Origin of the sequence: Phormidium sp. FACHB-1136, from assembly GCF_014697375.1 — a bacterium.
Classification (GTDB): domain Bacteria; phylum Cyanobacteriota; class Cyanobacteriia; order Phormidesmidales; family Phormidesmidaceae; genus Nodosilinea.
Window position 1 is genome coordinate 57,672 of sequence record NZ_JACJRS010000002.1, and the last position, 56,240, is coordinate 113,911.

Genomic DNA, 56,240 nt, shown 5'->3' on the forward strand with positions numbered 1-56,240 from the left:
AGTCCTTCGCGCCGCAGGGCATTCGGTTTCATTTTAGGATCCCGCGCTTTACATTCAATGGACAGTTCCATAGCCAATCTCCCCCGTAGGTAATCTAGGTAATCAACAAAAGACACAAAACCCGGTGAGCCACCCTAGCTTGCTGTGGCCTCACCATTTTCGTAGAGCAAGGCTCGCTTTGGCCCGTGGATGGGATCTTCCACAATGATGGTTTGATCGCGGCTAGCTCCTAAGGAGACAATGGCGATGGGCACCTCCATCAGTTCAGCCAGGAACTTGAGGTAGTCCAAAGCGGCCTTGGGCAAGTCATTCAGCGACCGACAGTGATCCGTCGGCTGCTTCCATCCCGGCAGGGTCTTGTAGATGGGCTGGCAGCGGGCAAAGGCGTTGGCGCTACTCGGTAGTTCCTCACACCGTTCCCCGTCTAACTCGTAGGCTACACAGACCTGGATCTCATCCACATCATCGAGCACATCGAGCTTGGTAATGGCCAGACAGTCGAGGCCGTTGATCCGAACGGCATAGCGCCCAATGACCGCGTCAAACCAGCCACAGCGACGCTGCCGCCCGGTGGTGGTGCCAAATTCAGCCCCCCGCGAACAGAGTTGTTCCCCCACCCCACAGGTGAGCTCCGTGGGAAAGGGGCCTTCGCCGACGCGGGTGGTGTAGGCTTTGGCTACCCCGATCACCCGGTCAATCACGGTGGGGCCGATGCCCGTGCCAATACAAGCCCCCCCCGCCACCGGGTTGGAGGAGGTGACGTAGGGATAGGTGCCGTGGTCGAGATCAAGCAGGGTGCCCTGAGCGCCTTCAAATAGAACGTTTTTGCGCTCACGAATGGCTCGGTAGACGTGGAGAGAACTATCGATGACGTGGGGCCGCAGCCGCTCGGCATACTCGATGTATTCCTCAATGACCGTAGCCGGATCAAGAGGTGCTAGGTCATAGAGCTTTTCCAGGATGCCGTTTTTGTACTGGATTGTCCATTCTAGCTGTTTGCGTAGTTTAGCGTAGTCCAGTAGGTCAACGATGCGAATCCCGATGCGCTCGGACTTGTCGGCGTAGGTAGGGCCAATGCCGCGCTTGGTGGTGCCAATTTTGTTGCGGCCCCGTCGCTCCTCAGCGGCCTGGTCGATGAGGCGATGGTAGGGCATGGTGACATGGGCGGCGTTGGAAATATAGAGCTTCTGGGTGGAAATTCCCAGGTCACCCAGCTTATCCAGCTCCTCAATCAGCGCCTTGGGGTCGATAACGGTGCCGCTGCCAATGACGCACTCGGTATCGGGATAGAGAATGCCGGAGGGAATGAGGTGCAGCTTGAAGGTCTGATCCTTGACGACAACGGTGTGTCCCGCATTAACTCCGCCCTGGTAGCGCACCACTAAGTCTGCTGAACGGCTCAGCAGATCGGTGATTTTGCCCTTTCCTTCGTCGCCCCACTGGGCACCAATTACTACAACGTTTGCCAAGGGAATCTAGACTCTTAAGTTCACACAAATTCCCATTATCGTTATCAGGCTCTACCCCTGTCAAGTTTTTTCTGATGCATTACGGTGGATCCTAACGCATCTTGCTGAAGATTCCGCTGACCTACTTAGACTTAGTCGCGGCTTTGTAGGCAGCCCAGCCCCCATACTCAGAGATATCGGGCCAGCCATGCTCGTCAATTAAGGCTTTGGGATAGAGGAAGGCTGTAGCCGTACCACCACCGACCAGTTTTACCTGTTCAGGATACATGTGGGGCGGTTCATTGTCCTTGAGGTAGGTGTATTGCTCTGGGGTCATGGCGTAGAGTTCACCAGGGATGGAAATCCCGCCTTCGCCAACCTCATAGATACCGGGGTGCCAACCGTCTTTCACCGAGTGCAGGCGGTAGATGGGGGCGGTTTGGGCCTCCCCTCCAAAGGTGGCATCTTGCAGGTTCTGGTTATCCGGCTGCCCGCGCAGGGCCGATCCACAAATAAATACCGTGATGGTGTCCGATGGTTGAGTCATGGCGATCTTGTCTGATTCTTAAGAATGATCACTGCTGGGTGGGGTTGGTGGCATTCCCGGCCTAAAACATCAAGGACGAAACGTTGATGGAGACCCCGCAAGAGACCTCCACCGAGGGAAACCACTAGCCAAGATATAAACCTATCACCTTAGGGCAGCTATCGCCTGAATATGGGCACCTCTAGGAATCTGGATCCTTAATTAAGGTACGACTCTTGTGGGTCAGCTATCTTGACTGATACTGATAGTGGACACTTGGGCGAACTAAATAATACGACCGTTGGGCTCTAGCAAGCCGAGGCGATAGACCCCGCCGGTGATGGTGATTAGGGTGTCGTCTCCCCGTCGGGCCAGTTTGGCCGCGATCTCTAGTAGTTTCGCGGCATCGGTGTCTTGCTTGAAAATGCTGTAGTAGCGGTTGCGGTAGGCCAAGGCAGCTAGGGGCTGGGTAACATCGGGTACCTGAATTTGGCAGGGTTGACAGGTTTGGGAATCGATGATCAGCAGGCAATTTTTGGGGCCAAACACGGGATAGATCCGATGGTTGGGCTGGCGGGCTGGTGGGGCGTACTGGGCTTGGGGTTCGTAGGCCCAGAGGGCATAGCCCTGTCTGGTGAGGGTAATGGCGACTTTGTCGTCCCGCTTCCCGAGTCGGGCCACAATGTCCAACAGTTTATTGGGGTTGGTCACCACTTTGAAGAAGCTGTAGAACTGGTTATCAACGTAGACGGCAGACAGGCGGTGGCCCACGTCATCAACCCAGATGTGGCAAGGGGTATAGAGATCTCGTTCGAAGAGCAGCTTACATTCAATGGCGTGGGCGGGGGAATCGGCTAAGGCCGCAAGGGAGTCAAGGGGAGAGGGCACGGTCATAGGGGAGGTAGGGCGATATATCACGATCAAAACCGAGGCGTGACCCCAGGCGAAGGGTAGACCTACCCCATACCATGGGAGACGTTGCGGAATTTCCCAACCCTGAAATGACGGATTTTAGTCTTGCCAAGGGATAACGGGGCGAGGGAATTTACGGAGATCGTAATTACTCCCTAGTGTACCGATTTTACTTTCGACGGGGGAGTATGCTGCCACACCGTTTTTGGCCCATGAATAAGGATGCCCTAGGGATGTGTCTCTGATGCCTTGGCTGCGGAGGTTGGGTGGCCTGCACCAAGGTGGGTGGCCCTGACACTGGGACGGAGCCTTGAACAGAGCCATTTTGAACGGATCAATTCCTGATATGGTGAGACTAAATGCCCTTACAGGATTTCCCTCGCAGGATCTATGGTTGCCACGGTAGATGCTCCGATTCCAATTGTTTTTCCCCTTGCGGCGGTGGTCGAGCAGGGGGCCATTAAAATGGCGCTCTTGCTAGCCGCCGTGGATCCTAGCTTGGGCGGGGTGGTCATTGCCGGACGACGAGGAACGGCCAAGTCGGTGATGGCGAGGGCACTGCACCAGTTGTTGCCCCCCATTGAAGTAGTGGAAGGATCCTGCTGCAACGCGGATCCCACCGATGCCCATCAATGGGACGACCAAACCCTGGCCCGATTTCCCGCCGGAGAAGCCACCGCCGATCTGCCGACGCGGGTGGTGCCTGCGCCGTTTATCCAGGTGCCTCTGGGCGTCACCGAAGATCGACTCCTGGGTTCCGTGGATGTGGCCAAGTCCATCCAGGCAGGGGAAAGCGTCTTCCTGCCCGGTCTCTTGGCGGAGGCCAACCGAGGAGTGCTGTATGTGGATGAACTCAATCTCCTGGACGACCAAATTGCCAACCTGCTGCTGGCAGCCCTAACGGATCGGCGTAACCAGCTAGAACGGGAGGGGCTGAGTTTCCAGCATCCCTGCGCTCCCCTGCTGATCGCCACCTACAACCCCGAAGAGGGACCGCTGCGAGATCATTTGCTGGATCGCATTGCCATTGCCCTGTCGGCAGATGGGGCGCTGACCTTGGAAAATCGGGTGGCGGTGGTGGATCAAACCAGTCGCTATGCGGCGGATGCCCAGGGCTTTTTGGCCGACTATGCCGATGAAATTGACGCCCTTAAGACTCAAGTTATTTTGGCGCGGGAATGGCTGAAGGAGATTACCATCAGTCGCGAGCAGGTGCAGTACCTTGTGACGGAGGCGCTGCGGGGGGGCATCCAGGGGCATCGGGCCGAGATTTTTGCGGTGCGGGTGGCCAAGGCCCATGCCGCCCTAGAGGGTCGGGCTGAGGTAAACGCCGACGACCTGCGGGTAGCGGTGGAACTGGTAATTGTGCCTCGGTCGCAGTTTGCCCAGGAGATGCCGCCGGAGGAAGCACCGCCGCCGCCGCCCCCCCAATCCAATCCCGAAGATAACGAACCTCAGGATCAGCAGGAGGATCAGGACAATCAGGACGATGAGGACGAAGACGAGTCTGAGAACGACGAGGATGAAGCGCCCCCCAGCATCCCCGAAGAGTTTGTGTTTGACCCAGAGGGGGTGATCCTCGATCCTGCCATGCTGGTCTTTGCCCAAACCATGGGTCGCCAGGGCGCATCGGGGCGGCAGAGTCTGGTATTTTCCGATGAGCGAGGCCGCTACATCAAACCCTTTTTGCCCCAAGGGCCAGTGCGCCGCATTGCCGTGGATGCCACCCTGCGAGCGGCGGCTCCCTACCAAAAGTCGCGGCGGGAACGTCAACCCCATCGGCGGGTAGTGGTGGAATCGGGGGACATTCGGGCCAAGCGCCTAGCACGACGAGCAGGATCACTCATTATCTTTGTGGTGGATGCTTCGGGGTCGATGGCCCTGAACCGGATGCAGTCGGCTAAGGGGGCGGTGCTGAACTTGCTGACCGAAGCCTACCAGAATCGCGACCAGGTGGCCCTCATTCCCTTTCGGGGGGAACAGGCCGAAGTATTGCTGCCCCCCACCCGATCCATCGCCATGGCCCGTCGTCGCCTAGAGCGGATGCCCTGCGGGGGAGGATCGCCCCTGGCCCACGGGCTCACCCAGGCGGTGCGGGTGGGCACCAATGCCCAGCAGTCGGGGGATATTGGCAACGTGGTGATTGTAGCGATTACCGATGGTCGGGGCAATATTCCCCTTGCCCGATCCCTGGGTGAGACCCTCGATCCAGCGGAAAAGCCCGACATCAAGCAGGAACTCCTAGACATTGCCGCCCGGATTCGGGGCATTGGTCATCAGTTGTTGATTATCGACACTGAGCGCAAATTTGTCTCCACGGGCTTTGGCAAAGAATTGGCCAGAACCGCTGGAGGGCGCTACTATCAGCTTCCTAAGGCGACGGATCAGGCCATTGCCGCGATGGCACGGGGAGCCATCGCGGATATGAAGACTGGGTAAACTCCGGTAACGTTAAGCTTCTCCATGGCGCTTCCCCCAGCGGAGTAGGGCAATATGAGGATGATCGGACAGTGAGGTCGCTTCAGACCTCCGCCCCTCAACCGATAGCCAAGTCCTATCCTGTGTTGCTATGGAACATCCTGTGCCCTCTCTCTCTGGCGGACAACGCCTGCTGGCGGCCATCATGGTCACCGATGCTGTGGGGTTTAGCGCCCGCATGTCGGTGGATGAGGGTCTGACCCTGCAACTGATTGAGCGAGATTTAATCTTGATTGCCCAGATTTGCGTTGACTTTGGCGGCAAAGTCCTCAAGTCAACGGGGGATGGCCTGTTGATGTACTTCCTGAGTGCAGTGGAGGCGGTCTCCTGCGGTCTGGAGATGCAGCGGCGTCTGGTGGATCAAGCCATCGGGCTAGCGCCGGATCAATACCTCGACCACCGGATTGGCATCCATCTGGGGGATATTGTTGTCAGCGAACAGGATGTGATGGGTAACGGCGTGAACATTACCGCCCGCCTCCAGACCTACGCCCAACCCAGGGGGCTTTGCGTATCGCAGACGATTTTTGATGTCATCAAAGCCCGCCTCAACCTAAATGCCACCTTTCTGGGGGCATTAAACTTGAAAAATATTCACGAACCCGTCCCGGCCTACCAGATTACCCTCTACCCGGACTTCGATTCTGGCCCGCTCTCCACCGGAGACCCCACCTACACCGTACCGATGAGTGCCGATGCCCTCCTGGGTGTCGCCATCCAGACCCTCACCACCCACGAACAGGCTATTCGCATTAAAAAGCTTATCTTTGCCACCTACCAGCAAGCTTGGGAGAACGATCCCTCGGTGCTAGATCAGTTCGATCTCGATACCCTGCTGGTGTCCCTGCGGGAACGCTACGCTACTTTGGACGATCTGGAGCAACAATTACAGCGGGTCGTATTGGGGCTCAATCGACAGGGGGTGTATGCGGAAGTAGCGGCGCTCATTATGCGCGAGGTTCAGTCGTGGTACGTCCGGCCCCTCATCCCCACCAACGAAGCCTTGCAAAACGAAGCTACGGTTCTGACGGTGCGATCCCTAGAGGAGCGCTGTGCCCTCGTGGCCCAGCAGGTGGGCAAACAGGCCGACTTTCTGCGCCTGTGCAAGCTGCTCTATTGCATTGCTGACAACACCTGGGAGAACGATACCGCCGTCCTGGAACAGGTTGATCTGCCGTTACTCATCCAGCGGGTTTACGAAACCGCCCCCCAAAGCCAGGATCTGCGGTATCACCTGGGGCGCATTGTCAAGCGGCTCAACCGACGACGGGAATATACCCGGTTGGCCAATCAGCTTGTGCAGTTGCTCCAGCCCATTTATGCGGCGACCACCCAGGGCACCCAGATCTCAGCCCCCCTCAGCAGCGACCCCCAAGACTCAGCCCCAGACCACACCGTGGTGAACCCCGTTGCACCATACCCGGTCTCCGGTGGGCGAGAGGTGACGACCCTTCAGTCTGCCTCCCCCCCCCTCGCCCACCAAGGAATTTCGGCTCCTGGCACCGGAGCCGTGGCTCGACCTATCCGAGATCGGCGAGTGCTGTTTGATCTGCGCATTGACATTTTGCAGTATGCCAACCCGCTACGGGCCAAAATTCTGCTGCACTCCTGTCTCCACGGCCCTTTTAGCTATACGTCTCAGGACTGGGTCCACCTCCGACACGCCACCCTAGACGACTTGCTCCACGGAATTTTTGAATATTGTCCCAGCTATGCAGATCTAGAAAGTAAACTGACCATCATGGCCCACTGCTTGGGGCAATCGGAGGAGGTGCTTCCGGTTGCAGATACCATTACCCGTTCCATTCGGGCATACTATCCTCAAGATCCAGATATGGCCCTAGAGCCCCTCGATCCACCCTCCGCACCGACCTCATCGGGAGATCCGTCCTCTACGGCCCCACCGTCCTCCAACCCGCCTGCCGCAACGCCCCACCCGCGTTCCTCGGCGCTATCCTCCGCCTAGTGCCCTAGGGTGTTTGTATGAATGCCAGCGAATTATTGCAATCCTATGCCCGTGGGGAGATGGACTTCAAGGGGTTAACCTTGGTCGGGATCAATCTATCCGGAGCCGACCTGATTGGGGCCAACCTGGTGCAGACGGATTTGGAAAATGCCAACCTCACCTTTACCTATCTCTCGCGGGCACGGTTGCGACAATCCAATCTGTCGCGGGCACAACTGGGGGGCGCAAACCTAAATCAGGCCGACCTTTCAGCGGCCATCCTCCACGATGCCGACCTCCACGGGGCGAGCCTCCAAGGGGCCGATCTGCGTAGCGCCAACATGACCCTGGCCGACCTACTCGACGCCAACCTGATGGGGGCGGATTTGCGCAATGCCGATCTGAGTGGGGCCAATCTCACCGGAGCCTGCCTGCGGGGAGCCAACCTGCGCCAGGAAAACCGCAAATACACCACCAACCTGCGGGGAGCCAAACTACACCAGGCCGACCTGCGAGGCACCAACCTCTCTGGGGCAGATTTAGCCTTCGTTGATCTCAGTCGGGCCAACCTCAGTGAAGCGGTGCTGCGCGATGCCAATTTGAAGGGGGCCAACCTCCAGGGAGCACTGCTCAAAAACGCCAACCTAACCGGGGTTGACCTCAGTGGCAGCAATCTTGACGACACCGACTTAACCCTATGTCGCTTTGCCCGTAGCAACCTCAGCGCCGCCCAGGTGAACCATGTACGGGGGCGGGGGGCAGATTTTAGCGATACCCTGCTCAAACAGACCCAGATGAACCGCAGCGATCTGCGCGACAGTCGCTTTACCCGTGCCGATTTGGCCAGAGCCAGCCTGCGGGGTAGCCACCTTGCCAAAGCACTCTTCGTAGAAGCTTACTTAGGCCGCACTGACCTCACGGATGCTGACCTCACAGAGGCCGTTTTAGATCGAGCCGAAATTAGCAGCACGATCTTAACCAATGCCCTACTTACCGGGGCCACCATGCCCGATGGTAGCATTCACGAGTAACCAATCCCCTGGATTAGAACTGTGTGCTCACTGGTTGGCGAGGAAATTATCGGGAACTGGCAACATCAGCCAAGGTCGTCAGCGCCCACTTGGCCCTAGCCTGCACGGCAAGGGCGTTATCCTGTTGCACAACTCGCTGAAGTTGTTGCTGAATCGTTGTGAAATCCTCCGTACACGGCGTTTCATGGATGGCGAGGGCCAAGCCTTGCAACCCCACCACAGCGGCATAGCGCACCACCCATTCCGGGTCTTCGGTGCCTTGAATCAACGCCTTTAAACTCTGAACCTGAGCCTCAGCGACCTGACCGGAGGGCAACAACTTCCAGTTCAGATAGCCTAGTCCCTTGGCCGCTGCACGCCGCACGCTGAGGGCAAAATCTCCGGTGGCGGTTTCTAGGAGAATATCCAAGGCGCGAGGATCGCCTATCAACGACAGGGCACGAATCGCCCAGGCTCTGGCCCCGTAGTTGTAGCCATCCAGTTCCTCCAGCAGAGCCGGGACAGCCGCTTCTCCCAAAGCCACTAGGCCATCCACTGCTGCCACCGCCGCCCCAGGGTTGTTGTAGCCCAGCACTCGAATGAGAGTCGGAATGGCTTCAGGATGCTGCTGCGCCGCCAAACGCCCCACCGCCGCCACCATCGCTCCTTTCGAGTCCGCCTCTTCAACGGCGCGAATCAAGGTCGCGATATCTGCGTTGATGCTGCTGGGTTGATCCACGCTAGGGCTATCCTTCACAATCACTGACCTATCACCCCGTTTAGATACATTGCGCTTAACCTAGGGCGTCCCCAAATCCTAACGTCTGCCCCTAGAGCAAATCATCCATCAACGCCAACACTCGCTGCGCCTCTGGGGTCAAGTCAGCGTCGGGAAAGCGAACCTCCTGGAGGTGAGCCTCCAAAACCCCTTGAAGGGCAATGAGTTTCAGGCTATTTTCCGCCAGGGTCGCCGCAATCGGTTCCGCCGCCGGAAGATAACCCATTGCCCCCAAGTCCATCATGGCCGAACGTCGCAGTTGCAGGTTCGGTTCCTGAAGTCGCTCCACCAACCGCTGGCCGTAGCTATCGTCTCCCGTCAACTGGTACATGGCCCGCGCCGCTGCATTTTGCACCTGGGCCACGGGATGACTCAAAAAGGGGCGAATGTCTTCCACGGCGGACTGTGCCCCCAGACAACCCAGGGCTTCCAAAATCGCGTTATAGGGCTGGACAAGGTGGGGCTTGCCTTCCACCGAAACCGCCGCATCCACACCACCCGCCAACAAATTCAGCAGAGCCGGAATCGCCTGACCATCGCCTAGGGCACCCAGTGCCTGAGCCGCTGATTCTCGAACATAGTAATCGTCGCAATCCAAACACTGAATCAGCGGAGCCACCGCACGGGATTGACCCAACTTACCCAAAGCACGGGCGGCATTTCGGCGCAGGGGATAGCCCCCATCCGGTGCCCGATCCGACTCATCCTCCAGGGCTTGAATCAAGGCATCCACGGCATCGGTCTGAGTCACCCGAAAGCGTCCCAGCCACCAGGCTGCATAGTAGCGCAGGCCCGTATCCTCCCTTTGCTGAAGGTTAGCCACAGCTTGCTCCACCGTCAGGGATTCCCCCTGGGCATTGACCAGTTGTTTCGCGTCGGTCTCCATGGATAGCCTGTTGTTGACCCAACCTACTCTTTCAACACATTACAAATTATGGATGATCCGTAGGGTGCATTCGCGAAGCAATGCACTACCCAGGCATCAGAGATAACCCCGCATCAGAACCCCTCTCCCCGTGGGAGAGGGGCAGGGGTGAGGGCTTCCGGGCAACCTAGCTGGCCGAAAGGGGCTGAATGCTGACGATTTTGCCGCCCATGCGGGCAATTCGCTGCATTTCTTCGTTCATGCGGCTGTAGGGCACTTTGATGAAAATGCTGCCGCTCTTGCGAATGGGGTAGTTAGATTTATCGGTTTCGTCGTTCTGGCGCAACCCTTCCACTTCGTACAGAAAAATGCGGTTGCCAGAAGGGGACGAGGTTTGGCTACCAAAAGCGGTTTGAGTGAGCATGGTTGGGACTCTCCTAAACGTGGGGTGGTGTTGGCGGCTAGGGAAATGGCCCACCGCCCTAACAACGCGAAACAAACAACGTAAAACAAGCTTTGAATGAAACACGCGCAGGGACGCCATCCCCGGATGACACCCCCACGCGCCGATCACCCTAGGGTGATGCTACATGCTGGCTTGGGTAATACTAGTTACCCGACCGCCCATTTTGTTGATCTGTTGCAGCTTAGTGGAAAGCTGCTCGTAGGGCACCAGGTAGGCGGTGTTGATCCGACGCACCTTGGGATAGCGAGGCAGGTTCGCGCCCATCACTTCAATGCGATAGACCCGACCAGCGGTGCCGTAGGGGGTAGACCCACCCAGGGCCAAAGCCGGAGTGGCCAACTTGTTGACCTGGGACGACGCGCCCGCCGAAACCCCAGTGGGGCTGACGATGGAGGATGAGGTGTTACGCCCCAGTTCCCCGGCTAGGCGAGACTTCTTGCCGCCCGCTTGGGAGCGGTCGCTGTTGGCGTAGCCACGATACATTTGGAACATGCGGGTGAAACCCACGGAACGCTGCCCTGCCTGGTAGACAAAGCTGCGGTAGTAGGGCACCACGTTGTCGCCAAAGTTAGCTTGGTACTCTTCGCTATCGATGAAGGAATCGACATCGGCGTCGTAGCCTTCGTTTTCGTAGCGATCCAGGTGTTCCACAATTTCCGACTCGTCGTAGACGGCACGGCCCAGCAGGTGCTTGGTGTGCAGCTCAATCACACGGGTTTGGAAGTTGGGATAGAAGAACTTCTCTTTGTACAGCTCCGACTTGGCCACGGCCCGCACGAACTCGCGCACGGTGATGTAGCCATTCTTCAGCAGCGACTCGGCGCTGGTGAGGCGCTCGGAGTTCATCAAATAGTCGTTGCCCAGAAGCTGGCGATAGACGGCCCGAATGACCACCTCGGCATCTTCGGGTGTCCAGTTGGCGCGCAGCTCCACAGGCGATGTTTCGCTAAAGGCAGCGGTTCCCAACCGGGACGACGCGGTTGTAATTGGCACAGGATTATCCTCCCTTTTAAAAAGGCTTCTCAACACAGCAGGGGTCAGACTAGCGCCCAAGGGCTGCGCCTTTCTCCGGGGAGGTAGGGCCATGCCCTCTTTACAGCGTGTTGGCAACGCTGGCACCAGCTTTCCCAAAGGCACCGAAGTACAATTTTCGGCCCCTATAGACATACCTAGACACAACCATGTCTAGATACAACAATGCCCGGAGCAACAAACAATTGCTAACAATGCGCTAACAACTGTCTGCCCCTCCGGGCAAATCGCCAAACTAGCTCAGGGCGTTGATGGCGTAGTCGATGTAGGAGTTGGCTTCGGTGGCTGCATCGCCAGACAGACCGTGGTTAGCTTTGATGTACTTCAGAGCTTCCACGTACCAGCTAGGAGATAGTTCAAAGGTGCTGTTGATCTCATCGAGACCAGCAATCAGGTACTCATCCATGGGGCCGGTGCCGCCAGCCACGCAGCAGTAGGTCACCATCCGCAGGTAGTAGCCGATGTCGCGGGCGCACTTGGCTTTGCCGCGCTCGTCGGAGGCGTAGTTAGCGCCTTGCATTTGGGTGGTGTAGGGGAACTTGTTGTAAACGGCTTGAGCAGCGCCGCTCACGAGGGAATCTGCTTTGTTGGTCAGGGCTTTAGCCGCTTCCAGACCAGCGGTGGCTTGACGCAGACGGCCAAAAGCAACCTGTAGTTCAGAAGCGCTCAGAAAACGGCCTTGGGAATCGGCTGCTGCAACAGCTTCGGTTAGAGGGGTCTTCATCGTTTAAGGTTCTCCTTTAATTGTCTTCACAGCAAATGAACAGATAGTCAGAATCGAGCCAAACAGGCCCAACTCCAGTGAGGTTCAATTTAGGCTGAACCTAGGCAACGGCAGCCGCAGCCAGGTCGAAATAGCTACCGATTTCGGAAACCAGGGAGCTGCAATCGCCAGCGGTAATGTTGGCGGGATCGTTCACGATCGCAATGGCAGCGGCCTTCATTTTTTCGACGCCAGCCGCCACGGAAGCACCGGGGGTACCCAGAGCCACGTAGGTCTCACGTAGACCATTCAGGCAGCGGTCGTTCAGAACGCTGGCGTCACCGGTGAAGGTGGCGTAGGTCACGTAGCGCAGGATGATTTCCATGTCGCGCAGGCAAGCGGCCATACGACGGTTGGTGTAAGCATTGCCACCAGGAGCGATCAACTGAGGTTGCTCGGCAAACAGAGCACGGGCAGCGTCAGAAACGATCTTGGAAGCGCTGCCGGTCATGCGGTTTACAGCGTCAATCCGCTTGAGACCATCGCTGGTCACGCGGGACAGAGCATCCAACTGATCGTTGGAGAGGAAATCTCCCCGGGCGTCAGCTTGAGAAACAACCTTGGTATATGCGTCAAACATCGACTCAAATCTCCTAATTTTTGTCGCTGAGTTTGCTTGAAATGGTCTAGAGACCGGATTGCTAATCAGTTCAGCCGAGGTGGCTTTACTAATCTATAGAGAGGATCTTAAAGAGCGGCGTGGCCTGTTTTCTCATTTAGTTAACATTTCTTCAAAGTTGTTCAAGGTCGTACATGATTCGTAGGACTGATTCTTGAAGAAGTGTTGAGAAGTTCTTGAAACACGATTCTGGATTAACCAGGGCGTTTCTCGAAACCGTTGCCTGAATTAGCTTTCGCTGATTCAACAAACCCTCCAAAGAAGTTTATACACTGCTGTCGTGTATTTATCTTTTACAAGTTGTTAAGAGAGTCGGCTCTATGTAAAGAGGAAAAAAGTAGCCAAATCAACCGTTTGGGCGGCTTGAGCTATCCTTGCCCCCGCCATAGGTCTCAGGTTTTGTCACAAAACGCAATCTTGTTGACGGGGACTTTACGGTTGTGCCTAGGCTGTCACCATGAAGTTGAGGCTGTCACTGGGGGTATCTTGGGCCAAAAAGGAGCGCAGGGTGGCAGCGTTTAGGGCTTTGCCGATGATCACCAACTTAGTGTGGCGGTGTTCGTCGGGTCGCCAAGGACGGTCATAGAACCAGTCGAAGCGCTGCCCCACGCCGTGAACCACCATCCGCATGGCTTTTTGGGGCACCTGGACAAAGCCTTTGATGCGGTAGATCTCATGTTGCTCAGTCAGGGCCTCTAGGCGCTGAATCAGGTCGCTGGGTTCAAATTCCTGAGACAGCAGTAACGGAATCGCCACAATCTCGTCGTCGTGGTCGTGTTCCTCTTCGTGATCGTGGTGGCTGGGGCGGCTGTCCAGATTGTCCTCCACGGCGGCGTTGAACCCTAGCAATACGTCGGGACTAATCACCCCCTGGCCACACTCCACCACCCGCACCGGATGGGGTAGTTGATCCGCCAGCCAGCGCTCCACCCGTTCCCGTGCGGTGGCTTCCACCAAATCCGTCTTGGTCAGCAGCACCAAATCGGCGCAGTTGAGCTGATCTTCAAATAGTTCCTCGATGGGGGTTTCGTGATCCAAACTGTCATCGGCTTGGCGCTGGGCTTCCAGGGCGTCCAAATCCCCCACCAACCGACCGGAGGCTAGGGCGTCACAGTCCACCACCGTCACCACGCTGTCTACGGTGGCAGCGGTGCGAATTTCGGGCCAGCGGAAGGCTTGCACCAAGGGTTTAGGCAGGGCCAGTCCGGAAGTCTCAATCACAATGCAGTCGATCTGGTCACGGCGTTGAATCAAGGCTTGCATGGTGGGCAGAAATTCCTCCTGCACCGTGCAGCAGAGGCAGCCGTTGGTCAGTTCCACAATATTGTTCACGGCGGTCACTGCGTCTACTGTCCCATCACCCGCGCCCGGTTCCTCGTCACACACCTGGCAGGATTTCAGCAGGTCGCCATCAATGCCCACCTCGCCAAACTCGTTGACCAGAACGGCAATGCGCTGGCCTTGGGGATTTTGTAACAGGTGGCGAATCAGGGTCGTCTTCCCTGCGCCGAGGAAGCCAGTGATGATGGTAACGGGAATTTTGTGCATGGTGGATGGAAAAAACAACAGAACCGTCGCCCCTAGGACGAACCATGATCCAGTGTAGGTTGCCCTGCCGAAGGTTAGCCCTCGCGGCTATCTTGAGAGACCATTCCAACCATTGACCAGACCCGCCGTATCACACCTGATCGCCTACTAGCGCTAGTTCCACTTCGCCAAAAATAGCGCTGGGGAAGGCATAGAACTTAAATTCCAGCAGGTTGTAGAACGGGTCTTCTAGAAAAAAGGTGCGGTGCTCTAGGGGCATCCCTGGAAAGCGGCGTTTTTCCCCTTGGTAAAATTTCAACCCCTTATCCTTGGCCCGATTCAGAAGATCTACCCAGTCCTTTTCTGCCAAAAACACCAGGCCAAAGTGACGCGGATAAATGCTCCGCTGCGGCGTCAGGTCATCGGTGAGATGAGCCACCAGTTGATGCCCCTGGAGATTCAAAATTATCGATGAGGGGGTTTCGCGGCCCAGTTCACAGCCCAGTCCCTCGACATAAAACTGCTTGGCAGTGGCGATATCGCCTACCGGAAAGGCTAAATGGAACAGCACAGGAGCTTGGGTCATAGCGGCTATCGTCCAGTCAACAATAGGGCCGTCCCAAATCCGATGTGATACCCGTGGTTGGGGAGGGTGAGGAAACCTCACCCCTACGGTTGGCCCCTACGGTTAGATAGGGGTGGTTCGGATTGGGGGTGGGACGGTGCTTTTATCCTAACAAGTTTCACAAAAAACGCCCCCAGACAAATCTGGAGGCGCTGATAAAAAGGCTGTTTCAAAGTCCCTCTCCCTGGGGAGAGGGATTTAGGGTGAGGGCCACCCTAATAGGCGTCCTGGAGTTCGTAGAAGTCGGGGGAGATGTAGTCCTTCCGCAGGGGCCAGCCCATCCAGTCTTCGGGCATCAGCAGGCGCTTCAGGTTGGGATGCCCTTCGTAGATGATGCCGTACATGTCGTAGCATTCCCGCTCTTGCCAATCGGCAGCTTTCCAGATCCAGTAGACCGAGGGCACACGGGGGTGAGCCCTCGGCAAGAATACCTTCACCCGCACTTCCTCTGGACGGTCGGCGTCATCGATCACCTTAATCAGGTGGTAGAAGCTGACCAGTTCCTTGCCGGGGCCAGCATCATAGGCTCCTTGGCACTGGAGGTAGTTAAACCCGTAGGCGTAGAGGGCCGTAGCAGTGGGAATCAGCAGTTCCGGCGTTACCTGGATGATTTCTACCCCCAGGTGATCCGGCTCTGCAAGGTCGTGGGAAAAACCGTTTTCCGTTAGCCACTTGGACACGGCCCCAGCTTCCACAATCGAGGACTCAGCGGCGGTTTCAGCCTCTGGGGATACCTTAGATTCGTTGTCAGCCATTAGACCGCTTCCTCCTGGGCCGTGGTTTCTGCGAGGGCTTCGGGCATGGGCATCCCCATGGCCTGCATCAGTTCCTTGGGTGGGGTGGCGTGGGTGCCTAGTTGCAGATATTGCCCGGTCAAAATGGGCGGCACGGTTTTGAGCTTGTGAGTCCGCTCATAGAACCGATGGGTCTGCATGGTGTAGGCCCGATCCTGCATGGATTCGGTCGCCACTTTCTTCCGCAGCTTGATGATGGCGTCGATGATCGCTTCCGGTCGGGGCGGACAACCGGGAATGTACACATCCACGGGAATCAGCTTGTCCACACCGCGTACCGCTGATGGCGAGTCACTGCTGAACATGCCGCCTGTGATGGTGCAAGCGCCCATGGCGATGACGTACTTGGGGTCGGGCATTTGCTCATAGAGCCGCACCAGGGCCGGGGCCATTTTCATGGTGACGGTGCCCGCCGTGATCAGCAAATCCGCCTGCCGGGGACTGGCTCGCGGCAGCAATCCAAAGCGGTCGAAGTCGAAGCGGGATCCGATCAACGCCGCAAATTCAATAAAACAACAGGCCGTACCGTAGAGCAGCGGAAACAGGCTCGACAGGCGACACCAGTTGTAGAGGTCATCCACGGTGGTCAGAATCACGTTTTCTGACAGGTCGTGGGTGATGGTGGGTGGAGCCGCCGGGTTCATCAGCGCTTCACCGGGGGCTAACAGGCCGCTCTTATCGGCGGCTGAAGGCGGATTCATGACCATTCCAAAGCTCCCTTACGCCAAGCATAGACAAGACCGATGACCAAAATGCCGATGAAAATCAGGGCTTCCACAAAGGCTAACAGCCCCAGTTGATTAAAGGCCACGGCCCAGGGGTACAGAAACACCGTTTCTACGTCGAAGATGACGAAGACCAGCGCAAACATGTAGTAGCGAATGTTGAACTGAATCCAGGCTCCGCCAATGGGTTCCATCCCCGATTCGTAGGTGGTGCGACGGGCTGGGCCACGACCCACGGGCCGCAAAAACTTAGCAATACCCAGGGCCGAAACGGGCACCAGGCAAGAAATCATCAAGAAAACTAGGAAGTACTCGTAGCCGGATAAGACAAACACGAGTTCACCGCCACAACTAAAGCAACAGAGGGTGAGGGCAAGGCCAATCGGCAGAGCGTAACCTCAGACGATTGGCCCTCAATTCATAGTCATTCTAGGCCACATTGGTCGGAAAATCAGGGCCGACCTATCAAAACCCCGGATAGCGATGATTACTGATCCTAGGGAATTCTCTGGCTCAGTCAGGCTACTGACGAGCAACATGGATCCACAACTCCACCCAAATCTTGGAAAACTAGTGGGGGACGCGGCTATGTCATAATTATTTACATCAAATTCATTTTTCGGCCATGTCCGGCTTGGTCGCTGTCCTTCTGGGGGCCAGCCAGATGGGCCGCTGTTGACCCAAACCCTTGACTCCACCCCTGAGAGGGCGAATGCCATGAGTGTTGAACCCGAAAATCCGGCAGAACTGACCGAAACCGTGAGCCTTGTCCCAGAGGTATCCGAGGAAGTGTCTGAGGAGGCGATTCTGGACGTTGTTCCCCTCTCCCCGGAGGAGATGGACTGCTACGAATGCCGCTCCTGTGGCTATTCCTACGAGCCGTCCAAGGGCGATGATCGGGCCAAGATTGCGGCGGGAACAGCGTTTGAGGAATTGCCTGTCAACTGGCGTTGTCCGGTGTGTAGCGCCCCCAAGAAGCAGTTCAGCAACATCGGCCCCGTCAACAAGCCCTCTGGGTTTAAGGAAAATCTGGACTACGGGCTGGGCGTCAATCGGCTCACCCCAGGCCAGAAAAATATTCTAATTTTTGGTGCTCTGGCCGTTGGGTTTCTCTTTTTCCTTAGTCTGTACGGCTTGAAATAGCCTCGGATTGGGTTCCTCAGCCCTGGCGATAGGGCTGAGACAATGGCTGAGAAGGCCCCGGCTTCGAGTAGCGTAGGATTTAGCCCTAGCAAATTTAGCTCATACACATTCGTTCGTACACGACAGGTTTGGACACGTTATGCCCGCAGCATTGGATTGGTTAAAACGAGGTTTGATTGCCCTGGTGGCCCTCGTGCTGGTTTCTGGATGTTCCAAGTACTTTCTATCGGATTCCGACGTGCATCCCTGGCAGGTGGTGCAGGTGCCCACCGAGGCGACCCTCTCGGACATTGCCTTCACTGGGGATGGCAACCACGGCTGGATTGTGGGAAGTCGCAACACCCTCCTCGAAACCCGCGATGGCGGCGATAACTGGACGGTGCGGGAACTCGCCCTCGATGAGCAACCCTACACCTTCACCTCCGTAGACTTCGCTGGCGAGGAAGGCTGGGTAACGGGAACGCCCTCGATCCTGCTGCACACCGATGATGGCGGCAAAAGCTGGGCCAAAGTTCCCCTCAGCAACGAACTACCGGGAACGCCCTTTTTAGTAACGGCCCTCGGTTCCAAATCCGCTGAAATGGCTACGGATATTGGTGCCATCTACCGCACTGAAGACGGTGGCCGCACCTGGAAAGCCATGGTGCAGGGCGCTGTGGGCGTAGTGCGGAACATGTCTCGCTCCGAGGACGGGCGTTACGTGGCGGTGTCCTCTCGCGGCAACTTCTACTCCACCTGGGCACCGGGGCAGGATGAGTGGATTCCCCACAATCGCCAAAGCTCCCGTCGCTTGCAGAATATGGGCTTTGATAAGGTCGGCAAGCTGTGGGCCATTGCCCGTGGGGGCCAAGTCCGCTTCTCCAACTCCCGCGCTTCTGACGACTTCACAGAGGCCATCAGTCCCGAATTTGGCACTAGTTGGGGCCTGATCGACATGGCCTTCCGCACCGAGGATGAGGTATGGGTCACGGGCGGCGGCGGCAACCTGCTGGTGAGCTTTGACGGTGGCGAAACCTGGTACAAAGACAATGCGGTGAATGACGTGCCCTCCAACTTCTACCGGATCATCTTTTCTGACGCTAACAAAGGCTTTGTGCTGGGTCAACAGGGTACCATCCTTCGGTACGATCCCTCCCTCGCCTAGGCCAATCTGGGGTAGCTGATGATCTGACTTTGGCTACCCAACGACAGCTTTTTTCGACTTCGCCCTGGAGAACTTCCAAGATCCACCAGAGAATACCTTGTTAGGGTTTCCAGGGTTCCCTATGATTAGATAAGTTTCATCGTGTTAAGAGAGGAGACGTAAAACCATGGCAGGTACTACAGGGGAGCGCCCCTTTGGCGATATCGTTACCAGTATTCGCTACTGGATCATCCACAGCATCACCATTCCCATGCTGTTTATTGCCGGTTGGCTGTTCGTCAGCACGGGCTTGGCCTACGATGCCTTTGGCACCCCCCGCCCCAACGACTACTACCCCGACAACCAAATGCAGCTTCCCATCGTGACGGATCGTTTTGAGGCGAAGCAGCAAATCGACTTGTTCTCGGCCCAATAAAATTTCCCTTTCCCCCTACGTTGTTTTAATTCAGCGCCATGCAAAGCAACTCCCCCGAACAAATTACCTATCCCATTTTCACCATTCGCTGGCTAGCCGTGCACACTCTCGGTGTGCCCAGCGTGTTTTTCCTGGGCGCAATTGCGGCCATGCAGTTTATCCAACGGTAAGAGAAAATCATGGATCGTACTCCAAACCCGAATAAGCAACCCGTCGAACTGAACCGCACTTCCCTATATTTGGGGCTGTTGCTGGTGTTTGTGCTGGGTCTGCTGTTTTCCAGCTACTTCTTTAACTAACCTCCGTTAAAGAACCTAGGCTTAGGGCGTCACGATTCCCTAGGCTGTGTTGAGATCATTAAATTAACCGAACCTGGTTGTAGGAGATTTAAGCGATGCTTCAGAGTGGGCGAATTCCCCTGTGGATTGTGGCGACGGTGGCGGGCACTGGCGTCCTGGTGGTTGTAGGTCTCTTCTTCTATGGAGCCTACGCGGGTGTAGGCTCTGCCATGTAAGGCGCGGTCTAACGCTAACGCTAGAATCTTGGATAGGGGCTGAGACATCCGTGCTTGGCCCTTTTTCATGCCCTTGCCATGACGAGGGCTGGAGATGTGACGCATTCGATCCCTCCGATGTCGTCAATCGGGCACCTAGCCTAGGGCGACAATGGGGCGATGGGTTCATTGGCACCATAATGAAGATGGCTGGATGGGTTAGCGGGTCTATCGCCTGAACTTCTCCGTTTCCCAGTAAAATATGTTGAGTTTTGTTTAGTCGCCTTGGGCCGTGTGGGGTCATCACGATGGATCAGCCTTCTAGGGTCAGCCGCTTGTGGGCATCAAAAACCAAAGCCCTGATTGCCGTTGGGTCGGGTACGTTGGTGATGGGCCTCGCTCTGCCCGTGCTTGGGGCGCTGAATGGTCGATGGACGGCCTCCCCATCAACCCTCAATCCCAACTTGATGGCCCTTCGCGATACCCTCGGCATCGAGGCGTTTCCAAAGGTGGTGAGCAGTGAGCGGCTGTGCTTACCCACCTCCCTGCCCAGAAGCCCAGGGGCCAGTGCGCTAGAAGCCTCGGTACCCGCGATCTTCCAACCTGGGGGATTGGGGGACATGGCAGATCACCTCAATCCGGATCAGGTTAGGCAGCTTGGAGTGGTGGCTTGGCCAGACATTCACCCCCAGGCCACCCAAGCGCGGGTGCCGATTCTGATGTATCACGATGTGCTGTCAGAGCCCGAAGTCTTTTTTGACCTGGTGCCTGAACAGTTTGAAGACCACTTAAAAACCCTCAAGGAAAACGGCTTCACGGCGATTAGCCTCGACCAACTCATGCAGCATTTGCGGACGGGTGCGCCCCTCCCAGAAAAGCCCGTGGTGCTGAGTTTCGATGATGGCTATGCCGGACACTACGAGCACGTCTTCCCGCTGTTGCAGAAGTACCAAATGCCGGGGGTTTTCTTTGTCTTCCCCGGTAAGGTGGATGGCGACATTGTGGGGCGGTCTACCCTGACCTGGGATCAGGTGAAGGAAATGGCCGCTGACCCGCTGATTACCATTGCCTCCCACAGCGTCACCCATCCTCCCGACCTGCGCGAGTTTAACGACGCCGATCTCACCTACGAAATGACGGAATCGAAGCGGCGCTTGGAGGCAATGATCGGCCAGCCCGTCCATTATTTCAGCTATCCCGCCGGACATTACGACGAACGGGTGGCCCAGGCGGCGGCGGATGCGGGCTATCTGGCGGCGTTTACCATGCGCCAAAGCAACGAACAATTTGCGGGAGCCTCGGAATCACTGCTGGCGATTGAGCGGTTTGGGCAGTCCAACTTGCCAACCCTGCTGAGGCGAGCCTGGGGTGGAGAGTCCGACGAGGTACCACCCATCACGATATCTAGGCCATCGCCGCAGCGGGAAACCCAACTCGTCGCCCAGGAGGACAACCACTTCAATTTTCAAACGCCCGTGGAGCGGGAACGCTACGAGGTTGGCCAAAACACCTTAACCCTCATCAGTGGGGGGCGTCCCGTGACTATCCATGCCAACAGCCGCTACCAAGTGCCGGAAATTTTAACGGGTACCAACGCCATCGGTGCTGTGGACGGGGGCTTTTTCTCCCTTAAATACCTGGACTCCAACGTGATGATTGGCCCGGTACTGAGCCAGAGCAGCCGCAAGTTTATCCCAGGCAATGCCAGCGAAAACCCCTTGCTGAATGGCCGTCCCCTCGTGTTAATTTCGCCAGATCAAGTGCGATTTACGCCCTTCGAGGCCAATCAGCACAACACCTTGGCGGGGGTATATCGTGAACTACCCGGTGTGACCGATGCCTTTGTCGCCGCAGCTTGGCTAGTGAAGGACGGAGAGGCTCAATCGGCTGAAAGCTTTGGCACCTTATTCGACTTTGATGCTGAGCGTCATCGGGCTTTTTGGGGCATTCATCGAGACGGCTACCCTGTGATTGGGGTCTCCCACACCATGGTGGACTCTGTTCAACTAGGGCAACTGCTGCATGAGGCTGGATTGCGCGATGCGGTCATGCTGGATTCTGGCGCTAGCACGTCCCTAGCCTTTGAGGGTGAATCCTTGGTGGGCTATACTCCTCGCCCCGTACCCCATGTGGTGGCGCTCATCCCCCCCGAAGCCAACGATGGTAGCCCCTGCCCCTTGGTGGTGAACGGATCGAACCCCAGCAGAGTGGCACGAAACTAGAAGGCTAGATGTCTAATGAAAGCTGACAGCCTCGGAAAGACTGGCGGTGTTGTCGCGTTGGCCCTAGGGTTTGGATCGCCCGCCGATGTTCAGCACTGCCGTAACCCTTGTGTTTGGCCAAGCCATAACCGGGATAGCGGCGATCTAGGCGCACCATCAACTGATCGCGCCATACCTTGGCCAAAATACTGGCAGCGGCGATGGCGGTATCGGTCTGGTCTCCTTTGATTACCGTCTGCTGAGGAATCCCTAGCTGGGGAATTGCCTGGTTGCCATCTATCCGGCACAGGGTTGGGGCTGGGGACAAACGGCCAACGGCGCGATGCATCGCCAGCAAGGACGCCTGCAAAATATTGATCCGATCAATCTCATGCACCGAGGCATAGCCAATGGCACAGGCGATTGACCGGGTTTGAATGGGTTCGATCAAGTGTAACCGTCGCGGATGGCTGAGGCGTTTGCTATCCGTTACCCCCAGCGCTTGCAGTTCTGCCACTGCCGATTCAGACAAAATCACCGCCGCCGCCACCACAGGACCAAACAGCGCCCCTCGACCGACCTCATCTACCCCGGCAATCAGGGTCTGGATTTCCCCAGGGGGTGTCCTACGCCCACAATCCGTGAACTGGCCACCCCCTGCAATGGAACTACTCATCCGTTCCGTTGCCACTCGCCGAAGGACGACGGCGGCGACGACGACGCACGGTATCGCCCTCCGCAGCAGGGGCATCACCATGGTCGGCAGCTTCAACGACAGGGGGCAGCTCCTCCACCGGGGAGATCACCGGGTCGGACACCATCGTGGGCACTGGCGCTACTTCGGGCGTCCGCTGCACCTTAATGGGCATCTTGCTAGGAACAGGTTTGCCGGTCCCCATGGATGGGGCATCCACCTGAGCGACAGGTTCAGGATCGGCCATTGTGGCAGGTGCTTCTTCCTGGGGCAATGCGACAACGCCGAGGGTGGCGACCGGGTCTACCGCCGCACTTTCCCCCGGCGCTCGAACGGCAATGGTCACGTTGCGTGGATCAAGGATGGTTTCTCCATGGGCCAAGACGATGGGGGAAATCCCCATCATGGCGTAGATCCGCTGTTCGTCGGAGGTCATTTCCACCGTGATCACCTGGGGCGGCGTCGAGGGTTTCTTGTCATGGCGTCCCCCGGTTCGGCTGCGGCTGGTCCGAGCGGCAGGCTTTTCCTCTTCAGCGGGGCTATCGGCCATGGGCGCAAAATCCGCCACAGGACTGGGAATATCCTTAGGCGTACTGGGCAGCGCTTCGCGAGGAATGGGCGCTTCTTTGCTGGTACTGCGGCTGGGCAGTGGCTCCCGACGGCGACGGCGACGGTTCCCCTTATTCAGCTTGTCCTGATAGCTGGGATGGTTGATTAAATCCAACTCCTGCAAATCAGACTGGGTGCCTAATCCATCCAGTTGCGATTCCCGCAGGGCAGGTGTCCAGCTACTCTCCGACCGGGCACTGGGGTAGGACGGAATCACAGGAGTCAGTCCAGGTTCGTCCTCCGTGGGGTGGGCACCGGGCAAATGCACCAAGTGGCCTAGGCCGCTACAGGTAGGGCAGGGGCGACCAAACAGTTCGTAGATATTTTGGCCTTGGCGTTTGCGGGTCAGTTCCACCAAGCCCAGTTCCGACAGTTGGGAAATCTGGGGCCGAGACTTATCCGACCGCAGGGCTTTGCTGAAATGTTCGAGGACTTGCAGCTTATCCCGCCGCGAATCCATATCAATGAAGTCAACAATAATCACCCCAGCAATGTTGCGGAGGCGCAGTTGACGGGCAATTTCCGTGGCGGCTTCGCAGTTTGTCCACAGCACCGTTTCGCGGGCGGTGGCAGATCGGGTGAAGGAACCGGAGTTCACGTCGATCACCGTCAACGCTTCGGTCGGTTCGATGATGATGTAGCCACCGGAGGGCAGATCTACCCTAGGTTTTAGGGCTTCCCGGATGGCCGCATTGACTCGGAAATATTCCAGAATGGAAACCCGTTCCCGGTGTTGGTCAATCAACACACCGTTAGGGATTTGGCCATCGCTCCAGCTAGAGAGGTGTTGCTTCACCCGCTTTAGGCCGGAACTAGAGTCGGTCACAATGCGGTTGACATCTGAATTATAGGTATCCCGCAACACCCGCTGAACAAAGTCATCATCGCGGTTGAGCAGGGCGGGCGGGCGGGTAGAAAGCGCCTGCTGCTGGATACTTTCCCACTGCTTTTGCAGGGTTTCCAGGTCTTCGATGATGGCGTTTTCGCTGATGCCCTCGGCCTCGGTACGCACCAGCAGACCCATGCCAGCGGGTTTGATCAAAATCGCCAAGGCCCGCAGGCGGTTGCGCTCATTTTCGCTGCGAATGCGACGGGATAGGTTCACCCCCCGACCATAGGGCATCAGCACCAGGTAGCGACCAGGTAGGGAAATATTGCCCGTGAGCCGGGGGCCTTTGTTGCCCGTCGGCTCCTTCATAATCTGCACCAGCACCTTTTGCTGGGGGGCCACCAGTTCGGTGATGGAACCCGCCATTTTCTTCAGCCGCAGGGGGCCGAGGTCGGTGACGTGCATAAACCCGTTGCGTTCGCTGTCGCCAATGTTGACGAAGGCGGCGTCAATACCGGGCAGAACATTCTCAACGGTGCCTAAATAAATATCGCTGACCTGGTGGCTCCCGGTGGCCACAATTAATTCCTGAATCTGATCTTCCGAGAAAACCGCAGCGATCCGATTCTGCTCAGCAATAACAATCTGCTTCGGCATTCAAATTCCTCATACAACGCTCACTAGGGCGGATAAAATGCAAAACTTTCACTGGGAATGAAGCCGCGAGACCCACAGAGCCTACCGAAATACTCCATCCAGATCGGGGAAAACGAGATTGCAAGGGTTCCACTGTCACAACCGCCCTAGCACTGGCTACGACGATGACATTGCAGGGCACACCGGGGTCACTCTGGGCCACCGAGGCACTTCGAGAATTCTTGGCGATGCCAGAACAGGCGTTGGAACGGCAAACCTACACAAGAGCTCTTAACTGAAGCGCCCAGGGCTAAGGACTGATAGCCACCTAAACACTTGCCATGTGCTATCCGTCTAAGCACACTTGGTCTTGTTTAGATGCATTATAGCGTTAAGGCTTGCCCATAGCATATAACTGCGGATCTTTGTAGGGAGAATCCGAGAAAATTGCCCCAGTGCCCCAAACAAAACCGCCACCGACGGGGTTTCCATCGATGGCGGCTGGGGGGATTTAGGAGGCCGACGCGGCGACCGGGCTACGGCCCCGTTTGGCTTGGGGCTCGGCGGCGGTACCTTGCAGCAGCAGAATCAGCAGCGGGTCGCGCTTATCCAGTTCACGGCGCAGCAGCCGACGCAGATCCCGATCCATCAAGCCCTTGAGGCCGTCCCAATCGACGGTGGACTGCCCCTTTTGGCCCTTCACAATCAGTTCAGACCCGTGGGTTTCTAGCACCTGCTCCAGTACTTGCTGTACCGCCTTTTGGAATCGCTCTGGGTTGACGCTGTGGGCCACGCCACGCAGTTGCACCGTTGGCCCTGCCAGCAGTTTGCCGTTGTCGCCAATGGTGGCGGCGATGGTGACAACGCCATCTTCGGCGAGTTGTTGACGGTCTTTCAGAATGTCGCGGCCCACCACACCCACGCGGGAGGAATCCACCAGCTCAATACCGGAGGGCACCTTCCCGGCCACACGAATGCCGGACGGATCCAACTCGACCATATCGCCGTTTTGGATAATCACCATGTTTTCCGCCGGAATCCCCATGCTTTGAGCGGTTTCAGCATGTTTCACTAGCATCCGGTGCTCACCGTGGACGGGCAGAAAATACTTGGGCTTGGTCAGGGCCAGCATCAGTTTGTGGTCTTCCTGGGAACCATGGCCAGAGACGTGGATGCCCTTATCTTTGCCGTAGACCACCTTGGCCCCGCGCATCATCAGCTTGTCGATGGTGTTGACCACGGCGATGGTGTTGCCGGGGATGGGGTTGGCGGAGAACACCACGGTATCCCCCCGCTTAATTTTGAGCTGGCGGTGGGAGTCTTCGGCAATGCGGGTGAGGGCCGCGAGTGGTTCGCCCTGGGAGCCCGTAGTGAGGATCAGCACGTTTTCGTCGGCGGTTTGGCCCAGGTTGCGCAGGGGCAAAAACAGACTTTCCGGGCATTTGATATAGCCCAAATCCCGCGCATGGGCGATCACGTTCAGCATGGAGCGGCCCACCACAAACACCTTGCGGTTGTGCTTTTGGGCCAGTTCCAAAATCATGTTGACCCGATGCACCGAGGAGGAGAAGGTAGTGACAAACAGCCGACCTTCCGCCTTGGCAAACTCCCGATCCAGGTTGGGGAACACCGACCGCTCCGAAGGGGTGTGACCGGGCAGTTCCGCATTGGTGGAGTCGCTAATCAGACACAGGACGCCCCGTTCCCCGGCTTCCGCTAGCCGTTGGATATCAAAGGTTTCGCCATCCACGGGAGTAAAGTCAAATTTGAAGTCGCCCGTATGCACCACCACGCCCACGGGGGTGTGGATAATCACCGAACAGCTATCGGCGATGGAGTGGGTGTTGCGAATGTACTCCACCAAAAATGAGTTGCCCACCCGCACCGTTTCGCGGGGGCGCACCTGGCGCAGTTCCGTGCGGTCGGCCACCCCGGCCTCCTCCAGCTTGTCCTCCAGCAGGGCCATGGCGAGGCGGGGGCCGTAGATCACTGGAATATCAAACTGCTTGAGGTGGAAGGCAATGCCGCCGATGTGGTCTTCGTGACCATGGGTGACAATCATGCCCTTGATTTTGTCGCGGTTTTCCCGCAGGTAGGTGACATCGGGCAGCACAATGTTCACCCCGTGCATCCCGTCGGTGGGAAAGGCCAGTCCGGCATCGAGCAACATAATTTCGTTGTTGATCTCAAACACGCAGGTGTTTTTGCCGATTTCGTGCAGCCCACCGAGGGGAACAATTTTGAGGGCTGACTGATTTTGTTTGGCTGTCATAAAGAATCGTCTCGTAAGTAGAAAACAGAACTGAAAAGCTAAAAATAGGTGGGATGGTCTAGGGCGTCGGGCCTTGCAGAGATGACCTATCCCTAGAACGGATGGCTAACCGGAAAAACCGCTGGCTCGACGGTGGGGAGGGAGTCGCGAGGGGAGGGCTGGGGCCAGCAATCATCGTCGATCCCTCAAACAAGGGGAGATCGGGGCTGGCTCAGACGGTATTGATGGCGATGGCGATGGGGAAAAAGGGTAAAACGCAACAACGCATAGAGGAGAAATCCTAGGAAAAGTAGTAGAAAACAACGTCAGAATGTTTAGAAGTTACGGGGAAAGGACAAGGTTATCGATCAAAAGGTACGAGAGCTACGGTAGGCGACACTGAATAGACGATGGTCAAGGAGGTCAATAGTCAGTAGGATTGAGTTGTTGGACAAGGTGGATGGTCTGGAAGAGCTTTATCGAGTCATCGCCTGAAGGGTAAGGCTGACCTAGGAATTAGGACGAACGCAATCTAAGACTTAAATCCAAGACTTAATCTAGGTCTAAGGGTTGCAAGACTTGGTCTAGGAGGGACAACACATCATCCCCGGCGGGACAGAGGGGCAGTCGCACAGAGCCCACATTCCAACCCTGTTTTACCAGTACTGCCTTCACTGGAACTGGATTTGTTGTTACAAACAGCGCCTTAAACAAGGGCAATAGTTTGAGGTGAATCTCGGTGGCCTGATGAACTTGGCCCGATTCGTAGGCTTGAACCATGCGCTGGATATGATCACCCACCAGATGGCTGGCTACGCTCACCACTCCACAGCCACCCACCGAAAGCATCGGCAGGGTGAGGGAATCATCGCCGGAATAGATCAGAAAGTCGGCGGGGGTATGGCAGCGAATTTGGCTGACCTGATCTAGACTACCGCTAGCTTCCTTGATTGCTAGGATATTGTCAACCTCCGCCAGACGCGCCACGGTCTCCACGGCGAGGTTGCACCCCGTCCGTCCCGGAATGTTGTAAAGCATGATCGGCAGGTCGGGCACCGCCTCCGCAATGTGTCGGAAGTGCTGGTAGAGCCCCTCTTGGGGAGGCTTGTTGTAGTAGGGCACCACCTGAAGCGCCCCATCGAGATCCAGGTGGCTGGCCTTTTGGGTGGCTTCTATCGCTTCGTGGGTGGAGTTGGAGCCCGTCCCCGCCACCACCTTGGCCCGACCGCCCACGGCCTGCTTCACCGCCTGGAACAGTTGATATTCCTCATCCCAGGTCAGGGTCGGCGATTCGCCCGTGGTACCACACACCACCAGCCCATCGCTACCGTGGTTGACCAAGTGATCCGCCAGACGTTCGGCCATCGCGTAATCGACGGAGCCATCCTGGGAGAATGGCGTCACCATGGCCGTAAGCACTCTGCCGAAATATACCACTCGAATTTACTGTCCTCTGGTTTAAGGGCAGGACGCATCCCGCCTGACGTTTGGATTATACCAATTTAGCCGAAAATCTCAGGATGGGAATCCCCGCAGTTTATCCCGGATTATCCTTGGGCCGTTCCCGCAAACATTCCCAGAGCCGTGCCCTAGGCCGTGGCCGTGGCCGCAACCCCAGTCTTGACGGTGAGCAATTCCGCAATTTGGACGGCATTGAGGGCCGCGCCCTTGCGAATTTGGTCGCCGCAGAGCCAAAGCTCTAGGGCGTTGGGATTGGAGAGATCTTGGCGAATCCGCCCCACCAACACGTCATCCTGGCCGCTGGCTTCAATGGGCATAGGGAAGTAGTTGCGGCTCCAGTCTTCCACCACCTTCACTCCGGGGGCTTGGCTCAGCAATTGCTTGGCTTCGGCCACGGGGAAGGGCGAGCCAAACTCAATGTTCAGTGCTTCGGAATGGGCACGCAGTACGGGAACCCGCACACAGGTGGCTGAAATGCGTAAATCAGGAGACCCAAAAATCTTGCGGGTCTCGTTCACCATTTTCATCTCTTCCTGGCAGTAGCCCAACTCGTTAAGTTCCGAGTTGTGGGGGAACAGGTTAAAGGCGAGGGGATAGGGGAAGGCTTCGGCCACGGGTTCTTCGCCGTTCAAAATCGCCTGGGCTTGGCGCTTCACTTCCTCCATGGCCCGTGCCCCGGCCCCGCTGGCGGATTGGTAGGTGGACACCACCAGCCGCTGGATGGGCCGTACCTGATGCAGGGGCCACAGGGCCAGGGACATCAAAATGGTGGTGCAGTTGGGGTTGGCGATGATGCCCTGGTGCTGGTAGGTGGCCTCTGGGTTCACCTCTGGCACCACCAGGGGAACGGTGGGATCCATGCGGAAGGCGCTGGAGTTGTCGATGGAAACGGCCCCCGCCGCTGCGGCCTTGGGTAGCCACTCTTTGGAAATCGACCCGCCCGCCGAGGCCAGCACCAAATCCACGCCGTCAAACGCGCCCTCGCCCAGGGCTTCCACCGTCAGGGTTTCGCCCATAAAGGGAATCTGGGTGCCCGCCGACCGGGAGGAGGCCAGCAGCTTCAGGGTTTTCACGGGAAAAGCACGCTGTTCCAAAAGGGCCAAAAGCTCGGCCCCCACCGCTCCGGTGGCTCCCAAAACAGCGACATTTAACCCGTTAGCCACAGCCGTTCTCCCGTTTTCTTTAAATGTTCCTAAACAAGCCTATCCGCTGATGGTAGCATCTGCGCCCCATTGGTCAGCGCTTTTGAATCCTGTCTTCATACAGAATAGGGGCTTGCCTTTGGAGTATGCTTATTAATTGCGTCATTTTTTTAGCAGCAGACCCCATGAAAGTTATCCAGGAAGTATTGCCCGACAGCCAAGTTGGTCTAGAGATTGAAATCCCTTCAGAGATGTCTCAGAAGACCTACGACAAGGTGCTCCAGCAAATGATGCGCACCATCAATATTCCTGGCTTTCGTAAGGGCAAGGTGCCCAAGCCCGTATTTTTGCAACGGGTAGGTATTCCCCAATTTAAGGCGGCGGTGCTAGAGGAATTGGTGCAGTCGGCGGTGGATCAGGCGATCAAACAAGAAAACATCGACGCTATCGGCAACTACCAGCTCAAGTCTGACTTTGAGGCGCTGCTTAGCCAGTACGAACCCACCCAAGGGCTGACCCTTCAGGTTTCCGTGGATGTGCCTCCCCGCGTCACCCTGAAGCAGTATAAGGATCTCACCGTTCAGGCGGAGGAAATTCTGCCCGACCTGGAGCAGGTGGATAAGACTCTGGAGCGCTACCAAAGCAACCTAGCCACCCTGGTACCCGTGGAGGATCGTCCTTCCCAGATGGGCGATATTGCCGTAATTGACTTTGTGGGCAAGGTGCAGGACGAATCTGGCGAGTGGGAAGCCTTTGAAGGTGGTTCCGCCGAGGATTTCCAAGTGGAACTGTCCGAGGGCCGTTTCATCCCTGGGTTCATCGAAGGCATTGCTGGCATGGCCCTAGAGGAATCCAAAGATTTGGAAATTTCCTTCCCCGACGATTACTCCCAGCCCGACCTTGCTGGGAAGCCCGCCCTGTTCTCCATCACCCTGAAGGAAATTAAGGAGAAGGAACTGCCGGATCTCGACGATGACTTTGCCCAGGAGGTCAGCGAGTACGAGACCATCGCCGAACTGCGGGCTTCCCTGGAAGAGCGCTACACCAAAGAGGCCACCGACCGCACCCAAACCAACAAAAATGAGGCGCTGATCAACGCCCTGGTGGAACACCTAGACGCTGAAATCCCCAACACCCTGATTCAGCGGGAAGTGGACTTTCTGCTCACCCAAACCATCATGCAGTTCAGCCGCCAGGGCATTGACGTGAACAAACTGCTGACCCGCGAAATTGTGGACAACATGCGGAAACAGGCCCGTCCCGAAGCGGTGGATCGCCTGAAGCGCACCCTGGCCCTGGGCGAAGTGGCTAAGCAGGAAGGGATCAGCGTGGATGACGACGCCCTGGAAGCCAAGGTGGAAGAAACCATGGCCGAAATTGAGGACGTGAACCAAATCGATCCCGAACGGCTGGTGCAGGTGCTGAAGGAAGAACTGCTTCAGGAGAAAATCCTCACCTGGTTGGAAGGGGTGAACACCGTGGAACTGGTGCCCGAAGGGAGCCTGAAGAAGGCTGACGAAGAAGCAGCGGCAGATGCCGACGAGCCGGAAGACGTCGCGGCGGAAAACGCCGTGGTGGATGTGGACGCCACCGCCGCCGAGTAAGGTTAGCCTAGCTGGGGGAAGGTCTGGCCTTAGTTTTTGAGCCAGATCCATCCCCACCGGGGTAGCCCTTGGGTTTTGGGGCATAATGACCATAGGGGAGATGTGTTGATCCCAGAGGCGGCAACCATCGCCCATGGCCCTAATTTGCCCCTGACCCTTGAAATATTCCGCAAACCCACTATGATTGCATCGAACATTGATCACAGGTTGATTACGAGTTTGAGTTCTACCGCTGCCAGCCTCAATCAGTTGCAGAACATGCTGCCCGTCGTCGTCGAGCAATCCGGTCGGGGAGAGCGCGCCTTTGACATTTACTCTCGGCTTCTCCGTGAGCGCATTGTCTTTTTGGGCACCCCAGTTACGGGGGAAGTGGCCGATTCCATCGTGGCCCAACTGCTATATCTGGACGCTGAGGATCCCGAAAAAGATGTACAGATTTACATCAATTCCCCAGGTGGATCCGTCACGGCAGGCATGGCCATCTACGACACCATGCAGCAAATTCGCCCCGATGTCGTCACCATTTGCTTTGGCCTAGCCGCGAGTATGGGAGCGTTCCTGCTCTGCGCTGGGGCCAAGGGTAAGCGGTTGTCGCTGCCCAGTTCTCGGATTATGATTCACCAACCCCTCGGCGGTGCCCAGGGGCAAGCGGTGGACATTGCCATCCAGGCCAAGGAAATTCTTTACCATAAGAACCGTTTGAACGAGTTGATCGCGTACCATACAGGGCAACCCATCGAGCGCGTAGAAGCCGACACCGAGCGGGACTTCTATATGTCGGCGGAAGATGCCAAGCAATATGGGTTGATTGATAGCGTGGTGGAGCAGCATTCCCTGTCCAGTCCTCCTGCAATGACTGCACTTCATTAGGGTCACAGATATGTCTAAGTACGACTCCCATCTCAAGTGCTCCTTTTGTGGCAAGTCCCAAGAGCAGGTGCGCAAACTCATTGCGGGGCCGGGGGTCTACATCTGCGACGAATGTGTTGACCTGTGCAATGAAATTCTAGACGAGGAGTTATTCGATGCGGGAGCGACCGCCCCCCAACCCGTCCCCCGGCGAGAAATGGCCACCAGCGAACGCCCTCGAACCTCCTCCCCCATCTCCCTGAGCCAAATTCCCAAGCCCAGGGAAATTAAGAAATATCTTGATGAGCATGTCATCGGTCAGGATGAGGCCAAGAAAGTCTTGTCTGTGGCGGTCTATAACCACTACAAGCGCCTCAGCTACCTCCAAAGCCTGGAGGGCGAGTCCACTGACGATACCATCGAGCTGCAAAAATCTAACATTTTGCTGATTGGCCCCACGGGCTGCGGCAAAACCCTGCTGGCCCAAACCCTGGCCCGGATTCTGGATGTGCCCTTTGCCGTTGCCGATGCTACGACCCTCACGGAAGCGGGTTACGTAGGTGAGGACGTGGAAAACATCCTGCTGCGCCTATTGCAGGTGGCCGATCTCGATGTGGAAGAGGCCCAGCGCGGCATCATCTACATCGACGAAATCGACAAAATTGCCCGTAAGAGCGAAAATCCCTCCATCACCCGCGATGTCTCTGGGGAAGGCGTACAGCAAGCCCTGCTAAAAATGCTGGAGGGCACCGTCGCCAACGTGCCGCCCCAGGGAGGCCGCAAACATCCCTACCAAGACTGCATCCAGATCGACACCAGCAATATTTTGTTTATCTGCGGTGGAGCCTTTGTGGGGCTGGAAAAAATCGTGGAGCAGCGCATCGGCAAGAAGTCCATCGGCTTTGTGCAACCCGGCGAAACCCAGGTTTCCCGCGAAAAACGGGCGGCGGACGTGTTGCAAAACCTAGAGCCAGACGATCTGGTGAAATTTGGCCTCATCCCTGAATTTATTGGCCGGATTCCCGCCACTACGGTGGTCGAACCCCTGGATGAAGAGTCCTTAGTGGCTATCCTCACCGAGCCGAAGAACGCCCTAGTGAAGCAGTTCCAAAAGCTGATGCGGATGGACAACGTGCAGCTAGAATTCAAGCCCGACGCCCTCACAGCCATTGCGCGAGAAGCCTATCGCCGCAAGACCGGAGCCCGTGCCCTGCGCGGCATCATCGAAGAATTGATGCTGGATGTGATGTACGAACTGCCCTCCCGCAAAGACCTGAAGCGCTGCATGATTACTCGCGAAATGGTGGAACAGCGCTCTACGGCGGATTTGCTGCTGCATCCCTCCTCCATCCCCACCCCTGAGTCGGCCTAGCCATGCCCTACGTTCAGGTCAACCAGGTCGATCATTACTATGAGTGGGTGGGGACAAAGACGCCGCGCCCTGCGGATTCCTCTAAACCCGTTATGGTGTTTGTCCACGGCTGGGCTGGGTCGGCTCGCTATTGGCGCAGCACCGCCGAGGCGCTCTCCCAGGACTATGACTGCCTGCTCTACGATATGCGCGGCTTTGGCCGTTCCGTCATTGCATCAGACCAAGTGGACGCCCAAAAAGCACGGGGCTATGAGCTAGAAACCTTTGCCGATGATTTGGCCGCTCTGCTAGACACCCTCGGTCTTGCCAAGGTCTCCATCAACGCCCACTCCATGGGAGCCTCCGTCGCGGTCTACTTTTTGAACCGCTATCCCCAGCGAGTTGAGCAAGCTATCCTCACCTGCAACGGCATTTTTGAATACGACAAAGCCGCTTTCGATGCCTTCTATCGCTTTGGCGGTTATGTGGTGGCCTTTCGTCCCCAGTGGCTTGGCAAAATTCCTTTGGCTCCCCGCTTTTTCATGGCGCGATTCCTCCATAAACCCATCCCCGCCGCCGAAAAAATCGCCTTTTTAGAAGACTTCCTCAACGCCGACTACGACACTGCCCTCGGCACCATTTTTACCTCCGTCAGTAAACTCGCGACCGAGGTAATGCCCGTGGAATTTGCCAAAATTTCGGTGCCCACGCTGCTGGTGTCCGGGGAATTCGACCAAATTACCCCGGCTCCCCTCGGTGAGAAAGCCGCTGATCTAAATCCCAACATCCAGTACGCCCTCGTTAAGAAAACCGGGCATTTCCCCATGCTGGAAGATGCCGATACCTACCTAGGCTATGTTCGTCCTTTTCTGGCAACTCCGGTCTAATACTCTGGGTCACTTATTTTAATCCGGGTAATCCTGTTTCATCGGAGAGGGTTTTGGGATGAGTTAAACACTCCACAGGTTGCCCCAGACGATAGATTTCAACCTGTCGTTGTTCTGGGTCAATCAGCCAGCCCAGTTGTAGGCCATTGTCGAGGTACTCCTGCATTTTGGCTTGCCGATCCGTAAGGTCATCGGAAGGTGATTTGAGTCCCACCGCAAAATCGGGACAGAGGGGCACAAACCGCGATATTGATCTACAGTTTGCCGACCGCCTGGGATGAACGTGCCGACTGAGGGCACCCACTGAAGTTAAGGTTGTTGAGCAAACCTTAAGTCTTTCTCTTAATTTGGTCTCTGGGGGGCGGCGTCGGGGGGCCAAAAGGGCCATCAGTGCTAGGATCAGGCAAAAGAACGTACAAAGACGCTGAAACTAGCGAGAAGGACGAAGAAAGTCAATGCAAGAAATTGAAAAATCAATATCCTTTGATGGCCGGGACATTAAGCTGCGGGTCGGGTTGCTGGCTCCCCAGGCGGGGGGTGCGGTGCTGGTGCAGTCGGGGGAGACCGCCGTTTTGGTGACGGCCACCCGTGCCGCAGGCCGCGAAGGAATCGACTTTTTGCCCCTATTGGTAGATTACGAAGAACGCCTCTACGCCGCCGGACGCATCCCCGGTGGCTTTTTGCGTCGGGAGGGTCGTCCGCCGGAGCGGGCGACGCTGATTAGCCGTTTGATCGACCGCCCCATGCGGCCCCTGTTCCCCCAATGGCTGCGGGACGACATTCAAATTGTGGCCACCACCCTCTCCATGGATGAGCAGGTGCCCCCCGATGTGCTGGCGGCAACGGGCGCTTCTGTGGCGGTGCTGCTGGCCAAAATTCCCTTCAATGGGCCGATGGCAGCGGTGCGCGTGGGCCTCGTGGGCGACGATTTTGTCATCAACCCCACCTATAAGGAAGTGGAAAATGGCGACCTGGATCTGATTGTGGCGGGTTCTCCCGACGGTGTGATCATGGTGGAAGCCGGGGCCAACCAACTGCCCGAAGCCGACATGATCGAAGCCATTGACTTTGGCTATGAGGTGGTGCAAGACCTGATCCAGGCCCAACTCGACCTGATCAAGGAACTGGGCATCGAGATCGTCAAGGAGCCGGAACCGGAAACCGATCCCACCCTGGCCACCTTCATCGAAGAAAAGACCAGTGCCGCCATTAAAGAGGTGCTGAAGCAGTTTAGCCTCACCAAGCCGGAGCGGGACGAAAAGCTAGACGCCATTAAGGCCGAACTGGTGACGACCATCGACGGGCTAGAAGAAGATCATCCCGTGAAAGTGGCCGTAGCCGCCAACGGCAAAGCCCTCGGCAACACCTACAAATCCGTCACTAAAAAGCTGATGCGTCAGCAAATTATTGACGAGAAAGTTCGCGTCGATGGCCGCAAGTTGGACGAGGTGCGCCCCATCTACTGCCAGGTGGGTCTGCTACCGGAGCGCGTCCACGGGACGGGGCTGTTCCAGCGGGGGCTCACCCAGGTGATGTCCGTTGTCACCCTCGGCACTCCCGGCGACGCCCAGATGATGGACGACCTGCACCCCGACGAAGAAAAGCGCTACCTGCACCACTACAACTTCCCCCCCTACTCCGTGGGTGAGACGCGGCCCATGCGCTCCCCCGGTCGGCGGGAAATTGGCCACGGTGCCCTAGCCGAACGTGCCCTAGTGCCCGTGCTGCCTCCTAAAGAGGACTTCCCCTACGTGATTCGGGTGGTGTCTGAGGTGCTGTCCTCCAACGGCTCTACCTCCATGGGTTCCGTCTGCGGTTCTACGCTTTCCTTGATGGATGCCGGGGTTCCGATCACCAAGCCCGTCAGCGGTGCCGCCATGGGCCTAATTAAGGAAGGCGACGAAGTGCGCATCCTCACTGATATTCAGGGGATCGAAGACTTCCTGGGCGACATGGACTTTAAGGTGGCAGGTACCGACAGCGGTATCACCGCCCTGCAAATGGACATGAAAATCACCGGACTGCCCATCAAGGTGATCGCCGAAGCCATTAACCAGGCCAAGCCCGCCCGCCTGCACATACTGGAGAAAATGCTGGCCACCATCGACACCCCCCGCACCACGATGTCGAAGTATGCGCCGCAGTTGATCACCTTCAAGATCGACCCCGAAATGATCGGGATGGTGATCGGCCCCGGCGGCAAGAAGATCAAGGCCATCACCGAGCAAACCGGAGCCAAGGTAGACATCAACGACGACGGCACCGTCACCGTATCCTGTCTGTCTGGGGAAAAGGCGCGGCAGGCGAAGTCTATGATCGAAGCCATCGTCTTCAAGCCCTCCGCTGGCGACGTGTTTGTGGGCACGGTGATGCGGGTGATTCCCATCGGTGCCTTCGTCGAATTTATGCCCGGTCAAGAGGGCATGATCCACATCTCCCAACTGGCGGACTACCGCGTCGCCAAGGTGGAGGATGAGGTGAACGTGGGCGACGAGGTGATCGTCAAAGTCCGCGAAATCGACGGTCGGGGCCGCGTCAACCTCACCCGTCTGAACATCCACCCCGATGAAGCAGCGGCAGCACGGGCAGCGGCGGCGGCGCGTTAGGAGTCGTCGTCCATGCAGCAAACTCCTGCCCTCATCCCCCAGCCCCTTCTCCCAAAATAGGAGAAGGGGAGCCGGATATTCAAAGTCCCTCTCCCAAGGCGGGAGAGGGATTTAGGGTGAGGGCAGAAGGTTCGTAAATTGGGCGATGCTTAACGCTCAAGACATTCCACTTAACCCAGGACTGGGCTATGGCTGACCGACATCACCACGGTAGGGCAATAGCCCAGTTTTGTATGTTGGCGATCCTGGTGGCCCTTGTTACCGTGGCCTGCCAGTTTCAGCGACCCCAGGCCGAACCCACCATTACCCTGCCGCCCCCCACCGAAGGCCCGATTCGGGTGTTGTTTGTGGGCAACAGTTTGACCTTCTACAACGACGGCATCAACTATCACCTCAGTGGCTTTACCCGCACCTTCCAAACGGGCAGCGTCAGCCAACCCAACTACTCCTGGCAAGACCACTGGAACAGCCCCGACACCCTACGAGCCATCCGCGAGGGCGGGTGGACTCATGTCGTGTTGCAGGAGCAAAGCCAGCTCCCGGTGATCAACCCGTCCTTTTCCGCAGACTTTGCCGAAAAACTCAGCGGCGAAATTCGCCAAAGCGGCGCAGAACCCATCCTAATGATGACCTGGGAACGACAGGATAGCCTGGATAAAGGTGTCACCACCCGCAACCTATGGAACGCCTACAGCGCCCTCGGCCAAACCCTGGGGGTTTACGTCGTCCCCGTCGGGCTTGCCTTTGAACGCGCCCAGCGCAGCCGCCCGGATCTGGTACTGGCCGAGAGCGATGCCCACCCCACCGTCTACGGCACCTACCTCGCCGCCTGTGTGATCTATGGATTTCTGATGCAGGTCAGCCCCGTTGGCCTGGTCTACCGCCCAGCCGACATGTCAGCGGAGGATGCCGCTTTCCTCCAGCAAACCGCCTCTGAAATCCTCGGTTTACGGGATCGCTGAGGACGAAGCGAATCCCTACCCCCTCGATGTTCAGGAATTTGATCTAGGGTGCCTTTCTTAGTAGGATGCAATGATGCGAGTTCATAGACAAACCCTTTAATCCTGAGACACCGTGCGAAAAATTATTCTTGCTGGCAACTGGAAAATGTACAAAACCCAGGCGGAGACCCTGGAGTTTCTGAAGCAGTTCTTAGGGCAGCTCAACGAAACCCCTGAGGATCGCAGTGTGGTGCTCTGTGCGCCCTTCACCGCCCTCAGTGCCCTGTCTAAGAGCCTACACGGAGCCAGAATTAAGGTCGGTGCCCAGAATATCCACTGGGAAGACGAAGGAGCCTACACCGGGGAAATTTCTGGCGATATGCTGCGGGAACTGGGGGTGCGCTACGTGATCGTGGGCCACAGCGAACGCCGTCAGTATTTTGGCGAAACCGACGCAACCGTTAACCTACGCCTGAAGCAAGCCCAAAAATGCGGCCTCATCCCCATCCTCTGCGTGGGCGAAACCAAACAGCAGCGCGATGCCGGAGAAACCGAGGCCGTGATTGCCACCCAGCTTGAAAAAGACTTGGTCGATGTCGATCAAAATAATCTGGTGATCGCCTACGAACCGATCTGGGCCATCGGCACGGGCGACACCTGCGAAGCCGAAGAAGCCAACCGTGTCATCGGCGAAATTCGCAAATTGTTGACCAACCCCAACGTCACCATCCAGTACGGCGGTTCCGTTAAACCCAACAACGTGGATGAACTAATGGCCCAACCCGAAATTGACGGTGCCCTGGTCGGCGGAGCCAGCCTAGAACCCGACAGCTTCGCCCGCATCGTCAACTTCCAGCCCATGGCCTAGGTCGTAGCCGCATCGCTAGCAGCTACGGGTGGTTGTCAAGGGAAGAAACCGGGCTGCTGTGACCGACAAAAAAGCCCCTGCCACACCCCATCTCCTAGGGGAACAGGCGGCAGGGGCAACGAATTGCGTTGAAGGAGGAACGAAACTGGGGAGGAAACCGTTAGCCGAATCGGCCCTGCACGTAGTCGCGGGTGGCGTCTTCGCGAGGGTCGGAGAAGATTTTTTCGGTGTCGTCGTATTCCACTAGGTAGCCCACTTTGCCGCCGGATTCGGTGGCCTCGGCGTTGAAGAAGGCGGTTTTGTCGGAAATTCGCAGGGCCTGCTGCATGTTGTGGGTGACGATGACGATGGTGTAGAACTTCTCCAGTTCCCGCATCAGTTCCTCAATTTTGAGGGTGGAGATGGGGTCGAGGGCGGAGCAGGGTTCGTCCATCAAAATCACCTCTGGCTCGATGGCGATGGCACGGGCGATGCAGAGGCGCTGCTGTTGGCCCCCGGAGAGGGAGAGACCACTGTCCTTCAGTTTGTCCTTCACTTCGTCCCAGAGGGCGGCGGATTTAAGGGAGCGCTCCACCAGTTCGTCGTAGTCGCCCTGGTAACCGTTGATGCGGGCGGCGAAGGTGATGTTTTCGTAAATCGATTTGGGGAAGGGGTTGGGCTTTTGGAACACCATACCAATGCGGCGGCGCACGTAGACCGGATCTACATCAGGGCCATAGAGGTCGCTGCCGTGCATGGTAATTTTGCCGTCCACCCGTGCCCCTGGGATCAGGTCATTGGTGCGGTTGAAGCAGCGCAGTAGGGTACTTTTGCCGCAGCCGGAGGGGCCAATGAAGGCGGTGATTTCGTTTTTGAAAATATCCAGGCTGACATCGCGCACGGCCAGGGAAGAGCCGTAGTAGACGTTGACGTTTTTGGCCCGCAGGGTAGCTTCTTCAACGGGGGTATCAAGCCCAGACTGACTGATGGATTCTGACATCATGGCGACCAAATTTCTACAGTTAGACGTCGTGGGTTCTCTCAGGGGTGGGAAACGGCCCTACTTTTGGAAGCGGTTACGCAGGTAAATGGCTAGGGAGTTCATCGTCAGCAAAATCACCATCAGCACGATGATGGCCCCGGCAGATAGGGCGTGGAAGGCGGGCTGAGGCCGAGATACCCAGTTGAAAATTTGGATGGGCAGCACCGTAAAGGGGCTTTGTAACCCGCGCAGGGAGAGTTCTGGTAGGAAGGGAATGTAGGTCAAGGCTCCGATGGTGATCAGCGGTGCCGTTTCGCCAATGGCGCGGGATAGGGCCAAAATTACCCCCGTCAAAATGCCGGGAAAGGCCAGGGGCAGAATGTGGGCACGTACCACCTGCCAACGGGTGGCCCCCAGGGCAAAGCCCGCCTGCCGCAGACTGTTGGGGATCGCCCGTAGAGATTCGCGGGTGGCGATGATCACAATGGGTAGCACCAGCAGAGATAGGGTGAGCGCCCCAGACAGAATGCTGCGCCCCTGGGTGATGGGGAACATCAACCGCACAAACACCTGGAGACCGAGCAGACCGTAGATAATCGAGGGTACCCCGGCCAAGTTGGAGATGTTGATCTCAATGGCCTTCGCAAACCAGGTATCGGAGACAAATTCCTCTAGGAAAAGGCCCGCCCCGACGCCAATGGGGAAGGTAAACAGAGCCACGAGTACCATGACCCAAATGGTGCCCACCAGGGCCGATACCAAGCCCGCTTCTTCGGGCCGTCGGGAGGGATAGCTGGTGAGGAAGTTCCAGTTAATGACGGGGAGACCGTCGATCAGCACGTCGATCAGCAGAATGGCCAGCACCGCCAGGGAGAAAATCACTGCGGCCAGGGAGAGGTACTTCACCACCTGGTCAATCAGCTTGCGGCGGCTAAGGGCGCTAAGGGCGGTTTCCTGGTCGATGTCCCAGCCCTTGTCCATTTTCGTGGGTTGAGGCGACAGAGAGGTCATTATTCGTAGGTCTCCCTATACTTACGCACGTACCAGAAGCTGAAGATGTTGAAGACGAGGGTAACGAGGAACAGCGTCATCCCCACCGCAAAGATAGATTTGTAGGCCAAGGACCCCGCCGGGGTGTCGCCCAAGCTGACCTGCACAATGTAGGCGGTCATGGTCATGATCGGTACGAAGGGGTTGAGGGTGAGATTGGGGTTTTGCCCTGCGGCTAGGGACACAATCATGGTTTCCCCCACCGCCCGCGAAATCGCTAGGATGACCGAGGCCACAATCCCCGACAAGGCCGCTGGCAGTACCACCCCAAAGATGGTTTCCCGCTTGGTGAGGCCGAGGGCGTAGGATCCGCTCCGCAGGGAATCCGGCACGGCGTAGATGGCATCCTCACTGAGGGAAGCCACCAGCGGCGTGATGGAAATGCCCAACACAATCCCGGCACTAAGACCGTTGAAGCCGGAAAGACCCGGAACAAAAAGCTGCAAAAATGGCGTGACCAACAGCAGGGCAAAGTAGCCAAACACCACCGACGGCACCCCCGCCAAAATCTCTAGGGCAGGCTTGAGGACGCGGCGCAGCTTCGGCGAGGCATACTCACTGAGGTAGATGGCCGATAGCAGCCCCAGGGGCAGGGCCACGACGATGGCAATGATCGAGGTGAGGAAGGTGGCGCTGAGCAGTACAAAAATGCCGAACTGCGGGTTAGAAAACAGCGGCGTCCACTGCTTATCGGTCAAAAAATTCCAGAGGGGGACTTCTTTAAAGAATTCAACGGCCTCGAACAATAGCGACAGCACAATGCCGATGGTGGTAGCCACCGAGATAAAGGCAAACACACCAAACAGCGCCACAATGGCCCGCTGGCTCCACTTGCTCAAGGCTCGGTTTGGCTTCCACAGGTCAGACTGGCCTGTGGGCGGAAGGTTGGTAGTCATCGCGTCATCTCTTGGCGATAGGGAAAGGTAGAGATAGGCGGCTAGGCCAATGCAAAAGGGGTCAGCGCGATACAACACTGACCCCTTTCACACCAATAAACGCTAGCCGTTTAGGTTGGCACTAGAGGTCGTCACGAAGAACAACGACTAGAGCAGATCCACTAGGCTCTTGCCCACAGCAGAGCCGCCCTCAAACACCGAACCCGTGACCGCATTGGCGGCCCGCTCTTGTACCTTGGCATTGATGTCGGCGGGCAGGGGCACATAGCCCACTTCTTCAATGAGGGAGGCGTTGGCCATATCTAGGTAGAAGTCCACAAAGGCTTGAACAGCGGGGTTTTCCGCCAGAGAGGTGGTCTTCACGTAGATGAACTCAGGCCGAGAGAGGGGAGAGTAGCTACCGTCGGCGATGGTTTCGGGGCTGGGAGCCACGCAGCCCGTGCCGCCATCGATTTCCACCAGCTTCAGACGGTCGGAGTTTTCCACGTAGTAGGCGAAGCCAAAGAAGCCCAGGCCATTGGGATCGGTGGATACACCCTGCACGATCACGTTGTCGTCTTCGCTAGCAGTGTAGTCACCCCGGCTTTCGCCGTCAGCGCCAATCGCTTCCATGAAGAAGTCGTAGGTACCGGAGTCGGTACCAGGGCCAAACAGACCAAGGGGCTGATCGGGGAAGTCGGCTCGAATCTGGTTCCAGTTGGTGACGGTGCCCTGGGCAGCGGGTTCCCACATGGTCTTCAGTTCGTCGGTGGTGAGGCACTGGGCGAACTCGTTGTCGGGGTGTACCACTACAGAGAGACCATCAAAGGAGATGGGCAGTTCAATGAATTCGATGCCAGCCGCTTTACACAGGTCGATTTCTTCCTGCTTGATGGGGCGAGAGGCACCGCTGATGTCGGTTTCGCCCGCGCAGAATTTCTTGAAGCCGCCGCCCGTACCGGAAACGCCCACGGTGACCGCCACGCCCGGATTGGCCTTACCAAATTCCTCGGCCATGGCCTCGGAGATGGGGAACACGGTACTGGAGCCATCCACCAGCACAGACCCAGTGAGGTCAGAACCGCCCGCTGCTGTGGTGGTATCGGTAGCGCCACCCCCGGTTTGGGTGCCGCCACCACAGGCCACCAGACCCAACACACCTGCTAATAGCAGACCAGAACGACCAACGGAAAATAAACGATTGGACAACATAGCTTCCTCAGTTTCACCTAAAACACAATACAAACAGACAAACTTAGGGCTGTCTTGAACGCAGGGAAGCAGTTCCTAGGCTAAATTAACGATGATGGCCTATTTCAAAAGCCAATCACATCCTAGTATCCTGCTTTTGCTCAGCCAAATATAACACTGATCGTCTTCAAGTTTAAGCCATGCCTATCACGCCGATCTCCATCCGTGTCTGATCTATCTCTACTCAACGGAATTTAACTAGCGCTTAGTATGGAGGCTTAAGAACCTCCTTAAATCAAGCACCCATCTCTTTCACAGACGTAAGACCATTCCACAACATTCAGAAAATGCTCGATTTGGTCATCCTTAAGCACCAATGAGAATGCCATTTAGCATTCTTTAAGATATTCTTAAAATCAGATAGGTGCCTTGAATTTTGCGAACCAAAGGAACACCCTAAAGACAAACATTAATCCTTAGCGATTTCCCCTTTGATAGCTCAACCAAAACCTAGTTCAGCCTTACACAACAGACTGCGGCTGGGTCAAACGGCCTACGGTTTACAGGGGGTATGCTACCCCGGTCGTGTTAATAACTGTTTGAGTTCACATTAACGAAATCTTGGCTTCTGGTTAAGTCGAGGTTAAAAAGGCCAAGTTATGAGCGTAGGTTGGATGCAGCCAAACAGAACCCAACACCTACCGAGGCGTTAGGGCTGTTTGGGTTCTGCGATCACGCCACCCAACCTCATACCAAATCCGAGTTGGACAATCCCGATTCCTAGCCCAGTAAACCGTAGGGGCGAGGTCTCCTCGCCCGCTGATACCGGGGGCAAATAAGCCGGATTCAGTATCAGCAGATCACAAACATGCTCTTTTGCCATGATCCAGCCCTCACCCCCAGCCCCTCTCCCTCCTGGGAGCCGGAAGCCTTTCAACGTTCTGGGAGAGGGATTTGGGGTGAGGTCTGCGGGGACTTTGCGATCTACCCAACCTAGGCGGTCTCTAAACCTGGGTCAGAAGGGCGTCTAGGGATCGGGTGATCACCTGTTTCAGGACAAGGGCCACCCAGTCAATATCTTCGGGGGTGGTGTGGCGGCCTAGGCTGAGCCGAATGCCGCATTTGGCCGCTGCATCGCTGTAGCCCATGGCCGTGAGGATGGGGCTGGGGGTGAGGGTGCCGCTATTGCAGGCCGACCCAGCGCTAATGCCAATGCCCGCTAGGTTCATTTGGCGTACTAGGGTTTTGCCGCTCACGTGATCCCCATCGCCGCTAGTTAGGCAAAAACTTGCGTGGTGGGGCAGGCGGTGGTCTAAATCTCCCGTGGGCACTAGGCCGGGAACATCCGCCAGGGCGGCAAACAGGCGATCCCGTAGGGCCGTCAGCCGTTGACATTCCTGGGCCAGGTCTTGGCGGGCCAAGGTTGCGGCTACGCCAAATCCAGCAATGTTAGGAAGTGCTTGGGTGCCCGGCCGCAGTTTGTATTCCTGGCCCCCACCCCCCAGGAGCGGCTGCAACGATATCCCAGGCCGCACGTACAGTGCCCCCACCCCCTGGGGGCCATAGATCTTGTGGCTGGAGAGGGAAAGCAAATCCACGGGTAGGGTTTGCACATCCAGGGGCAGGCGTCCGGCCACCTGAACGGCATCGGTGTGGAAAATGGCCCCGTGGTCGCGGGCGATTTGGCCCAGTTGGGCGATAGGTTGCAGGGTGCCCACCTCACTTTGGCCGTAGATGATCGACACCAGTACCGTGTTGCTACGCAGGGCACGACGCAGCACCTCTGGGTGCACCCGCCCCCGGCGATCCACAGGCAAGCGAGTGACCTGCCAGCCCTGGGTTTCGAGGAATTCAGTGGGCTTGGCGATGGCGGAATGTTCCACCGAGGAAATGATCAAGTGTTGGGGCTGATCAAAGGTGTGGGCAACGCCCAACAGGGCCAGGTTATCGGCCTCGGTGCCGCCAGCGGTGAAAATCATCGAGTCTAGGCTGGCGTTGATGAGATCCGCCACCTGGGCACGGGCCTGTTCTAGGACGGTGGCGGATCGGTTACCCCACTGGTGCAGGCTGGAGGGATTGCCCCACTGTTCCGTCATCACCGACTGCATGGCGGCGATCACCTCCGGGCGCGGCGGCGTGGTGGCACTGTAGTCTAAGTAAATTTGCATCGCCCCATCCTCTCCCGCATCGGCCTCCTCTGGGGATCACCCCCATCGCCTATCCTAGCAGGGCGCTCATGTAAACTTTCGTACCACTCCATGCCATCGTCGTTGACAGGGGGCATACTTTGTCATCCCTGTCGGAGGTGCGTTCTCCCAAGCTGTGGATGCTGGATGTCCTAGGCTGCGGTGGGTTCTGTCATCCCAATCACAGGGACGGGAAGTGTCATCGACTGATCGGCCACCGTAACGACCTGGGGCATCCCCGTTTGTTGGGTTTGAGCCAAGCTCTGAGCCAGATCCGCCACTCGGTCGATTCCGGTGTGTTGCAGCGCCACCAGCCACGCCCAACCCAGATCCACTAAATCGGCCACGGCGACGCCGCCATAGCTGGGTTCAAAGGGGCGCAAACGGTTGACGCCTTCACCTAACAAAATCGTGGCTCCGCGCCAGTTTTGGTTGCCCAGGTGATACAGCCCCACGGCAACTTGCAAAATGCCCTGATAAAACGGTTTTTCCATGGATTCTGCTTCCATCCAGATTGCTTCTAGCACATCGTGGCAGTCGTAATATTGACCCTGGTTAAACAGGGCAATGCCTGCGGTCAGGGAGACCTCAGGACAGGGTTCGGCAGGGGGATCTGGGGTGATGAAATCCGGCATAGATAACGAGGGAAATCTGGTATGGACAAGGGAACTGGCACAGGGCGCTAGTTTCATCCTAAGACAGAGGTGATATTCTCCATTCTGAGTGTGTGTGATGAGGAAACGATTATGGTAAGTTCTCCGGTTCGGCCTACGGGAAGTGCTCCCGTTGGGCAGCGAGAGCGTTCCCAAGATTTTGCGGGGGCATTGGTGGGTTTACAACTGCCCAACACCCCCCTGTTTGGTACCGACGGCATTCGCGGCAAGGCAGGGGATTTGCTGACGGCTCCCCTGGCGATGGAGGTGGGCTATTGGGCGGGGCAGGTGCTCCGTAGCCAAGGGAAGGCCCACGGCCCCATCATCGTCGGTCAAGATTCTCGCAACTCTGGGCATATGCTGGCCACGGCCCTCTCGGCGGGGCTGACCTCGGCGGGGCTGGATGTGTGGCATTTGGGGCTGTGTCCCACCCCCACGGTGGCCTACCTGGCCGAATCCTGCGATGCCATCGGCGGCATTATGGTTTCCGCTAGCCACAACCCCCCAGAGGATAACGGCATCAAATTCTTCGGTGGCGACGGCACCAAGCTCAGCAGCACCCTCCAGGCCACCATTGAAGCGGCCCTGCGCGGCCACACCGAAGGGCTGAACCAAGCCCCCAGTCCCGGTTGGGGGCAATGCTACTATCGGCCCGAACTGGTGAACCGCTACATTAGTTTTCTGCAAGAACCGCTGCTACCTAACCTGGATCTGCGCGGCATGAAGGTGGTGCTAGACCTGGCCTGGGGCTCCGCGACGCGCTTGGCCGAACAGGTCTTCCAAGCCACCGGGGCCGAGGTGGTGATCCTCCACGGCAGTCCCGACGGCAACCAAATTAACGTCCACTGCGGATCCACCCACCTAGAGCCCATTAAAGCCGCCGTCAAAGCCCACGGAGCCGATCTCGGATTTGCCTTCGATGGCGATGCCGACCGGGTGATGGCCATCGACGCCGAGGGCCGCGTGGTGGATGGCGACTATATCCTCTACCTCTGGGGCCAGCACCTGCAAGCCCAAAACCGCCTGCCCGACAACACCATCATTTCCACGGTAATGGCCAACCTGGGCTTTGAGCGGGCCTGGGAAAAACTGGGCGGCACCCTGGTACGGACTAAGGTGGGCGACCAGTACGTCCATGCCGAAATGGTGAACCGAGGGGCCAAACTGGGCGGCGAACAGTCCGGCCACATCCTCTGCCACCACTACAGCCTCACGGGCGACGGCATCCTCACCGCCCTGCATCTCGCCTCCCTGGTGCAACATCTGGGCGGTTCCCTCTCGGCGTTGATTGACCAAAGCTTCCAAACCTATCCCCAGCGCCTGCAAAACATCCGCGTCACCGACCGGGAACGGCGGATGAACTGGCAAGACTGCGACCCCGTGCAGCGGGCCATCGCCGAGGCCGAAGCCGCCATGGGCTCCGAAGGCCGTGTCCTCGTGCGTCCCTCCGGTACCGAGCCCGTGATTCGCGTCATGGTGGAAGCCATCCAGCAAGACCTAGTGGATCACTGGACGGACTATATTTCTGGCACCGTCTCGCGCTACCTCGCCACCTAGGCCACGACCCAAATCAACCCTCTATTCAGCCGCTATCCCAGGGTTCTTCAAGTGCCCTAGGATAGCGACCCAGGGACGACTGCTTCGCGTTTCCCGAACTGGGATCAAGGTTAACTTCAGTTCGGGTTAAGCTCAGCGGCCTGATGCCCTGAAAGCCCACCCTGATGGGAAGTAAGCTAAACCTCGGTACGGGAAGGATGGGGTTGTGACAAGATAGGGGAGTAGTTGTCGATGGCGTGGACGACCCGTGCAAATTACGTTTTTGGGGACGAGTTCTGGGGTACCCACCCGATCCCGCAATGTGTCGAGTGTGGCGCTGCGGTTGCCCCAGCGGGCGGAGGTGTGGCTGTTTGACTGTGGCGAGGGCACCCAGCATCAGTTTTTGCGCAGTGAGTTCAAATCCAGCCAAATTCGCCGCATTTTCATCACCCACATGCACGGCGACCATATTTTTGGCCTGATGGGACTGTTGGCCAGTTGCGGACTGGCGGGCAATCGGCAGCAGCGCATTGATATCTATGGCCCCAAGCCCCTGAACGACTATCTGCAAGCCTGTCGCCGCTATTCCCAAACCCACTTCACCCTGCCGATTAAAATCCATGCCGTGGAGCCTGGTCTGGTGTTTGAGGATGAGGAGTTTCGGGTGGTGTGTAATCGCCTGGAGCACCGGGTACCCGCCTATGGCTATCGAGTGGAGGAACGGGATCGTCCGGGTCGGTTTGACGTGGAACGGGCCAAGGCGTTGGGGATTCCCTCTGGGCCGATCTACGGACAGCTCAAGCAGGGCAAACGGGTCACGCTGGAGGATGGTCGGGTGATCAACGGAGCCGACCTCTGCGGGCCAGACCTGGTGGGGCGAAAGCTGGTCTACTGCACCGACACCATTTACTGCGACCGAGCGGTGGATCTAGCCCAGGGGGCGGATGTGTTGATCCACGAAGCCACCTTTGCCCACCAGGACGCTGATCTGGCCTACCAACGACTGCACTCCACCTCCACCATGGCGGCCCAAGTGGCCCTAGGAGCCCAGGTGCAGCAGTTGATCATGACCCACTTCAGCCCCCGCTATGCTCCGGGCAACAGCATCCAACTCTCGGATTTGTTGGCGGAAGCCAGGGCGATTTTTCCCAACACCCTCATGGCCCAAGACTTTTTAATTCACGACATCTTACGCCAGGAGGAAAAAACGTTGGTGTCCTCCGCTTCGTAGGAGCAGCGGGGCAACAGGGGTGGTTGTTCCGCCACCTGTTCTAGGCGATCCTGAAGGTCGCTGAGGTGTTGTTCCTCATCCACCGCAGGGCGCGGCATGGGCACCTCCGTGTTGGGCCAAGTGTGGAGATCGTGGCAGGGACAGGGGCAGGTATTCAGGCCCAAAATGGGAATGGCGACGGGCATCTCGCAGCGGGCACAGGCGGCAATGTCCCAGGCGGGAGTGAGCATCGTGGCAATGCTTTGGGTGGTGCCCTGGAGGTAGCAGCCCTGGCCACTAGTCACCATAATTTGATGCCAGCAATTCTCAAAGGATTGGCTATAGCCGCCCTTGTAGTAGATCGGCGACGGCAGGCATTCCCCCCGATCCTCCGCCAGCACCACGGGCTTGCCCAACTGAAACCAGTGGGCCAAAAATTCCCTCACTTGATCCTGGGTAGCCATAATCCTCCTGCGTAGTGCGCCCCAGGCCATCCAGTCAGACGCTATAGTTGTCCTTCGATCCTAATGAATTTATCCCCCACCCCAGGGCCGAACCGTTGATTCTTTGGGAAGTCTCTAGATTTACACCCATACCCCGATGGCTCAGCCCCGCCCTTGATCCTGACGGGCCAAGGCGCTTCAAAACCTTGAATCCTCAGTATTATCAGGGAGGCATTGCCCATCCCCAAACGCCTGAGCATGGATTGAGCATGGATTGAGCATGGATATTTTGAATTTGCTCACCCGATTATTGCTGTGGCTAGCCATTGGCTACGGCCTGTGGTGGGCTGTGAAAAAACTCATCCCGGAAAAGTTTCTCACCTGGCTGGGCGGGGCCATTATTTTAGTGCTGGTGGCGGCGGCATTTCTGGACCCCAACGACCGCACCGTGGGCACCTTTTGGCAGATGATTGCCCTGCCGCTCACGCCCCTAGGGGCCACAATTACCATGCTGGTGTTGTCCCTCACCAAGGGGTTGAAGAAGGTGGAGGGCAAACTGGTGGTGGCCGCCCTAGCGGTGTTGTGGGTGAGCAGTACGCCCCTGGTGGCGCGGGGGCTCTCGGTGCAGGCGGAGGAGTCGGTGCAGCGGGCCTACGATAATCAGCGAATGCTCTGTAGCAGCAATTTTTGTGCCGTGGCCGATGCCCTGCCTGTGCAGTTGGCGAGGGCCATGGTGATTGTGGGCGACAATGCCGATGCCTTTCAGGTGTCCAATACCCTGCCTAGCCAGAGCGATTCCGATGTGCCCCTAGACCCGATTTTGGTGTCGCGCCTGAACAGTGCTGCCGATGTCTATGGCCGGGTGGCGGTGGCCAATCCCCTAGTGACGGTGACCGCCGGGGCCAGGGATACCAACAGCGACCTTGGCCAGCAGTTGAACCAGTCGATCCGGCAACGGTTGATCAATCGCGGCATTCCCGATGCCAGCATTCGCATCATCAACAGCGGCATGGATATTCGCGGCACCGTGGAAGACCAAAAAAGCTTTTTGGCCGACCAACAGATCTTTACCCCCCTGGCGCGAGGCGAACGCCGCAACGAACGCGACAACCGCACCGCCAGTCGGGTGGTGTTGGTCACCCCAGCCTTGACGATGCGCCGAGCCGCCCTCGCCTTTGAAAATGACGGCCTGCAAGTGGTGGCTTGGCCCACGGAGCTCTATGGGGTCCCCCGCAGCGATGCCGACGGTACCCTGGCCCGCTTTGCCGATCTGGTGCCCAATGTGGGGGCGTTGCGCGTTACCACTCGCTACTGGGAGGAACTCCTGTCCTCCCTGTACTATTATCTGCGCGGCTGGTTGCCCCCCTTCAGTATGCGGTGGGACGAAGTGGTGGAAACCCTAGACTAGCCCTCCACTTGGTAGGCGGCGGGGCCGTGGATGAACTCGGAGAGGTCGGACACCACGCCATCGCTGGAGGCTAGGGGAACAACGGGCCGGATCGACACGGGTTCTTCGATGGGGGCGGGGGCCATCATGTCGCTGGGCAAAAAGATGCGAGCGCTGACCGCTAGCATGGCCACGGCGAAAATTAGCACAATCAGCAGGGGCGCAATGTAGGACCGAAAGAACGACATAGGGTTAACGGGGGGAGGAAATTATGAAGGGATGTAACCGCTGTTCTCATCTTATACGGAAATCCTGCCGGAAACCCAGGGCCGTGATTGGCCTCAAGTCCCTGTTCCTAACCCACGGAGGACAGCATTTCGGGGGGGATGGGCTGATCGTCGGTGGGCTGCCGGGTTACCTCTAGGTAGACGTGCTCTAGCTTGACGGGGTGGCGAGCGATGGATTCTAGGGGCACCCCATCAAAGCGGGCGATCAGTTCCTTGAGGTCGGGCTGGTCGGGCACCCAAAAGGCCAGTTCGCCGCCATAGTAGCGGTGGGCATAGCCCAATTGCTGGCCCCGCCGCAGGGCACTGTCGGGGTCGGGGGTGTCGAGGGTGACAATTTCGTGGGCTGGAATGGTCTGTCGTAGGGCTTCTAGGCTTCCCTCGGCCACAATTTGCCCCTGGCGCAGGATGCCAATGCGTTGGCAAAGCCGCTCCACCTCATCGAACAAATGGCTGGTGAGCAGCACCGTCACCCCCATGTCCTTCAGTTGGCGAATCAGTTGCCAGACCTCTTGGCGGGCTTCGATGTCTAGTCCGGTGGTGGGTTCGTCCAAAATCACCAGTTGGGGTTTGTGGAGCATGGCGGCGGCAAGGCTGAGGCGGCGTTGCATCCCCCCGCTGAGACGCTCCACCGGGGTGTGGCGTTTGTCTAGCAAATTCACCGACTCTAGACAAACCTCAATGCGTCGTTGGCATTCCTGGCGAGACAGGCCGTAGAGCCGCCCTAGGAAGGCCAAATTATCCCGGCAGGAGAGGCTGGTGTAGAGCAGGTTGCTCTGGGGCACGATGCCGATCTGGCGCTTGGTACGGGCATTGGCGGGTTGGCCATTCAGGTAAACGGCCCCGGCATCGGCCTTCAGCAGCCCACAGATGATGTTGATGGTGGTGGTTTTTCCGGCCCCGTTTGGCCCCAGCAAGCCATAGACCTCCCCCGGCTCTAGGGCCAAGCTCAACTGTTGCAGGACGGGCTTCGATCCATAGGATTTACAGAGGTTGTCTAGGGTCAACATAGGAAGCGGTTTCAGCGATAGGAGGCAGGGAGAGGGCTAGGGGAATCGGCCCTTGGGCCTAGCGGTTGGGGAACCGTAGTTTGGGCCACCGTGGTGGTTAGACCCCAGTGTGGTTAGCTATGCTCAAGATGGGAGAGCGAGAAAAGCCCTTGTATCTTATCAGTGAGACTCCTATGGCTGGTGATCGGGAATTGGTTTTAGCCGCCAATCAGGCGTTCTACCGCTGTTTTGAAAAAAAAGACCTGGAAGCGATGGAGGCGATCTGGTCGAAGGGCATGGGCTGTCTCTGCATCCATCCAGGCCGCGACGCCCTGAAAGGCTGGGAGGAGATTCGCGACGCCTGGGCCAGGATTTTCTCCAACACCAGCTATCTAGAAATTGACACTGACATTCTCACGGTGGAGGTCAGCGGCGACCTGGCCTACGTAGTGCTGGTGGAAAATGTGCTGCAAATTAGCCAAGGCCGACGGCTCCAGGCTCGATCCATGGCCACCAACGGCTTTGAGCGTATGGCCGGACGTTGGTATATGATCCACCACCACGGCAGCCCCGTGGTAGATTAGGGCGGCTACATCGGCTGGGAGGTGAGCACCAGCCGCAGTTTGGCGTGAATGAGATTGAGTTGGGCCATGCCCAGTTCCACGTTGCCCTCCACCACCACTCCCGTATCCAGCAGGCGATCCAAAAGCTCCAAAATGGTTGGGCTTTGGGAGGTTTCCCCTGGATAGTAGTGGCCCGCCCTGGGTAAGAGGGTGCCAATTTCCCCCAGGTCGATGTTGAGATCCGCCGGATCTACCTCAAAAATGTCGCAGAGGCGCACCACCTGTTCCTCTAGCTTGGTTAGGCTTTCCGAGGCCCGATCCAGGTCGTCATCACTGAGGTCGCCCCCCTCCATGCGGCGGATCACCTGGGCTTCCATCAGTTGGCGCACCAGCTCAATCACCGTCAGCAACAGCGGTGCCAACCCCGCATCCGGCTTGGACGGGGGCTGGAGGGCAATTTCGGTTAAGGGAGTGGGTTCGAGGGAATCGGCAGTCATAGCCCCAGTTTACGCGATGCCCAGAATACTCCACCCAGGTTAGTCGATCCTGGGTCACGACCCCTCAGCGGCGGCGAGGGCAGGTCTGAGTTGCCCCTGGTGGGCGGTAAGCTGGGCTTGGGCGGTGTCGGCGTCCAGGTGGCCGAGGTGCATCATCAGGGCCAGTTTTACCTGTTGGCCGCTGCGGTCGAGTAATTCGGCGGCGGCGGCGCGATCTAGGTCAGTGAGGTCGCAGAGAATCCGCAGAGCGCGATCTCGGAGTTTGCTATTGGTGACGGCCACATCCACCATGCGGTTGCCGTAGACCTTGCCCAGGCGCACCATGGCCCCAGTGGAGAGAATATTCAGGGCCATTTTGGTGACGGTGCCTGCCTTGAGTCGGGTAGACCCCGCCAGCAGTTCTGGCCCCACCAGAAGGCGAATGTCGATATCCACCTCGGCGGGCACTTGGTCGGCGGGCACACAGGCGATAAAGACCGTCTTGGCCCCTCGCTGACGGGCGGCGTGGAGGGCACCTTTAACGTAGGGCGTGGTGCCTCCGGCGGTGATGCCCACCACCACATCCAGGGCGTTGACCTGGCGATCCGCCATGGCGGCTTCCCCGTCCTCAAAAATATCTTCTAGCCCTTCAGAACTGCGGATCAAGGCCGCAGGGCCACCCGCTAAAATACCCTGCACGAGATCTGGTGGGGTGCAAAAGGTGGGTGGACATTCCGCCGCATCCAACACCCCCAACCGCCCGCTGGTGCCCGCCCCAATGTAGAATAACCGACCCCCCTGGCGCAGGGCGGTGGTAATGGTAGCGATAGCCTGGGCTAGGGGTTCGCGGGCCGCTGCAATGGCCTCCAGGGTACGCTGATCCTCCTGGTTAAACAAATCTACCAGTTCCAGCGGGCTGAGTTGATCCAACTGGGCGCTGCGGGGGTTGGCCTGTTCGGTGAGCAAGTGCCCCCGGTCGTCAGGGTGGTTAGCGGCAGAAGCGGGGATAGACATCGGGCCAAGGGCTAGAAAAGACCGTAGGAGTACCGTTATGAGTCTAAAACGTTGGGGGGCAGATTCAACGGCAGGATGATTACCATGGGCTTAGACCGATTCGCCCACCCCAGCTTTGCCAGTCCCCTGAGTTACCTTTGAATTACCTTTGAATTACCTACGCCTGCGCCTTTACATTGCCCTTCGCATTAGCGCCCACCGGGTCTGGATGGCCGTCAAAACTCGCCCCCGCTGGTCGGATTGGGCCTTGGCGGCAGGGCTGCTCTTGGCCTTCAGCCTGCTGGTCTTGCCCCTAGGACTATGGAGCCAGTGGCTCACCCCGGAGGTGGCGCTCCCCTGGGGGCAGGGCTGGCGGCTGGCGGGGCGCGTCTTGATCATTCCAGCCCTCACCGAGGAAGGCTTTTGGCGGGTGCTGATGCTGCCCCACAAAACGGAAATCCTCTCCCCCAAGAAGCGCTGGCTAGTGGCCCTACCCATGCTGGGCCTGTTTGTGCTGATGCATGTGCTCAGCAGCCTAACCCTCTATCCCCAGGGCTTTCCCACCTTTGTAACGCCCCTGTTTCTCTTTGCGGCCACGCTGCTGGGGCTGATCTGCACCCTGGCCTACTGGGCCTCTGGGTCGGGCTGGGTGCCCGTGGCCATGCACTGGCTGGTGGTGTTTGTGTGGCTGATGTTTTTGGGCGGCTACAACCAGCTCGGTCTGGGCCTCTTTCCATAACCGCCTGTAGGGTGAAGTGTCAGGCAATCACCGTTACGGTTTGACCCCAGCGATATCACCACCGCCTGGGTGTAGGTGATGTTATGGTTTTTCTTCCTTGCCGTGGGTTGAGCCATCCGTTGATCAACCGTACCTAGCTATGGAACTGGCCTAATCCGTTTAGGGGCATATTTTCGGCAATGGCATCATGGGGAATCAGCACATAGCGCCAGGGCTTACCCCCGTGCGGCTGCCTATAAGTCGCTCAATTTCCTCGGCACCCCACGATATTTTACGCCATCTCATGAACGCTAAAGATCTCAAGCAAGCTGATTTAGAACCATGAATTACTTCTAGGGGATTAGTCTCTGAAATTGTGAATAGCAAGCGAACTATCAGCAAAACCCAAACCAAAATTTTAGGCTCATTTTTACATGTGTCACCCGCATTGTTTATTTAAATTCTGCTCACACATCCGAAAGAACTCCCGCAATAGCCCCAACAGAATGGGTAACTCACCAATGCCATAAAGTAGGGACTCAGACACCACCCCATTCCGATTCAATCGGTAGAACTTCCATCCTTCCCCATTGGTGACAATGCCGTAGATCGTAAAATCCTGTCCCAATTCTTGATTAATCCACTGGCAGGCTTTCATCTCTACCAAGCACTGTGCCGTACCCTGTTCAAAGTCATCCTTTTTGGCCTCAATCACACAGGCAAAGGGAGCCTCTAGATAGGCCCGTCGCTCGGCAATGAGATAGTCGGCATTACCACAGACCGTTTCTCCTTCCAGGTAAGCTCCTTTCCAAATCTTGAGCCGATTAAAGCCCTCTAACCCCTCCTCACAAATGGCATCAATGAGCAGAGTCTTAGACACCTCTAAACTTTCGAGGTCAAACCGTTGCAGACGTTCTAGCCGCTGACGAAAAAAATCACTCAGGGGCACAGGGTCAGCCTTTAAGTCCCAGCGGGTTAACTCTGTCACGCCTAAATGCTTAAACGCTTCCCGATAGGTAAAGCTAGAAAACGGTTTCTTGCGCTGTTGGGTGGCTTGGGTCATGGGACTGGCTAGGGGTTGAGGTTACATCTAATTATGGGCGGTTCGTCTGTGGTTAACCTCAGTTCGGGTTAAGCTCAGTAGTCCGATGCCCCGGAAGCCCTCACCCCCCCGCCCCCTCTCCCACGGGGAGAGGGGGAGCTAGAGCTTCAAAGTCCCTCTCCCTTGGGGAGAGGGATTTAGGGTGAGGGCCAGCGTCGTTGCCAGAAGCGGGTTTCTAGCGATTGAAGCCTTTGGCTTATCCCGAACTCAGGTTATGACAGGGTTCGGGTTGTGAGCTTACACCCGAATTACACCCAAAGTCTCAGCTTCAGGCCTTCGACATGCTGTGCCGCCCCTCTGCCCCAGTGAAAATAACGGCTTCACTTTCTTCAATCTAGGTTCGATGCCTCAGAGTCCCGGAATACGTTGGAGTAGACCACGGCTGACTAGCATTTCAAACTGGGAGCGAATGGCGCGGGCAACGACGCGATCACGCATCAGTACCCCAGCCTCGATGTTGCGTTCGTGGGCCGCTTCAGTGAAGTTGGCGGAGGTGATCAGTAACCGCTCCTCATCAACCACCACGCATTTGGCATGGAGGCAGGCGTTGGACTCGGCGGTCATGAGCATGGTGCGGGGGTCGTGGAACACTTCGGGTAGGCGTTGTCCGGGCCAGACATGGTAGCGAAAGGTTTCGGCGAACTGTCGCAGCAGGATGGAGGCTGGGGTGCGGTCTTGGTACTTGCGTTTGACGTTGAGGAACATTCTGACCTGAAGGTCGGGATTGGCCTCCATGCGCTGGGCCAGGGGGCGAAAGAGATCGTAGCCTTTAGCGCCCTGATCGATGGCAAAGCTGGAGATCAGCACGCTATGTTGGGCGCTGCTAAACAGTTCGCGCACCACAATGCCCGTGTCTCGGCTTTCGGTGCCGGGGACTTCTGGCCCCGTCCACACCAGATCGACTAGGTCTTGTTTGGCTTGGGATGTAGCCCGCTCTTCGGCCAGCACCGTGAGCAGGTAGGCCAGGGGTCTGGGGGCCATGCCCT

The 56,240-nt window shown here is 57.4% G+C and carries 56 protein-coding genes (2 of these 56 cut by a window edge); 22 read left to right on the forward strand and 34 right to left on the reverse strand.

Translation table 11 applies throughout. From position 1 onward, the window contains the following. The 4 genes from H6G62_RS01275 to H6G62_RS01290 all read right to left on the reverse strand — a co-directional run. A protein-coding gene (locus tag H6G62_RS01275) for a 50S ribosomal protein L25/general stress protein Ctc (protein ID WP_190492297.1) crosses the window boundary here: on the reverse strand, positions 1 to 71 show its beginning. Its footprint begins 484 nt before the window's first position; 71 of the gene's 555 nt are visible here — the first part of the coding sequence; the start codon lies at positions 69 to 71; its stop codon lies off the left edge, out of view. A 63-nt stretch (positions 72 to 134) separates the two neighbouring features. Then, positions 135 to 1,469 carry an adenylosuccinate synthase gene (locus H6G62_RS01280; RefSeq protein ID WP_190492298.1) on the reverse strand — a complete coding sequence of 445 codons (1,335 nt, stop codon included), beginning with the start codon at positions 1,467 to 1,469 and terminating at the stop codon, positions 135 to 137. Positions 1,470 to 1,590: 121 nt separating this feature from the next. Further along, a complete protein-coding gene (locus H6G62_RS01285; RefSeq protein WP_190492299.1) occupies positions 1,591 to 1,995 on the reverse strand; it encodes a gamma-glutamylcyclotransferase in 405 nt (134 codons plus the stop codon). 264 nt (positions 1,996 to 2,259) lie between these two features. Further along, positions 2,260 to 2,868: a hypothetical protein gene (locus H6G62_RS01290; RefSeq protein WP_190492300.1), complete on the reverse strand. Its 609-nt coding sequence runs from the start codon at positions 2,866 to 2,868 to the stop codon at positions 2,260 to 2,262. Between the two features lie 408 nt (positions 2,869 to 3,276). On the opposite strand from H6G62_RS01290, the gene bchD reads away from it, so the two are divergent. From bchD to H6G62_RS01305, 3 genes are all read left to right on the forward strand, one after another. Beyond that, positions 3,277 to 5,325 (forward strand): magnesium chelatase ATPase subunit D, encoded by a 2,049-nt coding sequence (bchD, locus tag H6G62_RS01295; RefSeq protein WP_190492301.1) that lies wholly within the window; start codon positions 3,277 to 3,279, stop codon positions 5,323 to 5,325. Between the two features lie 142 nt (positions 5,326 to 5,467). Continuing rightward, the gene (locus H6G62_RS01300) at positions 5,468 to 7,330 is read left to right on the forward strand and encodes an adenylate/guanylate cyclase domain-containing protein (protein WP_190492302.1); all 1,863 of its coding nucleotides are present in this window, start codon (positions 5,468 to 5,470) and stop codon (positions 7,328 to 7,330) included. Between the two features lie 17 nt (positions 7,331 to 7,347). After that, positions 7,348 to 8,340, forward strand: a complete 993-nt coding sequence (locus H6G62_RS01305; RefSeq protein WP_190492303.1) for a pentapeptide repeat-containing protein — start codon at positions 7,348 to 7,350, stop codon at positions 8,338 to 8,340. Between the two features lie 46 nt (positions 8,341 to 8,386). Here the strand turns inward: H6G62_RS01305 and H6G62_RS01310 are convergent, their stop codons facing one another. The 11 genes from H6G62_RS01310 to H6G62_RS01360 all read right to left on the reverse strand — a co-directional run bounded on the left by H6G62_RS01310 (position 8,387) and on the right by H6G62_RS01360 (position 16,848). After that, positions 8,387 to 8,980: a HEAT repeat domain-containing protein gene (locus H6G62_RS01310; RefSeq protein ID WP_190492365.1), complete on the reverse strand. Its 594-nt coding sequence runs from the start codon at positions 8,978 to 8,980 to the stop codon at positions 8,387 to 8,389. A 169-nt stretch (positions 8,981 to 9,149) separates the two neighbouring features. Further along, a complete protein-coding gene (locus H6G62_RS01315; RefSeq protein ID WP_190492304.1) occupies positions 9,150 to 9,983 on the reverse strand; it encodes a HEAT repeat domain-containing protein in 834 nt (277 codons plus the stop codon). Positions 9,984 to 10,149: 166 nt separating this feature from the next. Next, entirely contained in the window at positions 10,150 to 10,386 is a 237-nt protein-coding gene (locus tag H6G62_RS01320; protein WP_190492305.1) for a phycobilisome linker polypeptide, read from the reverse strand. A 162-nt stretch (positions 10,387 to 10,548) separates the two neighbouring features. Continuing rightward, the gene (locus H6G62_RS01325; protein WP_190492306.1) at positions 10,549 to 11,421 is read right to left on the reverse strand and encodes a phycobilisome rod-core linker polypeptide; all 873 of its coding nucleotides are present in this window, start codon (positions 11,419 to 11,421) and stop codon (positions 10,549 to 10,551) included. Positions 11,422 to 11,695: 274 nt separating this feature from the next. Continuing rightward, positions 11,696 to 12,184 carry a phycocyanin subunit alpha gene (cpcA, locus tag H6G62_RS01330; RefSeq protein ID WP_190492307.1) on the reverse strand — a complete coding sequence of 163 codons (489 nt, stop codon included), beginning with the start codon at positions 12,182 to 12,184 and terminating at the stop codon, positions 11,696 to 11,698. A 100-nt stretch (positions 12,185 to 12,284) separates the two neighbouring features. Continuing rightward, positions 12,285 to 12,803: a phycocyanin subunit beta gene (locus H6G62_RS01335; protein ID WP_190492308.1), complete on the reverse strand. Its 519-nt coding sequence runs from the start codon at positions 12,801 to 12,803 to the stop codon at positions 12,285 to 12,287. Between the two features lie 483 nt (positions 12,804 to 13,286). After that, positions 13,287 to 14,390, reverse strand: coding sequence for a cobalamin biosynthesis protein CobW (cobW, locus tag H6G62_RS01340; protein WP_190492366.1), 1,104 nt, complete (start codon positions 14,388 to 14,390; stop codon positions 13,287 to 13,289). A 130-nt stretch (positions 14,391 to 14,520) separates the two neighbouring features. Then, positions 14,521 to 14,955, reverse strand: coding sequence for a VOC family protein (locus H6G62_RS01345; RefSeq protein WP_190492309.1), 435 nt, complete (start codon positions 14,953 to 14,955; stop codon positions 14,521 to 14,523). A 254-nt stretch (positions 14,956 to 15,209) separates the two neighbouring features. Beyond that, the gene (locus H6G62_RS01350; protein ID WP_190492310.1) at positions 15,210 to 15,749 is read right to left on the reverse strand and encodes an NAD(P)H-quinone oxidoreductase subunit J; all 540 of its coding nucleotides are present in this window, start codon (positions 15,747 to 15,749) and stop codon (positions 15,210 to 15,212) included. Then, positions 15,749 to 16,489 carry an NADH dehydrogenase subunit K gene (locus tag H6G62_RS01355; protein ID WP_199324658.1) on the reverse strand — a complete coding sequence of 247 codons (741 nt, stop codon included), beginning with the start codon at positions 16,487 to 16,489 and terminating at the stop codon, positions 15,749 to 15,751. The genes H6G62_RS01350 and H6G62_RS01355 overlap by 1 nt, the downstream gene beginning before the upstream one ends. Continuing rightward, complete coding sequence (locus tag H6G62_RS01360) at positions 16,486 to 16,848, reverse strand: NADH-quinone oxidoreductase subunit A (RefSeq protein WP_190492312.1); 363 nt, start codon at positions 16,846 to 16,848, stop codon at positions 16,486 to 16,488. The genes H6G62_RS01355 and H6G62_RS01360 overlap by 4 nt, the downstream gene beginning before the upstream one ends. Before the next feature lie 502 nt (positions 16,849 to 17,350). Here H6G62_RS01360 and H6G62_RS01365 point away from each other — a divergent pair. From H6G62_RS01365 to H6G62_RS01395, 7 genes are all read left to right on the forward strand, one after another. Beyond that, positions 17,351 to 17,656 (forward strand): rubredoxin, encoded by a 306-nt coding sequence (locus tag H6G62_RS01365; RefSeq protein ID WP_199324669.1) that lies wholly within the window; start codon positions 17,351 to 17,353, stop codon positions 17,654 to 17,656. Positions 17,657 to 17,795: 139 nt separating this feature from the next. After that, positions 17,796 to 18,800 carry a photosynthesis system II assembly factor Ycf48 gene (locus H6G62_RS01370; protein ID WP_190492314.1) on the forward strand — a complete coding sequence of 335 codons (1,005 nt, stop codon included), beginning with the start codon at positions 17,796 to 17,798 and terminating at the stop codon, positions 18,798 to 18,800. 166 nt (positions 18,801 to 18,966) lie between these two features. Further along, positions 18,967 to 19,215 carry a cytochrome b559 subunit alpha gene (gene psbE, locus H6G62_RS01375; protein WP_190492315.1) on the forward strand — a complete coding sequence of 83 codons (249 nt, stop codon included), beginning with the start codon at positions 18,967 to 18,969 and terminating at the stop codon, positions 19,213 to 19,215. A 38-nt stretch (positions 19,216 to 19,253) separates the two neighbouring features. Beyond that, positions 19,254 to 19,385, forward strand: a complete 132-nt coding sequence (gene psbF, locus H6G62_RS01380) for a cytochrome b559 subunit beta (protein ID WP_190492316.1) — start codon at positions 19,254 to 19,256, stop codon at positions 19,383 to 19,385. Positions 19,386 to 19,394: 9 nt separating this feature from the next. Next, entirely contained in the window at positions 19,395 to 19,514 is a 120-nt protein-coding gene (locus H6G62_RS01385; protein ID WP_198805501.1) for a photosystem II reaction center protein L, read from the forward strand. 95 nt (positions 19,515 to 19,609) lie between these two features. Beyond that, positions 19,610 to 19,729 (forward strand): photosystem II reaction center protein J, encoded by a 120-nt coding sequence (locus H6G62_RS01390; RefSeq protein WP_071527210.1) that lies wholly within the window; start codon positions 19,610 to 19,612, stop codon positions 19,727 to 19,729. Between the two features lie 287 nt (positions 19,730 to 20,016). Continuing rightward, positions 20,017 to 21,930 carry a polysaccharide deacetylase family protein gene (locus H6G62_RS01395; RefSeq protein WP_242051776.1) on the forward strand — a complete coding sequence of 638 codons (1,914 nt, stop codon included), beginning with the start codon at positions 20,017 to 20,019 and terminating at the stop codon, positions 21,928 to 21,930. A 4-nt stretch (positions 21,931 to 21,934) separates the two neighbouring features. On the opposite strand, the gene H6G62_RS01400 is transcribed toward H6G62_RS01395, so the two are convergent. From H6G62_RS01400 to H6G62_RS01420, 5 genes are all read right to left on the reverse strand, one after another. Continuing rightward, positions 21,935 to 22,585, reverse strand: a complete 651-nt coding sequence (locus tag H6G62_RS01400) for a ribonuclease HII (protein ID WP_190492317.1) — start codon at positions 22,583 to 22,585, stop codon at positions 21,935 to 21,937. Beyond that, complete coding sequence (locus H6G62_RS01405; RefSeq protein ID WP_190492318.1) at positions 22,578 to 24,698, reverse strand: Rne/Rng family ribonuclease; 2,121 nt, start codon at positions 24,696 to 24,698, stop codon at positions 22,578 to 22,580. The genes H6G62_RS01400 and H6G62_RS01405 overlap by 8 nt, the downstream gene beginning before the upstream one ends. 490 nt (positions 24,699 to 25,188) lie before the next feature. Beyond that, positions 25,189 to 26,949: a ribonuclease J gene (locus H6G62_RS01410; protein ID WP_190492319.1), complete on the reverse strand. Its 1,761-nt coding sequence runs from the start codon at positions 26,947 to 26,949 to the stop codon at positions 25,189 to 25,191. A gap of 531 nt (positions 26,950 to 27,480) precedes the next feature. Continuing rightward, positions 27,481 to 28,365 carry a 4-hydroxy-tetrahydrodipicolinate synthase gene (gene dapA, locus H6G62_RS01415; protein ID WP_190492320.1) on the reverse strand — a complete coding sequence of 295 codons (885 nt, stop codon included), beginning with the start codon at positions 28,363 to 28,365 and terminating at the stop codon, positions 27,481 to 27,483. Positions 28,366 to 28,517: 152 nt separating this feature from the next. After that, positions 28,518 to 29,552 (reverse strand): aspartate-semialdehyde dehydrogenase, encoded by a 1,035-nt coding sequence (locus tag H6G62_RS01420; protein WP_190492321.1) that lies wholly within the window; start codon positions 29,550 to 29,552, stop codon positions 28,518 to 28,520. A gap of 164 nt (positions 29,553 to 29,716) precedes the next feature. Between H6G62_RS01420 and tig the strand changes: the two genes are divergently transcribed. From tig to H6G62_RS01440, 4 genes are all read left to right on the forward strand, one after another. Further along, entirely contained in the window at positions 29,717 to 31,135 is a 1,419-nt protein-coding gene (tig, locus tag H6G62_RS01425; RefSeq protein WP_190492322.1) for a trigger factor, read from the forward strand. 180 nt (positions 31,136 to 31,315) lie between these two features. After that, positions 31,316 to 32,005, forward strand: coding sequence for an ATP-dependent Clp endopeptidase proteolytic subunit ClpP (gene clpP / locus H6G62_RS01430; protein ID WP_277882988.1), 690 nt, complete (start codon positions 31,316 to 31,318; stop codon positions 32,003 to 32,005). 10 nt (positions 32,006 to 32,015) lie between these two features. Further along, positions 32,016 to 33,356 carry an ATP-dependent protease ATP-binding subunit ClpX gene (gene clpX / locus H6G62_RS01435; RefSeq protein ID WP_190492323.1) on the forward strand — a complete coding sequence of 447 codons (1,341 nt, stop codon included), beginning with the start codon at positions 32,016 to 32,018 and terminating at the stop codon, positions 33,354 to 33,356. A gap of 2 nt (positions 33,357 to 33,358) precedes the next feature. Then, the gene (locus H6G62_RS01440; protein WP_190492324.1) at positions 33,359 to 34,222 is read left to right on the forward strand and encodes an alpha/beta hydrolase; all 864 of its coding nucleotides are present in this window, start codon (positions 33,359 to 33,361) and stop codon (positions 34,220 to 34,222) included. Between the two features lie 13 nt (positions 34,223 to 34,235). Here the strand turns inward: H6G62_RS01440 and H6G62_RS28215 are convergent, their stop codons facing one another. Then, a complete protein-coding gene (locus tag H6G62_RS28215) occupies positions 34,236 to 34,610 on the reverse strand; it encodes a Uma2 family endonuclease (protein WP_190492325.1) in 375 nt (124 codons plus the stop codon). Between the two features lie 67 nt (positions 34,611 to 34,677). On the opposite strand from H6G62_RS28215, the gene H6G62_RS01450 reads away from it, so the two are divergent. The 3 genes from H6G62_RS01450 (at position 34,678) to tpiA (ending at position 38,637) form a co-directional block, all read left to right on the forward strand. Continuing rightward, on the forward strand, positions 34,678 to 36,828 hold the full coding sequence (locus H6G62_RS01450; protein WP_190492326.1) for a polyribonucleotide nucleotidyltransferase: 2,151 nt from the start codon (positions 34,678 to 34,680) through the stop codon (positions 36,826 to 36,828). Positions 36,829 to 37,016: 188 nt separating this feature from the next. Then, positions 37,017 to 37,790, forward strand: coding sequence for a DUF4886 domain-containing protein (locus H6G62_RS01455; protein WP_190492327.1), 774 nt, complete (start codon positions 37,017 to 37,019; stop codon positions 37,788 to 37,790). 112 nt (positions 37,791 to 37,902) lie between these two features. Continuing rightward, on the forward strand, positions 37,903 to 38,637 hold the full coding sequence (gene tpiA / locus H6G62_RS01460; RefSeq protein ID WP_190492328.1) for a triose-phosphate isomerase: 735 nt from the start codon (positions 37,903 to 37,905) through the stop codon (positions 38,635 to 38,637). 160 nt (positions 38,638 to 38,797) lie between these two features. Here tpiA and pstB read toward each other — a convergent pair whose 3' ends face one another. The 6 genes from pstB to H6G62_RS01490 form a co-directional block, all read right to left on the reverse strand. Beyond that, complete coding sequence (pstB, locus tag H6G62_RS01465) at positions 38,798 to 39,619, reverse strand: phosphate ABC transporter ATP-binding protein PstB (RefSeq protein WP_190492329.1); 822 nt, start codon at positions 39,617 to 39,619, stop codon at positions 38,798 to 38,800. Between the two features lie 57 nt (positions 39,620 to 39,676). Next, on the reverse strand, positions 39,677 to 40,609 hold the full coding sequence (gene pstA, locus H6G62_RS01470) for a phosphate ABC transporter permease PstA (protein WP_190492330.1): 933 nt from the start codon (positions 40,607 to 40,609) through the stop codon (positions 39,677 to 39,679). Further along, positions 40,609 to 41,544, reverse strand: coding sequence for a phosphate ABC transporter permease subunit PstC (gene pstC, locus H6G62_RS01475; RefSeq protein ID WP_190492331.1), 936 nt, complete (start codon positions 41,542 to 41,544; stop codon positions 40,609 to 40,611). The genes pstA and pstC overlap by 1 nt, the downstream gene beginning before the upstream one ends. A gap of 147 nt (positions 41,545 to 41,691) precedes the next feature. Further along, a complete protein-coding gene (locus H6G62_RS01480; protein ID WP_190492332.1) occupies positions 41,692 to 42,735 on the reverse strand; it encodes a PstS family phosphate ABC transporter substrate-binding protein in 1,044 nt (347 codons plus the stop codon). Between the two features lie 983 nt (positions 42,736 to 43,718). Continuing rightward, positions 43,719 to 44,882: a cysteine desulfurase family protein gene (locus tag H6G62_RS01485; RefSeq protein WP_190492333.1), complete on the reverse strand. Its 1,164-nt coding sequence runs from the start codon at positions 44,880 to 44,882 to the stop codon at positions 43,719 to 43,721. 170 nt (positions 44,883 to 45,052) lie between these two features. Further along, positions 45,053 to 45,535 carry a DUF309 domain-containing protein gene (locus H6G62_RS01490; protein WP_190492334.1) on the reverse strand — a complete coding sequence of 161 codons (483 nt, stop codon included), beginning with the start codon at positions 45,533 to 45,535 and terminating at the stop codon, positions 45,053 to 45,055. Between the two features lie 111 nt (positions 45,536 to 45,646). Between H6G62_RS01490 and glmM the strand changes: the two genes are divergently transcribed. Both glmM and H6G62_RS01500 read left to right on the forward strand, forming a co-directional pair. After that, the gene (glmM, locus tag H6G62_RS01495) at positions 45,647 to 47,110 is read left to right on the forward strand and encodes a phosphoglucosamine mutase (RefSeq protein ID WP_190492335.1); all 1,464 of its coding nucleotides are present in this window, start codon (positions 45,647 to 45,649) and stop codon (positions 47,108 to 47,110) included. 247 nt (positions 47,111 to 47,357) lie between these two features. Next, positions 47,358 to 48,320: a ribonuclease Z gene (locus H6G62_RS01500; RefSeq protein WP_190492336.1), complete on the forward strand. Its 963-nt coding sequence runs from the start codon at positions 47,358 to 47,360 to the stop codon at positions 48,318 to 48,320. Here H6G62_RS01500 and H6G62_RS01505 read toward each other — a convergent pair. Continuing rightward, complete coding sequence (locus H6G62_RS01505) at positions 48,269 to 48,763, reverse strand: hypothetical protein (protein ID WP_190492337.1); 495 nt, start codon at positions 48,761 to 48,763, stop codon at positions 48,269 to 48,271. The two genes, H6G62_RS01500 and H6G62_RS01505, sit on opposite strands and share 52 nt — an antisense overlap. A gap of 259 nt (positions 48,764 to 49,022) precedes the next feature. Here H6G62_RS01505 and H6G62_RS01510 point away from each other — a divergent pair, with 259 nt between their 5' ends. Next, positions 49,023 to 50,150, forward strand: a complete 1,128-nt coding sequence (locus tag H6G62_RS01510) for an ElyC/SanA/YdcF family protein (protein WP_190492338.1) — start codon at positions 49,023 to 49,025, stop codon at positions 50,148 to 50,150. On the opposite strand, the gene H6G62_RS01515 is transcribed toward H6G62_RS01510, so the two are convergent. Both H6G62_RS01515 and H6G62_RS01520 read right to left on the reverse strand, forming a co-directional pair. Then, entirely contained in the window at positions 50,147 to 50,377 is a 231-nt protein-coding gene (locus tag H6G62_RS01515; protein WP_190492339.1) for a hypothetical protein, read from the reverse strand. The genes H6G62_RS01510 and H6G62_RS01515 overlap by 4 nt on opposite strands. A 107-nt stretch (positions 50,378 to 50,484) precedes the next feature. Beyond that, entirely contained in the window at positions 50,485 to 51,423 is a 939-nt protein-coding gene (locus H6G62_RS01520) for an ABC transporter ATP-binding protein (RefSeq protein WP_190492340.1), read from the reverse strand. 173 nt (positions 51,424 to 51,596) lie between these two features. Between H6G62_RS01520 and H6G62_RS01525 the strand changes: the two genes are divergently transcribed. Further along, entirely contained in the window at positions 51,597 to 51,986 is a 390-nt protein-coding gene (locus H6G62_RS01525) for a nuclear transport factor 2 family protein (protein WP_190492341.1), read from the forward strand. A gap of 5 nt (positions 51,987 to 51,991) precedes the next feature. Here the strand turns inward: H6G62_RS01525 and H6G62_RS01530 are convergent, their stop codons facing one another. Further along, positions 51,992 to 52,462, reverse strand: a complete 471-nt coding sequence (locus H6G62_RS01530; protein WP_190492342.1) for a gas vesicle protein K — start codon at positions 52,460 to 52,462, stop codon at positions 51,992 to 51,994. 54 nt (positions 52,463 to 52,516) lie between these two features. Then, on the reverse strand, positions 52,517 to 53,455 hold the full coding sequence (gene murQ, locus H6G62_RS01535) for an N-acetylmuramic acid 6-phosphate etherase (RefSeq protein WP_190492343.1): 939 nt from the start codon (positions 53,453 to 53,455) through the stop codon (positions 52,517 to 52,519). Between the two features lie 148 nt (positions 53,456 to 53,603). Between murQ and H6G62_RS01540 the strand changes: the two genes are divergently transcribed. Further along, positions 53,604 to 54,173 (forward strand): CPBP family glutamic-type intramembrane protease, encoded by a 570-nt coding sequence (locus H6G62_RS01540; RefSeq protein ID WP_190492344.1) that lies wholly within the window; start codon positions 53,604 to 53,606, stop codon positions 54,171 to 54,173. A gap of 418 nt (positions 54,174 to 54,591) precedes the next feature. Here the strand turns inward: H6G62_RS01540 and H6G62_RS01545 are convergent, their stop codons facing one another. Then, positions 54,592 to 55,215, reverse strand: a complete 624-nt coding sequence (locus H6G62_RS01545; RefSeq protein ID WP_190492345.1) for a hypothetical protein — start codon at positions 55,213 to 55,215, stop codon at positions 54,592 to 54,594. A 387-nt stretch (positions 55,216 to 55,602) separates the two neighbouring features. Then, positions 55,603 to 56,240 carry the 3' portion of a DISARM system phospholipase D-like protein DrmC gene (gene drmC / locus H6G62_RS01550; protein ID WP_190492346.1) on the reverse strand. It continues 163 nt past the right edge of the window, so the window shows 638 of its 801 coding nt (coding positions 164-801); its start codon lies beyond the right edge, outside the window — the gene reads right to left on this strand; it ends in the stop codon at positions 55,603 to 55,605.

Bases quoted from the DNA above. Each gene is read 5' to 3' on its own strand.
- H6G62_RS01285 (WP_190492299.1), bottom strand. From the start codon at position 1,995: ATGACTCAACCATCGGACACCATCACGGTATTTATTTGTGGATCGGCC.
- H6G62_RS01525 (WP_190492341.1), top strand. From the start codon at position 51,597: ATGGCTGGTGATCGGGAATTGGTTTTAGCCGCCAATCAGGCGTTCTAC.
- H6G62_RS01290 (WP_190492300.1), bottom strand. From the start codon at position 2,868: ATGACCGTGCCCTCTCCCCTTGACTCCCTTGCGGCCTTAGCCGATTCC.
- H6G62_RS01405 (WP_190492318.1), bottom strand. From the start codon at position 24,698: ATGCCGAAGCAGATTGTTATTGCTGAGCAGAATCGGATCGCTGCGGTT.
- H6G62_RS01315 (WP_190492304.1), bottom strand. From the start codon at position 9,983: ATGGAGACCGACGCGAAACAACTGGTCAATGCCCAGGGGGAATCCCTG.
- H6G62_RS01355 (WP_199324658.1), bottom strand. From the start codon at position 16,489: ATGAATCCGCCTTCAGCCGCCGATAAGAGCGGCCTGTTAGCCCCCGGT.
- H6G62_RS01365 (WP_199324669.1), top strand. From the start codon at position 17,351: ATGGACTGCTACGAATGCCGCTCCTGTGGCTATTCCTACGAGCCGTCC.
- H6G62_RS01310 (WP_190492365.1), bottom strand. From the start codon at position 8,980: ATGGTGGCGGCGGTGGGGCGTTTGGCGGCGCAGCAGCATCCTGAAGCC.
- cobW (WP_190492366.1), bottom strand. From the start codon at position 14,390: ATGCACAAAATTCCCGTTACCATCATCACTGGCTTCCTCGGCGCAGGG.
- H6G62_RS01485 (WP_190492333.1), bottom strand. From the start codon at position 44,882: ATGCAAATTTACTTAGACTACAGTGCCACCACGCCGCCGCGCCCGGAG.
- H6G62_RS01510 (WP_190492338.1), top strand. From the start codon at position 49,023: ATGGATATTTTGAATTTGCTCACCCGATTATTGCTGTGGCTAGCCATT.
- H6G62_RS01480 (WP_190492332.1), bottom strand. From the start codon at position 42,735: ATGTTGTCCAATCGTTTATTTTCCGTTGGTCGTTCTGGTCTGCTATTA.
- H6G62_RS01320 (WP_190492305.1), bottom strand. From the start codon at position 10,386: ATGCTCACTCAAACCGCTTTTGGTAGCCAAACCTCGTCCCCTTCTGGC.
- H6G62_RS01390 (WP_071527210.1), top strand. From the start codon at position 19,610: ATGCTTCAGAGTGGGCGAATTCCCCTGTGGATTGTGGCGACGGTGGCG.
- H6G62_RS28215 (WP_190492325.1), bottom strand. From the start codon at position 34,610: ATGGCCCTTTTGGCCCCCCGACGCCGCCCCCCAGAGACCAAATTAAGA.
- pstB (WP_190492329.1), bottom strand. From the start codon at position 39,619: ATGATGTCAGAATCCATCAGTCAGTCTGGGCTTGATACCCCCGTTGAA.
- H6G62_RS01400 (WP_190492317.1), bottom strand. From the start codon at position 22,585: ATGAGTAGTTCCATTGCAGGGGGTGGCCAGTTCACGGATTGTGGGCGT.
- H6G62_RS01305 (WP_190492303.1), top strand. From the start codon at position 7,348: ATGAATGCCAGCGAATTATTGCAATCCTATGCCCGTGGGGAGATGGAC.
- H6G62_RS01410 (WP_190492319.1), bottom strand. From the start codon at position 26,949: ATGACAGCCAAACAAAATCAGTCAGCCCTCAAAATTGTTCCCCTCGGT.
- clpP (WP_277882988.1), top strand. From the start codon at position 31,316: ATGATTGCATCGAACATTGATCACAGGTTGATTACGAGTTTGAGTTCT.
- H6G62_RS01450 (WP_190492326.1), top strand. From the start codon at position 34,678: ATGCAAGAAATTGAAAAATCAATATCCTTTGATGGCCGGGACATTAAG.
- H6G62_RS01350 (WP_190492310.1), bottom strand. From the start codon at position 15,749: ATGGCTGACAACGAATCTAAGGTATCCCCAGAGGCTGAAACCGCCGCT.
- glmM (WP_190492335.1), top strand. From the start codon at position 45,647: ATGGTAAGTTCTCCGGTTCGGCCTACGGGAAGTGCTCCCGTTGGGCAG.
- murQ (WP_190492343.1), bottom strand. From the start codon at position 53,455: ATGTCTATCCCCGCTTCTGCCGCTAACCACCCTGACGACCGGGGGCAC.
- H6G62_RS01345 (WP_190492309.1), bottom strand. From the start codon at position 14,955: ATGACCCAAGCTCCTGTGCTGTTCCATTTAGCCTTTCCGGTAGGCGAT.
- bchD (WP_190492301.1), top strand. From the start codon at position 3,277: ATGGTTGCCACGGTAGATGCTCCGATTCCAATTGTTTTTCCCCTTGCG.
- H6G62_RS01545 (WP_190492345.1), bottom strand. From the start codon at position 55,215: ATGACCCAAGCCACCCAACAGCGCAAGAAACCGTTTTCTAGCTTTACC.
- H6G62_RS01395 (WP_242051776.1), top strand. From the start codon at position 20,017: ATGGATCAGCCTTCTAGGGTCAGCCGCTTGTGGGCATCAAAAACCAAA.
- pstC (WP_190492331.1), bottom strand. From the start codon at position 41,544: ATGACTACCAACCTTCCGCCCACAGGCCAGTCTGACCTGTGGAAGCCA.
- H6G62_RS01515 (WP_190492339.1), bottom strand. From the start codon at position 50,377: ATGTCGTTCTTTCGGTCCTACATTGCGCCCCTGCTGATTGTGCTAATT.
- H6G62_RS01455 (WP_190492327.1), top strand. From the start codon at position 37,017: ATGGCTGACCGACATCACCACGGTAGGGCAATAGCCCAGTTTTGTATG.
- tig (WP_190492322.1), top strand. From the start codon at position 29,717: ATGAAAGTTATCCAGGAAGTATTGCCCGACAGCCAAGTTGGTCTAGAG.
- H6G62_RS01370 (WP_190492314.1), top strand. From the start codon at position 17,796: ATGCCCGCAGCATTGGATTGGTTAAAACGAGGTTTGATTGCCCTGGTG.
- H6G62_RS01385 (WP_198805501.1), top strand. From the start codon at position 19,395: ATGGATCGTACTCCAAACCCGAATAAGCAACCCGTCGAACTGAACCGC.
- H6G62_RS01490 (WP_190492334.1), bottom strand. From the start codon at position 45,535: ATGCCGGATTTCATCACCCCAGATCCCCCTGCCGAACCCTGTCCTGAG.
- H6G62_RS01530 (WP_190492342.1), bottom strand. From the start codon at position 52,462: ATGACTGCCGATTCCCTCGAACCCACTCCCTTAACCGAAATTGCCCTC.
- H6G62_RS01335 (WP_190492308.1), bottom strand. From the start codon at position 12,803: ATGTTTGACGCATATACCAAGGTTGTTTCTCAAGCTGACGCCCGGGGA.
- cpcA (WP_190492307.1), bottom strand. From the start codon at position 12,184: ATGAAGACCCCTCTAACCGAAGCTGTTGCAGCAGCCGATTCCCAAGGC.
- clpX (WP_190492323.1), top strand. From the start codon at position 32,016: ATGTCTAAGTACGACTCCCATCTCAAGTGCTCCTTTTGTGGCAAGTCC.
- psbF (WP_190492316.1), top strand. From the start codon at position 19,254: ATGCAAAGCAACTCCCCCGAACAAATTACCTATCCCATTTTCACCATT.
- H6G62_RS01505 (WP_190492337.1), bottom strand. From the start codon at position 48,763: ATGGCTACCCAGGATCAAGTGAGGGAATTTTTGGCCCACTGGTTTCAG.
- H6G62_RS01520 (WP_190492340.1), bottom strand. From the start codon at position 51,423: ATGTTGACCCTAGACAACCTCTGTAAATCCTATGGATCGAAGCCCGTC.
- H6G62_RS01440 (WP_190492324.1), top strand. From the start codon at position 33,359: ATGCCCTACGTTCAGGTCAACCAGGTCGATCATTACTATGAGTGGGTG.
- pstA (WP_190492330.1), bottom strand. From the start codon at position 40,609: ATGACCTCTCTGTCGCCTCAACCCACGAAAATGGACAAGGGCTGGGAC.
- psbE (WP_190492315.1), top strand. From the start codon at position 18,967: ATGGCAGGTACTACAGGGGAGCGCCCCTTTGGCGATATCGTTACCAGT.